Source organism: Desulfoplanes sp. (assembly GCF_054921335.1).
The window spans coordinates 1-44748 of the sequence record NZ_JBUDSQ010000025.1; the positions used below are offsets into that span (position 1 = coordinate 1).

Annotated in this window: 27 protein-coding genes, 4 pseudogenes and 1 riboswitch; of the genes and pseudogenes, 18 read left to right on the forward strand and 13 right to left on the reverse strand. The window is 51.8% G+C overall.

What is annotated here, in order from left to right:
- Positions 1-155: 155 nt before the first annotated feature.
- Positions 156-1118: a YitT family protein gene (locus ACY692_RS07385; RefSeq protein ID WP_462324713.1), complete on the reverse strand. Its 963-nt coding sequence runs from the start codon at positions 1116-1118 to the stop codon at positions 156-158.
- 331 nt (positions 1119-1449) lie between these two features.
- On the opposite strand from ACY692_RS07385, the gene ACY692_RS07390 reads away from it, so the two are divergent.
- The gene (locus ACY692_RS07390) at positions 1450-2754 is read left to right on the forward strand and encodes an ATP-grasp domain-containing protein (RefSeq protein WP_462324714.1); all 1305 of its coding nucleotides are present in this window, start codon (positions 1450-1452) and stop codon (positions 2752-2754) included.
- Complete coding sequence (locus ACY692_RS07395; RefSeq protein WP_462324715.1) at positions 2738-4762, forward strand: CocE/NonD family hydrolase; 2025 nt, start codon at positions 2738-2740, stop codon at positions 4760-4762. The genes ACY692_RS07390 and ACY692_RS07395 overlap by 17 nt, the downstream gene beginning before the upstream one ends.
- 228 nt (positions 4763-4990) lie before the next feature.
- On the opposite strand, the gene ACY692_RS07400 is transcribed toward ACY692_RS07395, so the two are convergent.
- The 7 genes from ACY692_RS07400 to queF form a co-directional block, all read right to left on the reverse strand.
- A complete protein-coding gene (locus ACY692_RS07400) occupies positions 4991-6742 on the reverse strand; it encodes a bifunctional aspartate transaminase/aspartate 4-decarboxylase (RefSeq protein ID WP_462324716.1) in 1752 nt (583 codons plus the stop codon).
- A gap of 433 nt (positions 6743-7175) precedes the next feature.
- Positions 7176-8042: a DMT family transporter gene (locus ACY692_RS07405; RefSeq protein ID WP_462324717.1), complete on the reverse strand. Its 867-nt coding sequence runs from the start codon at positions 8040-8042 to the stop codon at positions 7176-7178.
- A 135-nt stretch (positions 8043-8177) separates the two neighbouring features.
- Positions 8178-8792 (reverse strand): hypothetical protein, encoded by a 615-nt coding sequence (locus ACY692_RS07410; RefSeq protein ID WP_462324718.1) that lies wholly within the window; start codon positions 8790-8792, stop codon positions 8178-8180.
- Complete coding sequence (locus tag ACY692_RS07415) at positions 8789-10036, reverse strand: Nramp family divalent metal transporter (protein WP_462324719.1); 1248 nt, start codon at positions 10034-10036, stop codon at positions 8789-8791. The genes ACY692_RS07410 and ACY692_RS07415 overlap by 4 nt, the downstream gene beginning before the upstream one ends.
- A 118-nt stretch (positions 10037-10154) precedes the next feature.
- Positions 10155-10254: riboswitch (TPP riboswitch) on the reverse strand.
- Positions 10255-10583: 329 nt separating this feature from the next.
- Entirely contained in the window at positions 10584-14048 is a 3465-nt protein-coding gene (locus ACY692_RS07420; RefSeq protein ID WP_462324720.1) for a response regulator, read from the reverse strand.
- Between the two features lie 401 nt (positions 14049-14449).
- On the reverse strand, positions 14450-15379 hold the full coding sequence (locus ACY692_RS07425) for a diguanylate cyclase domain-containing protein (RefSeq protein ID WP_462324721.1): 930 nt from the start codon (positions 15377-15379) through the stop codon (positions 14450-14452).
- Positions 15380-15563: 184 nt separating this feature from the next.
- On the reverse strand, positions 15564-16067 hold the full coding sequence (queF, locus tag ACY692_RS07430) for a preQ(1) synthase (protein ID WP_462324722.1): 504 nt from the start codon (positions 16065-16067) through the stop codon (positions 15564-15566).
- A 142-nt stretch (positions 16068-16209) separates the two neighbouring features.
- On the opposite strand from queF, the gene ACY692_RS07435 reads away from it, so the two are divergent.
- The gene (locus tag ACY692_RS07435) at positions 16210-16851 is read left to right on the forward strand and encodes a queuosine precursor transporter (RefSeq protein ID WP_462324723.1); all 642 of its coding nucleotides are present in this window, start codon (positions 16210-16212) and stop codon (positions 16849-16851) included.
- Positions 16852-17016: 165 nt separating this feature from the next.
- Positions 17017-18615 carry a sensor domain-containing diguanylate cyclase gene (locus tag ACY692_RS07440; protein ID WP_462324724.1) on the forward strand — a complete coding sequence of 533 codons (1599 nt, stop codon included), beginning with the start codon at positions 17017-17019 and terminating at the stop codon, positions 18613-18615.
- Positions 18616-19079: 464 nt separating this feature from the next.
- Here the strand turns inward: ACY692_RS07440 and prxU are convergent, their stop codons facing one another.
- Both prxU and ACY692_RS07450 read right to left on the reverse strand, forming a co-directional pair.
- The gene (gene prxU / locus ACY692_RS07445) at positions 19080-19805 is read right to left on the reverse strand and encodes a thioredoxin-dependent peroxiredoxin (RefSeq protein ID WP_462324725.1); all 726 of its coding nucleotides are present in this window, start codon (positions 19803-19805) and stop codon (positions 19080-19082) included.
- Positions 19806-20038: 233 nt separating this feature from the next.
- Positions 20039-20143 (reverse strand): annotated as a pseudogene (locus ACY692_RS07450) (desulfoferrodoxin FeS4 iron-binding domain-containing protein); the annotation flags it as partial.
- A gap of 355 nt (positions 20144-20498) precedes the next feature.
- On the opposite strand from ACY692_RS07450, the gene ACY692_RS07455 reads away from it, so the two are divergent.
- The 8 genes and pseudogenes from ACY692_RS07455 to ACY692_RS07490 all read left to right on the forward strand — a co-directional run bounded on the left by ACY692_RS07455 (position 20499) and on the right by ACY692_RS07490 (position 32972).
- A complete protein-coding gene (locus ACY692_RS07455) occupies positions 20499-22916 on the forward strand; it encodes a PAS domain-containing hybrid sensor histidine kinase/response regulator (RefSeq protein WP_462324726.1) in 2418 nt (805 codons plus the stop codon).
- A 14-nt stretch (positions 22917-22930) separates the two neighbouring features.
- Positions 22931-24310 (forward strand): sigma-54-dependent transcriptional regulator, encoded by a 1380-nt coding sequence (locus tag ACY692_RS07460; protein ID WP_462324727.1) that lies wholly within the window; start codon positions 22931-22933, stop codon positions 24308-24310.
- 234 nt (positions 24311-24544) lie between these two features.
- The gene (locus ACY692_RS07465) at positions 24545-26551 is read left to right on the forward strand and encodes a methyl-accepting chemotaxis protein (protein WP_462324728.1); all 2007 of its coding nucleotides are present in this window, start codon (positions 24545-24547) and stop codon (positions 26549-26551) included.
- A gap of 193 nt (positions 26552-26744) precedes the next feature.
- A complete protein-coding gene (locus ACY692_RS07470; protein WP_462324729.1) occupies positions 26745-27245 on the forward strand; it encodes a chemotaxis protein CheW in 501 nt (166 codons plus the stop codon).
- A gap of 66 nt (positions 27246-27311) precedes the next feature.
- Positions 27312-28346 (forward strand): annotated as a pseudogene (locus tag ACY692_RS07475) (Cache 3/Cache 2 fusion domain-containing protein); the annotation flags it as partial.
- 150 nt (positions 28347-28496) lie between these two features.
- A pseudogene (locus ACY692_RS07480) lies at positions 28497-29531 on the forward strand (methyl-accepting chemotaxis protein); the annotation flags it as partial.
- A gap of 179 nt (positions 29532-29710) precedes the next feature.
- Positions 29711-31753: a methyl-accepting chemotaxis protein gene (locus ACY692_RS07485; RefSeq protein ID WP_462324730.1), complete on the forward strand. Its 2043-nt coding sequence runs from the start codon at positions 29711-29713 to the stop codon at positions 31751-31753.
- A gap of 79 nt (positions 31754-31832) precedes the next feature.
- Positions 31833-32972: an HD-GYP domain-containing protein gene (locus tag ACY692_RS07490; RefSeq protein ID WP_462324731.1), complete on the forward strand. Its 1140-nt coding sequence runs from the start codon at positions 31833-31835 to the stop codon at positions 32970-32972.
- Between the two features lie 274 nt (positions 32973-33246).
- On the opposite strand, the pseudogene ACY692_RS07495 reads toward ACY692_RS07490, so the two are convergent.
- A pseudogene (locus tag ACY692_RS07495) lies at positions 33247-33639 on the reverse strand (nickel-dependent hydrogenase large subunit); the annotation flags it as partial.
- 19 nt (positions 33640-33658) lie between these two features.
- Positions 33659-33889 (reverse strand): hypothetical protein, encoded by a 231-nt coding sequence (locus tag ACY692_RS07500; protein ID WP_462324732.1) that lies wholly within the window; start codon positions 33887-33889, stop codon positions 33659-33661.
- Between the two features lie 572 nt (positions 33890-34461).
- On the opposite strand from ACY692_RS07500, the gene ACY692_RS07505 reads away from it, so the two are divergent.
- The 3 genes from ACY692_RS07505 to ACY692_RS07515 all read left to right on the forward strand — a co-directional run bounded on the left by ACY692_RS07505 (position 34462) and on the right by ACY692_RS07515 (position 39285).
- Entirely contained in the window at positions 34462-35853 is a 1392-nt protein-coding gene (locus ACY692_RS07505; protein ID WP_462324733.1) for a TolC family protein, read from the forward strand.
- Entirely contained in the window at positions 35834-36751 is a 918-nt protein-coding gene (locus ACY692_RS07510; protein ID WP_462324734.1) for a phosphate/phosphite/phosphonate ABC transporter substrate-binding protein, read from the forward strand. The genes ACY692_RS07505 and ACY692_RS07510 overlap by 20 nt, the downstream gene beginning before the upstream one ends.
- A 62-nt stretch (positions 36752-36813) precedes the next feature.
- Complete coding sequence (locus ACY692_RS07515; protein WP_462324735.1) at positions 36814-39285, forward strand: EAL domain-containing protein; 2472 nt, start codon at positions 36814-36816, stop codon at positions 39283-39285.
- 245 nt (positions 39286-39530) lie between these two features.
- On the opposite strand, the gene ACY692_RS07520 is transcribed toward ACY692_RS07515, so the two are convergent.
- Positions 39531-40208 carry a spermidine synthase gene (locus ACY692_RS07520; RefSeq protein WP_462324736.1) on the reverse strand — a complete coding sequence of 226 codons (678 nt, stop codon included), beginning with the start codon at positions 40206-40208 and terminating at the stop codon, positions 39531-39533.
- 742 nt (positions 40209-40950) lie between these two features.
- On the opposite strand from ACY692_RS07520, the gene ACY692_RS07525 reads away from it, so the two are divergent.
- From ACY692_RS07525 to ACY692_RS07535, 3 genes are all read left to right on the forward strand, one after another.
- Complete coding sequence (locus ACY692_RS07525; RefSeq protein WP_462324737.1) at positions 40951-41583, forward strand: cobalamin B12-binding domain-containing protein; 633 nt, start codon at positions 40951-40953, stop codon at positions 41581-41583.
- Positions 41580-42629, forward strand: a complete 1050-nt coding sequence (locus ACY692_RS07530; protein WP_462324738.1) for a uroporphyrinogen decarboxylase family protein — start codon at positions 41580-41582, stop codon at positions 42627-42629. The genes ACY692_RS07525 and ACY692_RS07530 overlap by 4 nt, the downstream gene beginning before the upstream one ends.
- A gap of 557 nt (positions 42630-43186) precedes the next feature.
- Positions 43187-44476, forward strand: a complete 1290-nt coding sequence (locus tag ACY692_RS07535; RefSeq protein WP_462324739.1) for a sensor domain-containing diguanylate cyclase — start codon at positions 43187-43189, stop codon at positions 44474-44476.
- Positions 44477-44748: the final 272 nt, after the last annotated feature.

A 44748-nucleotide genomic window follows, 5' to 3' on the forward strand; every position in this document is an offset into this window, starting at 1 on the left:
ATTGTCCATAAAAAATATTGGTTCACTGTTGTCGTACATAAAAAAAGAGCGAACAGAATGTTCGCTCTTTTTTTATGTACGACATATATTTTTTTTCAGTCAAACGTACTGATAAAATGTCATGTCTATTGATTTGTTGGTAAAATCTGTATGTCTCATTCCTGACGCAGGGATCTGCATCCGAATCCTCCCCAGGCCTGTTGGACAACGCCGATGACCATGAAGGCATCCGGATCGAGACGGGCCATGGCGTGTTTGAGGTCGCCGACCTGGGATCTGCGGACCATACAATAGACCATGGTCCGTTTTTGGCCGGTGTAGCCCCCGGTGGAATCCCACATGGTCACCCCCTGCCCCAGTTCTTTCATGAGCCCCCAACGGATGATCTCGGGCTGGTTGGTGATGATCATGGCTGTACGGAACTGGCTCGCCCCCTCGATGACAAAATCCGAAACCATGCCTGAAAGCAGGAGGGTCAAAAAGGCGAGCAGGGCCAGCTCCCATTCAAAGACGATCCCGGCCAGGGCGATAACGGCCACGTCCGTGTACATGACCACCTGACTCATGGGGAATCCGGTCTTGCGGTGCCAAATCCTTGCAGGGATGCTCGTCCCGCCGATGGACGAACCCGCCCGGTAGATGAGCCCCATGCCCAGCCCGTAAGCGATGCCCGAATAAATGGCGGCCAAGAGTTTGTCATGGGTGATCGGGTAGGGATGGATTGCCAGAGGAAGAAAGTGGTTGAAAGCGTCGGCCCCAAAAGAAAACGTCAAGACGGCCACAAGGGACGAACAGACAAAGGGCCATTTACCAAGCTGGAAGTATCCCCAGACAAGCAAGGGAAGGTTCGCGACCAGGAAAAAGACCCCGACCGGGAATCCCGTGTAATGGTTGACGATAATCCCAAGCCCGCTGACGCCTCCGGCCGCCAATTTGAACGGAACCTGGAAGAGAACATAGCTCCCCGCGGCCAAGGCGGCACCGGCCAGGACCATCAACTGGGTCACGGCCAGACGCTGTACCTTGGTCCAGGTCGGCAGTTCCAATCGGCGTTTGGCCCGTTCCTTGTGATTGATCTTTCGTTCCTTACGTCTCTTGATTTCTTGCGTAATATTCATGTGTGTTACCTATCAGAGGAAAAGAGGTGTTTCAAACCTGTCCTGTCCGTACATGTTGGCGGGAATCGCGCTGGGATCCCCTGAATGACTGACGCGGCACGCCCCCCTACATCTCGAGTACGAACCTTGCAAGTATATTTTTTGCTCGACCGTAATAACTATTCGATCTGCCGTATTTTCGGTAACGTACTGTCATTTTATGTTTTTTTTATACCCCCTCATGTCCCGATACTTCTACCATCCGTGAAGGGTGGATATATTCCGGAATTCCAGGAAACACCGGCCCCTTGTGGATGTCCCAGAAAAAATGTCCACCGGAATGGAGCGCGTAATGGGTAGAAATATTTTTATTGTCGGCACGGACCCATTCAATATGACTGAAATGAATGGTCTGAAAAAAAGTTCCTCGTACCACTACTATTCGCTGATCGGCACCAGGGATATCAAATGCGTTGACCGGTTTGACGTGCTCAGCTTTCTCAAACGCTACCACCATCGATTGGCAGGATTCCAAGAGTCCGTGGACGCCATTGTCGGATACTGGGATTTTCCGGTCAGCACTATCCTTCCGGTCCTGAGAAAATCCCTCGGCCTCCCGGGTCCGACACTGGAGGCGGTTCTGGGATGTGAACACAAATATCTCGGCCGGGTCCTCCAAAAAGAGGTCGTTGGGGAAATGGTCCCGGATTTTTGCGCCGTCGATCCCTTCAGCCCACATCCCGACTGCAAACTGGACTTTCCCTTCTGGATCAAGCCGGTCAAATCCGTATGTTCCCATCTGGGATTCCGCATTGGATCCCGTGAAGACTTTGAAACCAGTCTGGGGATCATCCGCAAGAACATCTATCGGTTTGCCCAGCCCTTCAATATCTTCATGGACATGGCCGGTCTTCCCCCATCGATCCACAAGGTGGACGGGAACCACTGTATTGCCGAGTCGTTGATTTCCCAAGGACGCCAATGCACGCTGGAGGGATACGTGCTCGATGGTATTGTCCGTGTCTACGGCACGGTCGATTCCATCCGTGACGATGATCATCCCTCGTGTTTCACCCGGTACCAATACCCCTCGGCCCTCCCCCGGGAAGTGCTCGAAAGGATGGAGGCGGCCACCGCAAGGGTCATGACCCATGTCGGGTATATGGACTCCCCGTTCAATATCGAGTTTTATTGGAACGAGACCGATGATGCCATCCGCCTTCTGGAAATCAATACCCGGATCTCCAAGTCCCACTGTCCCTTGTTCCGCCTGGTGGATGGGGAATCCAACCATGCGGTGATGATCGATGTCGCCCTGGGAGAGGAACCCGGATTTCCCCATAGGCAGGGAGCGTTTTCCCTGGCGGCCAAATTCATGCTCCGCTCCTTTGAAAATGGCGTGGTCCGTCGGGTTCCCGGCCCCGAAGATGTTCAAAAACTCAAAAGACGTTTTCCGGAGGCACAGCTCCTCATCCAGGTTCGTCCCGGGCAGATCCTTTCCTCACTCCGGGAACAGGACAGTTACAGCTATGAATTTGCCGTGCTCTACCTCGGGGCGGACTCACAAGAGGAACTTGTCCATAAGTATCGGGAGGCCCGGTCGGTTCTTCCCTTTGTCATCGAGACCAGAGGAGGTGGGCATGCGTATTGTCCGTGATTTCCCCCATAAAGTGGTCGTGCACGAAAATATGTGGATAGGCTTGGACGATGGGACCCGGCTGGCCGCGCGTGTCTGGTTGCCGGAGGATGTCGGCAGGGAAGGGGTTCCGGCCATTCTGGAATATATTCCATACCGTAAGCGCGATTCCATGCGCAGCCGGGACACCCAGATCTACACCTATTTCGCGGGCCATGGATACGCCGGCGTACGGGTGGATATACGGGGGAGCGGTGATTCGGGGGGGGTGCTCGAGGACGAGTATCTTGCCCGGGAACTCGAAGATGGGCTGGCCATTCTCAGATGGCTGGAAAAACAGCCGTGGTGCAATGGGCGGGTCGGGATCATGGGGATCTCCTGGGGGGGATTCAATGGACTGCAACTGGCATCCATGCGTCCACGCCAGTTGGGGGCCATCATCACCGCCTGCTCCACGGACGACCGGTTCGCCGACGATGTCCACCGCATGGGCGGGTGTCTTCTCGGGGACAATCTTTCCTGGGCCTCGACCATGTTCGCCTACAATTCGTGTCCCCCGGACCCGGCGATTGTCGGGGATTGCTGGCGCGATATGTGGCTGGAACGGCTGGAGGGAAGTGGACTGTGGTTGGAAAAATGGCTGGGTCACCAGCGGAGGGATGAATATTGGAAACACGGGTCCGTGTGCGAGGATTTTTCCGCCATCACCTGCCCGGTCATGGCCGTGAGCGGATGGGCCGATGGATATTCCAACGCGGTGTTCCGTCTTCTTGCCGGACTCGATGTGCCCCGCAGGGGATTGATCGGACCGTGGGGGCACAAATATCCCCACCTGGGAACGCCGGGACCGGCCGTTGGATTTTTGCAGGAGGCCGTACGCTGGTGGGATACCTGGCTCAAGGGAGTGCGTACCGGCATCATGGACGAGCCCATGCTCAGGGTGTGGATGCAGGAGAGCGTGCCCCCGACAACACAGTATTGCTACCGGCCGGGACGTTGGGTGGGGGTCGACGGATGGCCGTCTTCAGCCGTGGTTACGGAAAAGTATTGTCTGACTCCGGGAAGAATGCTCGTCCGTGCCGACCAGGCCGATAAAGAAGCCCATCCGGTCCAATCCCCTCTGGGATTGGGGCTGTTCGCAGGAAAGTGGTGTTCCTATGCCGATGCCCCGGATCTGCCCCATGATCAACGTCAGGAAGATGGTGGGGCCTTGGTCTATGACAGTCCCCCCTTGGACGTCCCCCTGGAGATCCTGGGCGAGCCGGTCATGGTCCTGGATATCGGATCCAACCGTCCCGTGGCCATGCTCGCTGTCAGGCTCTCGGATATTCGGTCGGACCAGCAAACAACCAGGATAACCTACGGGCTGCTCAATCTTACCCACCGTGACGGTTCGGAACGACCGGTTCCCCTGGTTCCGGGCGAGCGGTACCGGGTCCGCATCCATTTAAACCACATCGCCCACCGGTTCCCGGCGGGGCATCGGATGCGCATAGCCATCTCCACGTCGTATTGGCCCCTGGCCTGGCCCGCTCCCGGTCCGGCGCAGGTCGTCGTCCATACGGGGAGCAGCGGTATTCTTCTTCCGGTTTTCCAGAACACCGGAAACGGGGACCGGCGGCTACGCGACCTGGGCTCGCCCGAGGCGGCCCCGCCCCTGCGTATGGAGACATTGCGGCCTGAAGAACACAATTGGAGCGTTCTCAGGGATTTGGCAGCTGACGTGTCCACGTTGAAGGTCATCAACGACAACGGGGTCAAACAGATCAGGGAGATCGACCTGGAACTGGGACGGAGTGCCCGGGAATGGTATGTCTATACCGGAAATGACTTCAATTCGGTCATGGGAAAAACCGTTTGCGAACGTCGCTTCAGACGCAAGGATTGGAATGTGCGCACAAGGACCCAAACCGTACTCACTTCGACCCGGACGGATTTCCACATTCGGGCGGAACTCGATGCCTATGAAGAGGACGCCCGAGTGTTCTCAGAGAACTGGATCGTCACCATACCCAGGGATTTGGTGTGAACGGAACGGAGGCGGGAGGAACGGAGACGGGAGGAACGGAGGCATCGGCTGTAGAGAGACACGGCACGCCTTGTCTTGGTTGTTGCAGGAACATAAGAGGCGTGGTCCAATCGCATGTTTGTACCCCCAAGGATCCCCTTTCCGTTTGGAAGGGGGATCCTTGAGGGGGTATACCCTACGGTGAGGGAGTATCATCCGCATTGTCCCCAAGGGAACTCCATGGGTGTCTTACGAATATCCATCCAGGACCTTGAGAATATCCTGCCCCACCCGGACGCAGTCTTTGGCGTCGATATTGGCAAGGGCGACCCGAAGCGACCATTCCGGCCCGGCAAAACCCCGGCCTGGGAGACAGATCGTTGCCTGGTTGTCGGCAAGTCGGAAGAGAAAATCCAGGGGATGGCCTTTGGTCATTGTGGCGGCAAAGGCTTTGCCCTTTTTCATTTCGGCCAATTTTTTGAGGTCTATCAGGGCGTAATACCGGGTCAGGTTGTTCCCGGTGGGTTCCTCGATCCCGAGCGCCCCGTACAGGGCAGACCATCTTTCCTTGAGAATGGCCATGATGTTTTTTTTGTATTCGAGCTGTGGGTCAAGGAGTTCAAACAGGGCGAACAGGGTCATGGCAACCTGCTGGGGGCAGGACAAGCCCCCGGTGTGGGCCAGGGCAACCTCTCTGGAGTCCATTTCCAGCCGTTCGAAAAATTTGATCTCCTCCGGGTTGGTAGAGGTGAGGCGATACCGCAGGTCGAGCAGGGCCTGGTCTCTTTTGGGCAATTTTTTGATGATCCTGTCCACCACGCTGTTCTCGTGGATCATGACAGCCCCCAGCCGCCAGCCGGTTACGCCGAAATACTTGGAAAAGGAATAGACCCCGATGATATTCTCGGGGAGATAGCGTCCAAAGGTGTCGAATGTATCCACAAAGCTGGCGTAGACCGTGTCCGATATGATGATCATATCGGGGTTGTGTTTTTTGATGGTCGCGGACATCCGTTCGATGGTGTCCGTGTTCAATGCAACCGAGGTCGGATTGGTGGGATTGACCATATACAGGGCCTTGACTGCCGGATCTTTCAGCTTGGACACTTCGGAATCATCGATCTGCCAGCCTTTTTCTTCGTCGCCGGAGACATACACGGTTTTCAGGTCATAATCGGCGAGCACCGGGAGTTCCAGGTACGGAGAAAAAACAGGAGTGACAATGGCCACCTTGTCGCCGGGATTCAATACCTTGTTGGCCTTAAGGGAATTGAACACATAGATCATGGCTGCGGTGGCTCCTTCCGTGGCAAAAAGATGGAAGGACCCTTTGGGGGGATGTCCGGAAAAGACGATCTTGGACAGATAGCGGTTCACTATATCTTCAACCACGGGTAGGATTCTGGGCGGATCAGGATAAAAATCCCCCTGGATCGCATCCACAAGCTCAAAGGCGATTTCATCGGGGGGCATATCGACCTTGCTCAGGACGAAATCCACGGCCTCTTTGAGGAATGCACCGCCTGGTTCATCGCGATGGGCATTAACGAATACTTTCAATCGATTGGCCAGTCCCTCTTTGTTCACCCGGTAGCCGATGTCGGGCTTATGCGAGCCGTTGGTTGATTCTGCGTCGGTGGCGGCAAAAAGCATGAGCAGTGCCGTGGCCTTGCGCACCGTGGTGTTCAGAAAGTCGGGATTGCCCCGTCCGGCGTTGAGAACCTCCATGCCCGGTTTTTTGTCGACGGCATCATGGGCACGCTTGATGAGCATGTTTTTTATCTCAAAAGGACTTTCCTCCCGAAGTGCGGCCCAGTTTTGATTGGTCTTGGCCACCTTGGCAACGACCGTGTCCGGATCAAGGCCGATGAGCATGGCCGCACTCGGCAGAGAAACTCCCAGAAGGGAAGCGTATTTGAGAAAATCCCGCCTGGATACATTGCCCTTCTGCGTTTCATGCGCCAGCTCGTTTAAAAAGGGATGCTTCGAGGAATCGGACATGGTTCACTCCTTGATGGTGGTTGGCACGGATATGGCGATACCCCAGCAAACGGGCTGGGGCCACCATGGTTCGACCCGTTTGTCATACATCCCTAATCCACCAATCCTTTCCATGCAACTGTCGAGTGGGGCAAGCAGGTTGCCATGTTTGGGGGCGGATTTTCGAAGAGCCCCGACAGCCACGGCAACGGCCTGAATCCTGGGCAATACGAAGGCGCTACCTGACGCCCCTTCGCAAGTCTAATACCATTTTTACTAAATTCTGGTCGAAGAAAAGCGGCTGGAAGGCGTTTCTACCTTGCGGAGCTGACTTTCCCAAAAAGAATCAGAACAAAGTACAAATGGTATAATTACTTGAGATCTTTGATTGAGTCAGTGAATGACCACATATTCCCTTCTGCGCACTATCCTCGATCCTGGGCGTAGCCGGCCCTTATCTGTTGGTCAGCCAGACCCCGGAGAGGGTCAGCGTACCTCCGACGAGCAGGGAGATATACACGGGTTCGCCAAGGATGACGGATCCGAGAATCACGGCAAAGACCGGGACCAGATTGATGAAGATCCCGGCCCGGGCCGGGCCGATGGTCTTGATGCCCTGGTAGTACCAGGTGAAGGCCATGCCCGTGGCGATGACCCCGAGGAAGAGAATATGGCCCCAGTCCCGGGGTATTGAACGGGCGATGTCGTTGAGGAGCCCATGGTGCAGGGCAAAGGGGAGGAGAATGGTGTCGCCGATGATGCATGACCAGGTCACCGCCTCCAGGGGATTGACGCGGCGCATGACCCGATTGCCGGCCAGGGAATAGACCGTCCAGCTGGCCACGCAGCCGAGGATGAACAAATCACCGGTGGACAGAGGGGACTGCAGGAGCGTCAGGGGATTGCCCTTGGCCAGAACAATGGACACCCCGGTCAGGGAAAGCAGGGTGCCGATGATTTTTTTTCTGGTGAGGGGTTCCTTGAAGATCAGGGCCGAAGCCAGACAGATAATCACCGGGATGCAGGCGATTATCAGGGCGGCCCGTCCAGCGGCGACAGTTTGCAGGCCGGAAAAGAAGAAGAAATTGTAGCTGAACACCCCGCTGATCCCCAAAAGAAGCAGCCCGGGAAAATCTTCTCGTCTGAAGGACGGAAGCCGTCGGTTCATCCGGCAGGACCAGAGAAACAGAAATATGGATGCGGCCAGAAACCGCAGGAACGCCGCTGAAAACGGCCCCATATCCTGGGCCAGAATCCGGCCGGAGATCCAGGTCGCTCCCCAGATGGATACCGAACCGAGCAGAAGAAAGTAAATACGCATGGATGAATACCGTTGTAAGGGGTAAAGATTGCCGGGATAAGGGGAGCCATAAAAAACAAGAAAATTCTATAAACGCTTGAACTTAAAACCTAAAACTTGAAACTATGGCTTGGCCGAATTCTGTCCTCTCCCATATCAAAAATACGGCCCATTCGGTTTGTCTGCCATGGGAACAACGGCATCGAAATACCGCTCGATTTTGTCCATGCGCCTTTTTTCCGTCCGGCTCAGGGAATCCGTGCCCAGGGTTTGGCCCTTGTAGCCGTTGGCAACAACGGTGTGGGCGTGATCGAGTACGGTGGCCATGGTTTCGGCCTTGCCGGCCTGGAGGTAGATGCTCATGTCGTTGATGATCAAAAGATCGACCCTGTCGCCGTTCACCAAACGGTTAAACCATGTTTCAATGTGGCCTCTATTTTCCCGGGCCAGGGTAATAATGTGTTTGGGCGAGGTTCCCATGAGTCTGGGAGGGTGGATGCCGCCCTTGAAGAGGAGGTCCGGGGTGGAGTGGTTGAAGATGACATGACCGCCTATGGGACCGCCCTGGGTGCGTCCCGAGAGTTCCATGGGGACGGTAGGTGCCATGTCAAGGACCGCGACGATGGGAGTGGACATCTTGTCCTGCATGCAGTCCCGGATTTCATCGCCCCAGTAGCCGGTCAACGTAGTCTTGCCCGTGTTCACCCCACCGGTGATGATCGTTCTACGCCCGATGAGTTGTTCAGTCGGGAGGACACCCTGTGCCGTCATGGCATTACTCCCAATTTGAGCATGATCCATCTTCCGGCCAGAAATGTGGTCAGCAGCAGACTGATAAGGCCGAGCACGTTGACCAGGATACCGTTGGCGTGTTCACCAGCCCAGGATTTCGAGTTCAGAAGAATCAGGTTCATACCGATGATCAGCGGGGTCCCGCACAATCCCAGGGCCAGCATGATCACGAGCATGATCAGCCAGCCGCCCGGGAGCAGGGGACCTGCCAGGCTGACCAGACATCCCGCCAGAATGGCCATTCTGGATTGTGGATTTGTGCGATCCTTGTTCCAACCAAACGCGTCGGCCAGAAAGAACCCACCCGCCATGAACGTCGGGGTGATGGTAGAGAGCACGGCCGCGGACAGCCCGACCAGAAATATGGGTCCGGCATAGGGACCTAGAACCGGTGTCAGTGCATGGGCCAGATCAAAGGCGGTTCTGATCTCGATGTCCCGGGGATGCAGCCAGGCCGCGCCGGTGATGAAAATGGCCGTGCTGTACAGGCCGAATGCCACAAACATGCTCAAAAAGGTGTCCATGGCGGCCAGGGGAAGATTCTTGGGGGACCATCCCCGCTGGTTCACGGTATAACTGTGCATGGCGATGATGGTGATGTGTACGGCCCCGCCCATGATGGCCGCCATCATCAGCGCGCCCTGTCCCTGGTTGGGAAAGGTCGGTACCAGTCCTGACAGCATGGCCCCGAGATCCGGTCTGACCTTGATGGCCGTGACCATGAAGCAGAGAACCACCAGGGATACAAGCCCCTTGCTCACCCTTTCCAGAAGACCGTACCCGCCCCGGATCAGAAGAAATCCCAGCAGTCCTGCCCAGAACACACCCCACAGCGGCGTGGCCAATCCGGTCACCAGTCCGGTCACCCCGACCAGGGCCTTCATCAATGCCGCAGCCGCCAGCCAGGTAGCCAGCAGGGCGTCGACCATGAGAATCAGGGCCCAGGTCCTTCCCCAGCGTTCCTCGACAATGCGGATGATCCCCTTTCCGGCAATGATCCCGGTCTTGGCGGCCATGTATTGGTTGATACAGGCCAACAGTCCACTGAGCACAACGACCCACAAAAAGGAATACCCAAAGGTCCCCCCGGCAATGGCCACGGAGGCCATGGTCGCAGGCCCGGCCGCCACCGCGCTGACGACCCAGGCCGGGCCGAATCGGCTGATGATACCGGCTGGAGGGGCACTTGCGGTATTCACTTTGGGTGCAGACATCGTGGTCATTCTTCATGCTCCTTGGTTATGCTCCATGGCAATCAAAAAAGCCGCCGTTCCATCAGGAAAGGGCGGCTGCAAAGGATCATGGATTGAGTCCATACAATCGCGGTTGACTGCACGTACCCCGAATGAACAGCCGCTTCCCTCCGCCGGTATTGCCCGGATCAGGTTCAAAGGGTCGTCCGGAATCGGACTCTCAGTATGAAACTCCCCTAGCGAACGGTCCGGATAGATGGGATGGGGATGGGATGTCAATGGGGGGGGGAGGGCGGTTTTAGGTTTTACGTTGTAGGTTTTAAGGGGAGGACGGGGGATAGCATAGTAATCTCATATGCATCGTGACCCGGTAGGGGCGGATTCCATATCCGCCCCTACCGGATTCCATATCCGCCCCTACCGGATTCCATATCCGCCCCTACCGGATTCCATATCCGCCCCTGGATCCAATTTCTGGTCCAGGATACCACCATACGTGGAGGAGATAACTTGGACCGCAGGTGGACTGTGAGCCCGGCGTACTGCGCACTACGCACCATGCCCCGCGTACGAGGCATCACACCTGCTCCAATTCTCTTCCTATCTCCTGCAGCGATTCCTCAGCCTCCTCGATGGCAAAGTCATCCATATACTCGGCCAGGGTGTCGCATTTTTCCCGGCCCACAAGGGCGGCCAGCGCGGGCAGGATCGTTTCCAGCGTCTTTCTGGCTCTGTCTAGATCCTCATCGAGCAGGGAGGCTATGGTCGCTACGTGGGCGCGGCATTCCCGGGGATCGGCGTCTACCGTCCCCTTGTCTTTACCGGTTTGGGAAGCTCCCTGCATGAGTTCGGACGCTCCGAGACCCGCAATCATCTGTTGCAGGGTATCTGCAAATTCCTCCCACAAGGGCTCGGGAATCTTCGCATCATTGGCAATGCATGTTTCCACCTCAGCAGCCAGGCCGGACAATCCAAGAGCTCCGATATTGGCTCCCACCCCCTTTATGGAGTGGGCGTTGCGCCGGGCGTCCTCCTTTTCCCCTTTGGCCAGCAGTTCCTGGATGGTGGCTTCAGCCCCGGCAAAGTCGCGGACAAAGGTGGTCAGGAGTTTGCGGTAGAGCTTGAGATTGTTGTTGGCCCGGGCACGTCCCTGTTCCGTGTCCAGGCCGGGGACATCGATCGTCAATGCCTGCGGTTCCTGTTCCCGGGGTGCAGCGGGATTTTCCGGCTGCCGGGTTTCCACTGTCCGTCCCGTCCATGCGGCCAGAGTGGCAAAGAGTTTGTCCGGGTCGATGGGTTTGGTCAGATAATCGTTCATGCCCGCGTCCATGCATCGCTCTTTATCTCCCTTGAGGGCATGGGCGGTCATGGCGATGACCGGGAGGGTGTCGAATCTTGCGTCCTTTCTGATATACCCGGTGGCCTCGAACCCGTCCATCTCAGGCATTTGCACGTCCATGAGGACCACATCCGGAATTTCCTGCTCCAAGGCCTTAAGCGCCTTCTTGCCGTCGGATGCCACGGACGTGGTCACCCCCGCGCTGTGCAGCCATTCCAGGGCCACTTCCTGATTGATGAGGTTGTCCTCGACCAGAAGGACCCGAACGCCGGTCAGATCCGCTACGGAAATATCTTCTTGCCGCCCTCCATTGTCCCCGGAGACCGCGTAGTCATGCCTGCCGAAGAGATCCATGATGGTGTCGAAGAGCAGGGACTGGTTCACGGGTTTGTGCAGAAACGCATCCAGAAATGTTTTGTCGGATTGCTGGATGAGGTCTTCGCGGCCATAGGCGGAAACCATGCACATGACCGGCATCTTTTCCAGTTTGAGTTTCTGCCGGATTTCCCGGGCCGTTTCCAACCCGTTGAGGCCGGGCATCTTCCAGTCCAGGATGACCAGATCAAAAGGCTTTGCTGTGTTCTCCAGAATCTTGAGGGCCTCTGTTCCCGATGAAGCCGTGACCGCCTCCATGCTGAACGCGGCAATGGACCCCTGCATGATGTCCAGGGCGGTCCTGTTGTCGTCCACAATGAGGACGCGCAGCCCGCGAAGATCCTTGGGGGGAGACAGGGCGATCTGCTGGTCGGCGGGCTGGCGGGTGAACACGGCACTGAACGAGAAACAGCTCCCCGCATCTTTATCGCTGGTGACCCCGATATCCCCGTCCATGAGTCGGCTCAATTGGCGGCAGATGGTCAGCCCCAGCCCGGTGCCTCCGTACTTGCGGGTCGTGGACCCGTCGGCCTGGGTGAAGGAGTCGAAGATGGTCTGCAACCGGTCGTCGGGGATACCGATGCCCGTGTCCTGCACGGCAAAACGCAATCTGATCTCGTCTCCGGTCAGACCTTCTTGGTCCGCATCCGGGGCCACCGAAATGGTGACCTCCCCTTCATGGGTGAATTTGAGGGCGTTGCCGGTCAAATTGATCAGGATCTGGCCGAGCCTAACAGGATCGCCGAGCAGGGCGCAGGGGGTCTCCTTGTCAATGGAGACCAGCAGCTCCAATTCCTTTTCATGGGCCGTATAGGCGAACATTTCCGAGATATTGGACATGACCTCGTACAGGGAGAACGTTACGGTCTCCAGTTCGAGCCGGCCCGCCTCGATCTTGGAAAAATCAAGGATGTCGTTGATCACAGCCAGGAGCGACTTGGAAGATATTTTGATCTTTTTTAGGTATTCCTCTTGGTTTGAAAGAAGATTGGTGCGCATGACCAGGTCGGTCAGCCCCATGATGGCGTTGAGCGGGGTACGGATTTCATGGCTCATGTTGGCCAGAAATTCGCTCTTGGCCTTGGAGGCCTCTTCGGCGGCCCGGCGTCTGGTTTCGGCGTGCTCCTTTTCCCGCCGTATGGTCACATCCTGGAGGGTTCCTTCGATGATCCGGTTGCCGGATTCATATTCCTGCACATGGGCGTTGATCTCGCCCCAGAAGACGTGCCCGTCCTTGTGCTTCATGCGCACCTGCATTGCCTGGACCTTCCCGGTTTCCTGCAGGGCCGCGATGACTGCCTGACGTTCTTCCGGATTTTCGTACATATCCTCGCCGATGTGGTGGATTCCGGCGGTCATCTCCTCGAAGGAGTCGTATCCCAGCGTAACGATCATGGCCTGGTTGGCGGTGAGTAGGGTCCCGTCCATGCTGGTCTGGTACATGCCTTCGGAGGCGTTTTCAAAAATATTGCGGTACTTCCGGAGCATACCGTCGAGTTCTTCGTGACTGGCCTTGAGATGGGCGGCCATGTCGTTCATGCTCACGGCAAGACCGGCAACCTCCCGGCCGACAGGGATGTCCAGACGCATATCCAGGTCGCCCGAAGCGATGCGTTCGGCCCCCTTTTGCATGGTTTTGAGCGGTTCCCCGATGCGTCGACCCAGCCATAACCCGGCCACCCAGATGAGGGGCAGACTCAGGCCGAAAATTCCCATGGCCAGAAACAGGATCTGCCGTTTGTAGGCCGCCAGGGTGGCCACGGAGATATCCAACCCCAGAATTGCCTTGCGCTGCCCATCGGAGCCGTACAGGGGGGTATATCCTGAAAGCCAGGTTCCCCATTGGTCGGTATAAAAATTGTTTTCTACAAATGTGTCGGACAAATGGGGAAACCGGCGTTGGAGAACAGGGCTGACATCCGTGTAGGGCTGGTCCACGGTCAACTCGAGTTCGGGATCGTCCTCGGCATCGACGATGAAATGGATGGAGCCGTCTTCATGGGCCCGCAGGGTGTAGACAAAGGCGATATCACTGGAAGCGTCCCGGATGGCCTGCAATGTTTCCTGGACCCTGTCATAGGTGGATGAACCGCTCTGTTCGGCATCGGTCAGGGTGGTCAGCAGGTCCACGTCGACCAATTGGGCAGACAGGGAAACGATGTCGCGGAGGCGGGTTCTGACATCGGATGTGACCTGTCTGGACGCGGCCCGGTACAGGGCAAAGGTAGTCAATGCAGTGATGGATACGGACAGGAGAAGAAAGACGATGGTCAGATAGTGTCCGATACTCAGACTGCGGAGGCGGGTGAAGGATGATTGTTTGTGCATAAGGGGGAGGGGTATTGGGGGTTCGGGGAGACTGCACGGACGGGACAGAAGATAGCCTCCGGTCACATTGATAGATTGTCGGTCCTGCCACCTAAAACATAAGGCTCTTGTTGGATTCCGGGGGCCTGTCTCTTCCTGGCCAAGTATCATTGAATCAGTACGACAACTGGCCTTCCAAACGAGTTTTTTCCTGGGAACGCCGAGCGTCTGCTCGGCGTTTCGAGCAACAGCTGAAGGGTACAGCTTTATACTGTCTGGCCGGCATCATCTGCCCTTGTTCCTGCCATGTAGTCAACGCAGTGCCGAGCAGACGCTCGGCGTTCCCAGGGGGGAGCGACCTTGCATTGTGAGTAGGCCCCCGAAACGCAATAAGAGCCAAACATAAAATCTCAAACCGTTTTTCATACCAGATCGATGCCGCGCAGGGTGTTTCTCCCCGTGTCCTTGGCCCCGTAGAGCATCTTGTCGGCCGCTTCCAGAAGGGTCGTTCCGGCCGTACCCTGTCGGGGGATGGACGTGGCCACTCCAAGACTCAGGCTGACGTATTCCGCAACGTCCGAGGCATCATGTCTGATGGCCAATTTGCCCACGTTTGTCTGGATCCGCTCCGCAAGAACCATGGCCTCGGCATGGGTTACATAGGGAAGAACAACGGCGAACTCTTCGCCGCCGTACCTGGCCACAAAATCCCCGGCCCGGCGCATGGACCGCTTGATCGCCCCGGCCACCTCTCGCAGGCAATCGTCCCCCCGTCCGTGGCCGTAGGTGTCGTTGTATTCCTTGAAGTGATCGATATCCATAAAAATGAGCGAAAGGGGGGTCCCGGTCCGGGTCGCCCTGTTCCATTCACTGGCCATGACCTCGTCGAAACGTCGCCGGTTGGGGATTTCCGTCAGGGCATCGATGAACGCAAATTGCTCCAGGAGTTCCTGCTTGCGTTTCAGGTTCAGATGCAAGCGGACCCGTGCCTTGACCATGGGGGGATGGAAGGGCTTGGTGATGTAATCCACGGCACCGAGGGCGAATCCCCTGTTTTCGTCCATGACTTCGGAAACAGCGGTCACAAAAATGATTGGAATATCCTTGGTGGCTGGATTTTCCTTGAGAAGTCCGCACAATTGGTACCCGTCGACATCGGGCATGAGAATGTCCGTGAGAATGAGATCGGGCGGAGAGTCGGATAGGGCGATTTTCATGGCCCTTGCGGCATTGACCGCGGCGGCGATACGGTACTCGCCCCGGAAGAGTTCCATGAGGAGTTCGATATTTTGTTTGTTGTCATCGACGATGAGGATTTTGGGCCTGGTATCATTCTGATCGGAAGAATTCATGTGGGTCCTGCACTTGTCGTGTTGGTGCTGTTGGAATGCCGAGGGAATGGAAAGCGACCATTCCGGATACATGCCGGGATGGTCACTCGAGAGAATATGATAGCAGAAGGTTGTCGTACGCCGATGGTAAGTATGATAATTACCACGGATCTTATGGCGGGCGCAACCGTAAATTGCCAGACAACTAGGCCAGGTGGCGTCCTGCTTCCACCTTCCACTCCCTGACCGTTTCCCGGACACCGGTTTCAAGGGGATGACCAGCCTTGAAATGTTCGGCAAACACATGCAGTCCCGTTGCCCCGCGGGGCGCAAAAAGTCCTTTGACACGGACCCACAGGGGATCGAGGGCCGTTATCATGTCCTCGAGGATCTGGTTGGTGATGGTTTCCATGAAGGATTGGTGGTTGCGGTACGCGAACATGTACAGCTTGAAGCTCTTGGACTCCACGATACGTTCGCCCGGAATGTATTCCACGACGATGGTCGCAAAATCGGGCTGCCCGGTCACGGGACACAGGGAGGTGTATTCCGGGAATTCGATGCTCACGATATAGGGGCGTTCGGGAAAGTTGTTCGGAAAGGTTTCCATGATCCCGGCGTCGGGGCCTTTTTGGACGTAGGTGGTCTCCCCTCCCCGGCCCAGGGTTTTGAGGTGATCGGTTGTATCGCAGCTTTTGCTGATTGACATGGACTGCTCCTTTGTTTTGACTTTTTCCAGACGTTCCGGCAATCCACTGACAGAATGTCTTTTGGTTTGAGGCCCCGCCTGGGACTGTTTTCCCTGAGCGGATCTTTGTTTTTTTGGACTGTTTATCCAAACGAGGTAGCGTATGTATGACGACGAACACGGGGTGTATACCCTGCTGGTCGGTCTCTTTGTTGGCGGGCTGGTCATTGCCGCGGTCGTATCCGGCAAGATAGTGGATTTTTTCGGTCTGTACGTGCCGGCCGGAGTCCTGGCGTATTCGGTCACCTTTGCCGTGTCGGACATCATCAGCGAGATTTGGGGCAAACACCGGGCCACACAGATGGTTCGTTGCGGATTCGTTGCCCTCGCGGCGGCCATGGTTCTTTCATCCCTCGCCCTGCACTGGCCTTCGGCGCCCTTCTGGAACGAACAGACGGCCTTTGACACGGTTTTCGGCATCACTCCGCGGATCGTGCTCGCCTCTCTGGTCGCCTATGGAGTCAGCCAGACCCACGACGTGTGGCTGTTCCATCTTCTTCGAACGACAACCGGCGGCAAGCACCTCTGGTTGCGCAACAATCTGTCCACGGCCCTTTCCCAACTCCTCGACTCGACCATTTTCATCAGTCTGGCCTTTTACGGAACAATGCCTCTCCTTCCCATCATCATCGGCCAATGGACCGCCAAAATGGCCATTGCCGTGTTGGATACCCCCTTCGTCTATCTGGGGGTGTCCATACTGCGGGGGCGCATGACAGGCAAGCCTGAACCGGTTTGCAGGTAAACGCGCCGGTTGAGCTGGAGGATGGCGGATCCGAAGTTTTTCACTATCGATAAACGCCTGACTCCTGATCAATGTTGGGACCGTGCTGGACAGAGCCCCGTTCCGACACGTACGAGATAGGTTGCACACGCATTATCGCGAGGAACCATCAACCATTCCGAGATCATGAAAAACAACAAATACCTCATCCTCCTCTCCGTGCTCCTCTTCGTGACACACGGCGTTTTTGTCGTGTTCACGTACTTTTCTGACAGAAACGATCTGCGTGACGCTATTTGTCTGTGGTCGGAAGGAACGCGCGACACCTTCAATCTTGCCCTTGAAGAAAAATCCATCGCCATGCAGCAGATCGCCACCTATGTGGGGCACGATCCGCTCATTCAGCATCTTTTTCTTCAGGCTTCGCGAATATTGGAGAAAAATGATATGGATTACGATGCCCCGGAGGTCAAACAGATCCGCAAGGCTCTCTTCGAGAGTGTCAGGAATAGTTGGGACGTCATGCATGACAACTATGATGTCAGGCAGCTCCATTTCCATTTTGGACCGGGGTCCACGTCGTTTTTGCGGGTTCACAAGCCCGGGAAGTACGGCGACAACATGGACCATGTTCGGTACACCATCGTCGACGCCAATGCCTTGCTCACGCCCACGCGAGGTTTTGAGACGGGCCGCATCTATTCGGGAATCCGCGGGGTCATACCTGTATTCATTACCGATACAAACGTAGGCGAAAAGCTCCATATAGGAGCTCTGGAGGCCGGTACATCATTTTCGTTTCTTCTGGATGTCCTGAGTCAATCCCTGTCCACGGATTTTGCCGTTTTGCTCACTAAGAAGCATATCGAAAAAAACATGTGGGATGAATTCGTGGCCAAGAAGTTTGGTCCATTGAGCAGTGTAGGTTCTTTTTTTATCGAGGATTCCACCCGTTCGTTGAAGATGACGAAAATTCTTCTTGAAAAGGCTCTATCCCAAAAAATTACTGTAGGATCGAATGACTGTAATCTGGTTGAGTTGAATGGGCAGCGGTACCAGGTAGCCATGTTCTCCCTTCGTGACTACCGTGGAAATCTCAATCATGAATTGCCCGATGTGGGTAAGGTGTTGGCGTGGAGAGACATCACTGCTAAATGGACGGCTTACAGGTCCCGTTTTTACAACACCATCCTTATCGCTGTCGCCAGCCTGGTTGTGTTGCAGATTTTTCTGATCGTGGGGTGGTATTTCGGGAGCAGGCAGCTCAGAAAGATCATCGAAGACCAGACAGCGGAATTGGAAGCTCTGGCCACCCGAGACCAACTGACCGGCATCCTGAATCGATGGAAGCTGGAGGAATACTTCACCCGTGAGATCAGCAGACACCATCGTTATGATACGGTTTTTTCCGTGATCATGTTCGATCTGGATCACTTCAAGAATGTCAACGACACATGGGGACACGATGTCGGCGATATGGTGCTCAAAGAAGTGGTCGCCCAAACGGGTAAAAATATCCGGGAGACAGATGTTTTTGCCCGCTGGGGCGGGGAAGAATTTTTGCTGCTCCTGCCTGAAACCAAATTGGACGTGGCCGGCAAGGTGGCCGAACGGATACGTGCGACCATGGAAGAGACCGTGATCAACGAGGACCTGACCGTTACCCTGAGCCTCGGGGTCGTCCAGCACCAGCAGGGTGAAACCATGGACGAGACCCTTAAGAGGGCGGATAACAATCTGTACGAAGCCAAGGAAGGCGGGAGGAACCGGGTGGTTACCCGGTAGGGAGTGGTTGCAGGACACGGACTGTAACACGGATGGCAGACACAGACGGCAAATTCGGGCGGGCCAATCTCCCATCCTGGATTTGATCCGGGATCTTGAAGGATGTGGCTGACCGGTTGGCTTTGAGGACAGTCTCCCGGTCGTTCAAGATCCAGGCCTTTGCCGGGATAACGACGGGGGGACCTGTGGTATTCGGCTCGGAAACGGTGCCTTTCGAACGCGTAGTTTTTTTACGGCTGGCAAATACTAAACCAGAACCAGTTTGGAATGTTGGGTTTTCATCGAACCTCTGCCCCAAGCGACGATCCGCAAGGGGTGCCCCTACGGTTTGGTTGCCTTGAACGTACATCCAAAATCCATTTTGAAAACATCATGTTTCAAAGTGGTTCTGGTTTAAAAAGGGATTGAACCCAGGTTCAATCCCTTTTGTTGTGGTATAATCGGTGTATTACACGATGCCTGGTTTAATCAAAGGCCTTGTCCACGGACCATGCATCCCAGACCCTGCCCACCAATTCGGGGCCGGGTTTGAGGGTGTCCTTGCCCGGCTTCCAGCCGGACGGGGTGGCCTGGGTGCCCTTGCTCTCGCGGACGAGCTGATAGGCCTGGATCTGGCGAAGGCTTTCCAGGACATTGCGGCCCACGGGCGGGGTGAGCACTTCCATGGCCTGGATGACACCGTCCGGATCGATGATGAACCGGCCCCGAACATCCACGCCGCCGTCCTGGTCATAGACACCATAAGCCTCGCCCACCTTGCCCCCGGCATCGGAGAGCATGGGGAAGGGCACCTTGCCCGATGTGACCATTTTGGAGATTTCATGATCGATCCACATCTTATGGACGAACATGCTGTCCACGCTCATGGAGAGAACCTGGACCCCAAGCTTTTCGAATTCGGCATGCTTCTCGGCGACCGCCGAGATTTCCGTGGCTCAGACAAAGGTGAAATCGCCGGGATAGAAGCAGAGAACCACCCATTTGCCCAGATAATCGGACAGATTGACCGAGGTGAATCCGCCTTCGAAAAACGCGGGTGCGCTGAAATCGGGGGCCTTTTTGCCGACTGTGACCATGGTGGCTTCTCCTTGTTCGGTTGCTGGGTGTACGGGTACGTCCTGCTCTTTGGGGGCCTCGCCAACCACGCCGCCTGTGGGACGAGCGCAACTGAGGGGCTTTTCTTCTGCCATATGCAGCCTCCTTATGGGTTTGGTGACTAGCTAAAAAACAATCACTGCGATGTGGATAATTGAGCGACTCTGCTCTTGGCTCGGCGCAGGTTGTGTGGGAGAGGGCATCCGTTTGTCCCAACCGAGCGGGCCGCGTTCCTCGCAGATATCCGATGCATGCCGGTACAAAGGGCACGGGGCAATCCTTTAGCCCGTGCCCTTTGTACCGGCCGGTCCGGTCAGCTCTCCTGTTTCTCCATGGGTTCGCCACAGCAGACCAGCTCCCCTCCGCCAGCCTCCTTGACCTCGACGACATTCCCGCACAATTCGCATTTGTAGATTTCTCCGACCTGGGTCATGATGATCCTCCCTGTACACAATGGTTGACGTGGAAATAGACGATAAATGAAACCAAGGATAAAAACAAGCTTTGATCGGGATTCCGGGACTGCCGGTCCTTGTGGGAATGGTACGCGTCCGCACACCGTGCGGCCATTGGTGTCCAAAGGGGGGAGGGCAACATTTACCCCGTTCCCACATGTCATTTTTAGGCCCCTTGTCTTTGGGCTGAATTTAGGAAATAATAATAAAACCTACCGCAAAAAAAAATTACGTTCCGTCATGTTTTACACTGTGGTATGATTACAGGCGTTTTATTTGGTTTTATTTTGTTGTTTGCTCGTAAATTACTATATAAAATTATCAGGATTTGTAATGGATATTGAATCTTCTGATTATGTTGATGTTATAGAAATGTGCGATAACCCAGCTTTTATATTTGATTTTGAGGGTAATATATTATTCTATAACGATAAATTTTTGGATATAGAATATACTGGAACTGATAAAAATAAATCGGATATCAAAAATAAATTTTGTGCACTCTGGAAAAAAACTTTTAAAAATTTTTCAAAAAATATAAAATATGTCCATTTAATAATTTATTCGAATTATAATTGTTTGTATTTTTCCATACAAAAAAACAAAAAGGGTATGTTGCTGGGAGTGGCAAGGAAAGTATATGCAAACAATGAAAGAAATATAAATTATAAATTTGAAAAAATGTGTTTTGAAGATTTGAATTATGGAAAAAGTAAATATTTCCGAAAATATCTTGTCGATATGGTTTTTGAAGAACGAAAAGAATATTTGATTTGTGTTGATGGTAAGATTTTCGAAAATATAACATTACCAGATAAAAAATTTTGGAAAAACATTTTAATAGATAGTAATAATAAAAAAGAACATAAACAAAAAATAAAACTATTGGACTCAGAAGACCAGCATAGAGCATTTCTTGAAGCGACAGGAGTAACAACAACTATAATTGATGAAAATTCTAAAATTTTATATGTAAATTCATGCTTCGAAAAAATGTTTGGTTATAAAAAAGACGAAGTTGAAAACAAACTATATTGGCAAAAATTATTCTATCCAGAATCAGTAAAAATGATGATGGACTATAGAAAAATACGATTAAATGAAAAATATGCTCCCAATGTGTATGAGGCAGATGTAAAACTAAAAGATAACACAAAGAAAAACGTAATAATAACCGTTAGTGTAATTCCTGGCACTAAAATGGTCGCTTCGTCAGCTCTAGATATAACAGAGCTGAAACAGGCGAAGAAAAATGTTGATATATTACTCGAAGCTCTTGAAAATGCTCAAGAGTCTATTGTTATTTCTGATAAAAATTTTATTATACGTTACGCAAACAAAAAATTTATAGAGAACAATCTTGAAAGCAATGAAGAAAATGATCTTAATATAATTTTTAAAAGATTTTTTGACCAAAATTTTATTGATGAAATTGTTGAATACATAAAGAAAAAACGTACTTGGTCTGGATACATAGAAAAATGCCATAAAGAAAAAAGAAAGACACTTTATGGGAGTATTTCTGTATTTAAGTATGTTGACGGAGAAGAGCTTTTTATAAGTATAATGCAGGATGTAACTGAAAAGCTTAGGTTAAAAGAAAAGCTTCAACGAGATGAAAAGTTAAAAGCTATTGGAATGTTGGCCGGTGGTATATCCCATGATTTCAATAATATTTTGTCGCCTATACTCTTGAATGCTGAACATTTACGGTATTTGGTAAATAAGAACAACAAAGCAATTCAAGATGTTAATGATATTATCCGTATTACAAAAAAAGGGAGGGACCTTGTAGATCAGATATTCAACTTATCAGGAAAAAATGACAGAGAAGTACAGGATGTAATTCTTGATCCAATTATTGAAGAATCAATAGATATTTTCGATAAATATTTACCTGATGGTGTTAAAATAAATTATAAACTTTCAAACAATATCGCTGTAGTAAATTCTAATAGTGTTTTGATTCACAGAATTGTTAATAATATTATTAATAATGCCAAGGATGCAGTCGGTGAGCGCGGTAATATTGATATAGATATGTACGAATTCGAAAAATTAAATAGCTGCAGCAGTGAATATTCATATCTTGAGGATGGTCAGTACTGGATAGTATCAGTAAAAGACGACGGTCCCGGCATCAGCGATCAGATTCGAGAATGTATTTTTGATACATTCTTTAGCACAAAGAAGAATAGAATCGGTTCAGGGCTTGGTCTGGCGATCGCCAAGGGTGCAGCCAGAAGCTGTGGTGGGGATGTCCTCTGTGAAAACAGAAAAGAAGGGGGAGCAAATTTTATGGTCTTCTTGCCCAAGTCGTTTGCTGTCCCACCGAAAAAAATGGATCGTGGTTCTTTACCTGCCTTTCCGAAAATAAGAGCGAAAATCATGCTCGTTGACGATGATCGATTGGTCGTTCATGCAGTAACCAAAATGCTCCGGAAAATGGGAGCGGAGGTCTGTGCCCATTGTGATGCCTATAAGGCGATAATTGAATTCCGCAGGAACCCAGACTATGATTTGGTGATCACCGACTATTTCATGCCGGAAATCAATGGGCTTGAGTTAGCGAAGATGTTGCATGATTGCAGCAACCAAACACCAATAATACTTTATACTGGTTTTTCCGGAAAAATATCACGTGAAGGTATTGAAAAATCCAGCATAAAACACATCGTTAATAAATCATCAAGTTTTGAAAAACTTATAAATGCCGTTACTGAATCACTTCATAGTAAAAAGCAAAAATAATTATTGGATGCATTATGAAAAATATAATCATAGCAGATGACGATAAAAGCCTATGTGATTCTATATGTAAAAATATTGATGAAACTAAAAACTATAATCTATATATATCTCATACAAAAAGTAAAACTTTAGAAATTTTAGATACTTATAGAATTGATTTGGTTATATTGGATATCTTTCTTTCTGACGGAAAATCACTTGATATAATTCCTATAATAAAAAAAGCTTCATCAAAGCCTGATGTTATAATTATTACAGGGCTTGGAGATAAAGATTGCGCTAGGACTGCTATACGGTGTGGAGCATGGGATTATATACAAAAGCCTTTTTCAAAAAAAGACATGTTACTGTCATTAAAAAGAGTTTTTCAATATCGAGCAGAAAAAAACAAGGTCGATGACGCTCCGATCACGGACCTTGGTGGAATCATCGGTTCGGATATACTCCTGGAGCAGGTCTATGATTCCGTGTCCAAGTCAGCGGCGACACAGAGCAATGTTTTGCTCACCGGAGAAACCGGAACCGGAAAAGAACTTTTTGCCAGGGCTATACACAAAAACAGCAGATATCGTGATAAGCCTTTTGTGACTGTAGACTGTACTTCCTTGCCGGAATCCCTGACCGAAAGTATTTTATTTGGCCATAAAAAAGGGGCTTTTACTGGGGCGAGCGTGGATCATGACGGTCTGATCGCCCAGGCGGATGGGGGCACTCTGTTTTTGGACGAGGTCAGCGAGATGCCTTTGGAGACACAAAAAAAATTCTTACGGGTTCTCCAGAACCGGATTTTTCGACCTGTGGGTGGTAATAAGGAAAGGCGGAGTAACTTTAGGTTGATCTCGGCCACGAACAAAAATATTCCTTCCCTTGTGGAATCTAATACATTCAGGAGCGATCTTTTTTATCGTCTGAATACTATACACATTTCGCTACCACCTTTACGGGATATGCCATCGATTATTAATGAATTGGTGGATTATTATTTAAAGAAGCTGTCTGTTGAAGGCGAAGGACATATGAAAAAATGTTCGCCAGAATTTATCGAAACCCTGGCATCGTACTCATGGCCTGGGAACGTACGAGAATTTGTTGGAGTTATAGAACAGTGTTTGATAAATTCAAGGTTTGAAAAAACACTATTTATAAAGCATTTACCAGAAAATTTAAGAATTTTTAAGATACAAAATAAATTAGAGAATTCAATAAATAAAAGCAATGAACCATTTTTTTCTTCTTTAAAAGAGTTTAGAGCAAGAGCTATAGAAAGCGCAGAAAAGGAATATTTGAATAAATTACTTGAGCATTACAGTTCTGATATAAACAAAGCAAGTTTGATTGCAGGCGTTGGTAGATCACGATTTTATGAATTGTTGAGAAAATACAATTTAAAATAGATTGTCCTTTTTAAGCACATTGAGTGCGTTTTTTTCGGAAAATTTCCGGAAAAAACGCACTTTTTTTATTGTGTGGGCCACTCAGGAGCTAAGACAGTACTCGTTTAGTGCGCCAGAAATTTTAGGCATCTTTATTGCTTAAGGTAAGTTTTTTTGTGGTTGTATAGCTGGCGGATTATTTTGTTTTTTTTTACAAAAATAATAAATATCATTTAGTTACATTAAGAGGGGACAATGTTAGTGTTCAAGAATATGTTGTTGTGGAAAAAGATTGGAGGCGGCTTCGCCATCGTTTTACTGCTCACCATGACCGTATCGTTCATTGGTTGGCAGAGCATGCATGTAATCGTCGAGAGGAGTGGGAACGCGGACGACATGAATGTCATTGTCGAGGATGTATTGGGGGCAAGAATCCAAGCTCTCTATTTTTTGAATAAAAAGTCATCTAGTTACGCCCAAAAGGTACATGAAAATCTGGCTCACCTCCAAATCCAGGCCGAGCAAAGCCGGGACACATTCAATGACCCGGCTGAAAAGGCGCTCATGGATAGGGTGTTCCAACGCGTCGGAGAATACGACCGGCTTTTTGGTTTGTTTGCCGATCTCGAGGACCAGAAAAAAACGCTCCTTGAAGGGATGCGGACCCGAGCGGATCGTGTCCTTGCCGGGGCAGCGGCAATGCATGCCGAACAAACACGCCAGTTCAATGAAAGTATAGATACAAGCGTTCTCGATACAGAAGAGATTGGACTCAGGTTCCAAAACACGATCAATGCTGGCAGAATACAGTACCACCTATTGGAGGCCCACAGAAATATACTCGAATTCGTACGCTCAGGGAGCACGGAAGCCCGCGACAGGGCCAACGTCGATTTTGCGGCTGCGATGGAACTCGCACAAGAGGTGGCTTTACAATCAAGTTCGCGGGCCAATATTGAAAAAGGGAAGAAGTTTATTACTGATCTTGAAGGCTATAAAACAGATTTTTTGAATTATGTAGATCTGATGGACAAGCAGAAGGTCCAGATGCAGCACATGGTCACTGCGGCAGCCGCTACCGATGATGCCTGTGACGCAGCCCGTAAAGACCAGAAACAAAAGATGGAGAGTCAGATCGCATCTGCTGGAACGTTTCTCATGGGCGGGACCAGCTTGGCCCTCATCTTGGGCATATTGATCGCCTTCGTGATCACCCGGGCCATTGTCCAGGTCATGCAAAAGGGGGTTGTCGCTGCCGAGGGAATGTCCGGGGGGGATATGACGGTGAACGTCGATATCGACCAAAAGGACGAGATCGGTCTGCTTGCGGGCGCGTTGAACGCCATGGTCCACAAACTCAAGAAGATCGTGGCCGACGTGCAGTCCGCCAGTGCCAACGTGGCCTCGGGCAGCCAGGAACTCTCCGCATCCTCCGAACAGCTTTCTCAAGGAACGACTGAGCAGGCCGCATCAATAGAAGAGGTTTCTTCGAGTATAGAGGAGATGGCGGCCAATATTCGGCAGAACACGGAAAATGCCGTCCAGACCGAAAAAATAGCCGTCAAGGTCGCTGAAGATGCCCAGGAAACGGGTACGGCCGTGGGAGAAACCGTGGATGCGATGAAGAATATTGCGGACAAGATTTCTATCATCGAGGAGATCGCCCGGAACACCAATCTGCTCGCCCTGAACGCGGCCATCGAGGCGGCCAGGGCGGGTGACCACGGCAAAGGATTCGCCGTGGTCGCGGCCGAGGTGAGAAAGCTGGCCGAGAACAGCGGGAACGCCGCTGCCGAGATCAGCGAATTGTCCGGTTCGAGCGTGGCCAAGGCGGAACATGCCGGAAAGATGCTTGACGACATCGTACCGGACATCCGCAAGACAGCGGACCTTGTCCAGGAGATCGCCGCAGCCAGCAAGGAGCAGGACGCGGGTGCCGAACAGATCAATCAGGCGGTCCAGCAGCTCGACCAGGTCGTGCAGCGAAACGCCTCGGCCTCCGAGGAAATGGCGGCCACATCCGAGGAGCTCTCCTCACAGGCAGAACAGCTCCAGTCGACCATGGCCTTTTTTACTATCGAGCAAGGAAATAACAGGGCAAATATCCCAATGGTGCCCAAGAATGTGAACGTGGTTCCGGACAGTGGACAGGGGCGGTTGCCGGAATCCGGTGCCGTTGAGAGCAAGCACAAGCCTGGGGCAACCGGTGTCGATTTACAGCTTGAAAATTGTATGACAGAAAATCAGTTCGAACGTTTCTAACCCAAAACCAGTTTGGCATGTTGGGTTTTCGTCGAACCTCTGACCCAAGCGACGATCCGTAGGGGCACCCCTTTGGTTGCCTTGAACGTACATCCACAATCCATTTTGGAAACTCCGTGTTTCAAAGTGGTTCTGGTTTACATCCGCATAATCAAATCCAATCGTTTGCATATTTATCCCCAAGGAGACTCAAATGACCCATATCAGTGACCAATTTTTGACCTTCGTACTCGAGGAAGAAGTCTTTGGGATCGACATCGGTTCGGTCAAGGAAATCCTTGAACTGCCCAAGATCACCAAACTTCCACAGACCGACGAGGACATGCTCGGGGTTATCAATCTGCGGGAACATGCCGTCCCGGTGTTCGATCTGCGGACCAAGTTCAATCTTCCCCCCAAGGAAGATTCTGTTGATACAAGTATCATCATCATGGACCTGGAAAATGGTAAGAACGCAAAAACATTCGGGGTCAAGGTGGATGGCGTTCAGGAAGTGGTAGGGATAGGTCAGGAAGACATGGAGCCTGTTCCAGCATCAGGTATGAGCGTTGACAATCGATTTATCAAGCAAATAGGCAGGCTGGAGAACGGGTTTGTCATTATTCTGGATGGAGCAAGGATTATTAGTGAAGACGAGATGCGTATAGAAACACCCATAGAGGGGACATCCTACTACGGTGAAACACTGACATAAAATATTCGGATATGTTTCCGGAATTTTTTCGTGTCGTAAATATATATAGATGAGAGATACGGTCCTATGAAAATTGGTACAAAACTCGTTACGGCAGGATCCGGTCTTGTTCTTTTGACCACTGCGTGTATTCTCGGGATATTTTTTTGGCAGAGTTCAATTTTGTCAGACAAATTGGCAGAACAATTTCTTGAAGAAGCTAAACACGAGGTCGAATTGGCCACTGCCGATGCGACGAATCTTTTGAAAACCCAGCACGCGACACTGACCAAGCAATTGAAAAACGACATGAATGTGTTGCTGGACATCGTTCGCCGTAACGACGGACTGCGTCTGCTCGATGAAAAAGAAAAATGGGAAGCCATCAATCAGGTCTCAAAGGCAAAGAGTGTTGTCCGGCTTCCCAAGATGGCCCTGGGCAATGGATGGATCGGTCACAATGACGCATCCGATGTGCGCACACCGATCGTGGATAAAATGATGTCCTTGACCGGAACGACATGCACGATTTTTCAGACTATGAATCCCCAGGGAGACCTGCTGCGTATTGCCACGAACATATTGAAAAATAACGGCAAAAGGGCTGTTGGGACCTATATACCGAGTACGAGTGTGGTCGCCCGGACTATCCGGTCCGGAAAAACCTACTACGGCACCGCATTTGTGGTCAACGCTTGGTATCTGACCCAGTACCGGCCCATCAAAGATGAACGGGGTAAGGTCATCGGGTGTTTGTACGTGGGGATCCTGCAAGAAAACGTCAAACAGCTCCGTGAGGGATTGAGAGCGGTCACTATCGGCTCTTCAGGACACATCTCGGTTCTTCTGGGATCTGGAAACGCGGCCGGAGAGATCAAACTGCACAGGCAAAACGATTTGGAAGGAACCAGTGTTTTTGCACGGACAGATAGCGACAATTCCGCCCCATACAAGAAGCTCATCAAGGACGCCAAGCAGGCCAAGGGCGAGCCGGTCGTCCAGACAGTGGACCTCGCCGGGACCGATGGCGCTGCGGGCAGCGAGGCCATTCTTGTGGCTACGTATTTCGAGCCTTGGGATTGGGTCGTTGTAGGTACCGGATATGTCGAGGAATTCATGGCGGGAAAACGGGCTACAGACGAGTCCCTCAAAAAATCCGGAATATGGTCCCTGGGAGCGGGGCTGTTCATACTCTTTATTTCCATCGCTGCGGTGTATTATTTTTCCCGAAGGATCAGCGGAACCATCGGCAACGCGGTCAAGGCCATGGTCAAGATCAGTCAGGGGGAACTCGATGTCGAAAAACTCCCTGAAAACAGTCGGGACGAACTGGGCCAATTGGCAAAAGCCCTGAACTCCATGTCTGATAGACTCAGAGAAATTGTCGCCTCGATCCAGGGGGCGACACTCAATGTGACCTCGGGCAGCGGACAGATCTCTTCAGCCTCCGAAGGGGTTTCTCAGGGTGCTGCAGAACAGGCCTCAAGCGTGGAAGAAGTCTCATCGAGTATGGAAGAGATGGCCGCCAATATCCAGCAGAACGCGGAGAACGCGCAGCAGACCGAAAAAATTGCGCACCAGTCCGCCTTGGATGCAGAAGGTGGGGGCCGTGCAGTGAATCAGACACTGCAAGCCATGCATGAAATTGCTGACAAGATAACCATTGTCGAGGAAATCGCGCGCCAGACGAACCTGCTGGCCCTTAATGCGGCCATCGAGGCGGCCAGGGCCGGTGAGGCAGGCAAGGGATTTGCCGTGGTTGCGGCAGAGGTACGCAAACTGGCTGAGAGATCGGGCAATGCGGCCAACGAGATAAGCGATCTGTCCTCTTCATGTGTGGATGTGGCGGAAAAGGCCGGGAAGATGCTGAACAAGATGGTTCCGGATATCAAGCATACCTCGGAGCTGGTCCAGGAAATCGCGGCGGCGAGCGGTGAGCAGAATGCCGGTGCTTCCCAAATCAATCAGGCCGTCCAGGACCTGGACAAGGTCGTCCAGCAGAATGCCGCCGCAGCCGAAGAAATGGCTGCAACCTCCGAAGAGTTGTCCGCACAGGCCAACCAGATGCAGGAGACCATTTCGTTCTTTTCGCTCAACGGTCGGACCGGTTCAGGAGCTCCCGGACCCTATGGCGACGGATCCGCACCGTCCCAGACCCAGCGCATGATTGGATCACAGAGCGCAACCTATGAGAACCGGGGGCTGGACTCCACGCAGAACAAAATATCCGATGGGAAAAAAGCAAAGAATGCAGCGCCAGTGGATAACGGTGATTACGATGATTCTGCATTTGAGCGTTTCTCATAAACCATGATCGTGATGCAGACCCGAGCTTTACGACCCGGATACGCCGGGTGTCACGGTATGCGATATACAGACCGAAGCTAAGGAGGTTGATTGGTTGCGTCATCCGGGGAGGCTAATCTGTCTGTTTTTTTCAAGTATGTTATATTCTCAAAAGGGTGGGGGGAAGAATGTTCAGGAACATGAAGTTGCGTTACAAGATCATGCTACCTATTTGCTTGACTTTTTTGCTCATTTTCGCGGGATCGATGGGATTTATGGTCAACGAGATGATGGAGGAGAGTCGGGCCCAGGCCGACAAGCTCGCGCTGGAATTGACCCATCGTTATGGGAACCAGGTCCGCGTACAGATCGAACGTGATCTGAACATCGCACGGTCTGTTGCCCAATCCTTCGAAGGGATCAAACAAGGTGGTTTTGTAGTCCAAAGAGACATGTTCGTGGATATGCTCCGTCGTATTCTAGATGAGAATAAGGGCCTACTTGGAATATGGACATGCTGGGAACCCGATGCTCTGGATACTATGGATCAGAATTTCGTCGGGACTGCAGGACATGATGCCACAGGCCGGTTTATTCCCTATGTATACCGCTCCGGCGGCAGTATCGCCGTTGAGCCGCTGGTCGATTATAATAAGCCGGGAGCTGGTGATTACTACCTGATGGCAAGGGATTCGGGCCGCCCCCAGATTCTGGACCCATTCACGTATGACGTAGGCGGCAAAACGGTCCTTATGACCTCGATTGCCGTACCGGTGCGGGGTGATGGAAAGGTGGTCGGGGTCGTTGGTGTGGATATAGCTCTGGATGATTTTCAGGAAAAGATTTCAGCCATTACCCCCTATGGAACGGGATATGCCTTTTTACTTTCAGCCAAAGGTAATGCCGTAGCCCACAAAAACAGGGAATTGCTAGGACAAAATGTTTCAACTAAACTGCCCAATGGTCAGGAAATTGTCGACACAATAGCCAAAGGGCGTACCTTCTCATTCACCTTGGACGGGACCAACGGGAAGGGTGACGCATACTATGTTTTCAGTCCACTCTCCCTTGGTGAGACCAACACCAATTGGTGTATGGGGGTTTCCATACCAGTGGATACGATTATGGGGGCTGCCGATCATATGATGTATGTTGCAGTGGGAATTACTTTGGTGGGTATTGCATTGCTTGTGGCCCTTGTGTTTATGATCAGCGGAACCATTGTTCGACCGATCAAGAAGTGTGTCGAATTTGCCGGGGCAATGGCCAGTGGGGATTTTACCGGTGAATTGGCTTTCGAACAAAAGGATGAGGTCGGGATCCTGGCCGGTGCACTTGACGGAATGGTCGTTAAACTCCGGGAGGTTGTTAGCGAAATCCGTGGTGGTAGCGAGAATGTCGCCTCTGGAAGTCAGCAGATGAGCGCTACCTCGGAAACCCTGTCACAGGGGGCGACAGAACAGGCTGCTTCTGTCGAACAAGTCTCTTCCTCCATGGAACAGATGGCTGCCAATATTAAACAAAACGCGGATAATGCCCTGCAGACGGAAAAGATTTCTATCAAAGCGGCCAGTGAAGCACGGGAGACTGGTGACGCAGTCACGGAAACGGTCACGGCGATGAAGAATATCGCTGAAAAGATTTCCGTTATCGAGGAAATCGCCCGGAACACCAATCTGCTCGCCCTGAATGCGGCTATCGAGGCGGCCAGGGCCGGCGAAGCCGGGAAAGGATTTGCCGTTGTCGCTGCAGAGGTCCGCAAATTGGCAGAAAACAGTGGGAACGCTGCTACTGAGATCAGTGAGCTGTCCGGTGCGAGCGTGACCAAGGCCGAAAACGCTGGAAAAATGCTCATGAAGATCGTTCCGGATATCCAAAAGACAGCTGATTTGGTCCAGGAAATCGCTGCCGCGAGCAAGGAACAGAATGCCGGGTCCGATCAGATCAACCAAGCCATCCAGCAACTCGATCAGGTCGTGCAGCAGAATGCCTCAGGATCCGAGGAAATGGCCGCAACATCCGAGGAACTTTCCTCACAGGCTGAACAGCTGCAGGCATCCATAACCTTTTTCAGGGTAGGGAATGACCAAAAGGGGGATATCGTTGATACAGCAAGTAGTATCAAAAATAGCAGGTTGAAAATCCAAAAACGTACCGATGGGCAATCTAGTCCTACATCGATCAAAGGGGTCAGCCTGGAAATGGATACTATAAAGGATAAAGAGGGTTTTGAGCACTTCTAGTCATTTCCCCCGCTTGTTATGTACCAAACGGGGGAAATTATGAATGGTCATTTTTGTTTTTGGATGGAGACAACAACGAATGGATACCGAATATACCAGTAACCAAAATATTATAAAAGTGCCGTACGATATAATGCGTAATAAAAATGTATCTACCTTATTTAAAAAAGAGGATACTGAATATTCCTATATCGAAAGGATCGGAAAAGTCGTTCCGGATCCAGTGTACATTTTGGACCATGAGGGAAAATATTTGCGGTGTTGGGGACCGCAGAAAGATATGATCGCCAGCCGGGATACGCTCCTGGGAAATAGGATATCGGATTTTTTGCCGGAAGATATCTCTTCAAGGTTGTTGATCAAGATCAGAAGTGTCTTGGATACGGGGGAGGAGCAGCGGTATGAATATTCACTTACAATCGAAGGTAAAAGGCGTTTTTTTGTCTCAATAATGGCAAAAATCAATGACGGTGAAGTGTTATGCATCGTGCGCAATGTAACCGATCTTCATCGGGAAAAAAAACTTTTTGTCCAGTGCAGAAGGAAGCTGGAAAATCTTGTCGAGGTCCGGACAAAAGCGCTATCCATTGCCACAGAAAATTTGCAAACCCTCCAACAGGCAGCTGAAGACGCCCATTTAGAGGTTATCCATCGCCTCGCTTCCGCGGCCGAGTTCAAGGATACAGAAACGGGTAATCACATTATCCGTATGGCCGAATATGCGGCCTTGTTGGGTAGGATCTATGGACTTTCCGGGGCCAAAGTGGAGTTGATCCGTCAGTCCAGTCCCATGCATGATGTTGGAAAAATCGGTATCCCCGACTGTATCCTCAACAAGCCGGGAAAGCTTACCCCCAACGAATGGGAGCAAATGAAACAACACACGGTCTATGGTGCGGAACTCCTCAGCGATTCATCGTCGGATTATACCGATGCAGGGCATATCATTGCCCTCACCCATCATGAAAAATGGGATGGATCCGGATACCCTATCGGTCTTTCCGGAGAGATGATCCCTATCCCGGGACGGATATGTGCCGTGAGTGATGTTTTTGACGCCCTGACCTCCAAACGTCCATACAAAGAAGCCTTTTCCAATGAAAAGGCTCTCTGCATCATGAAACAGGAGCGTGCAAAACATTTTGACCCGGTTCTGTTGGATCTTTTTGTAGAACATTTTGATGATTTTAGGGCTATCCAGTCTGCCCATATTGGGTAACCTGTCAAATATGTGGATGCACAGGCAAGCGGTGGATCAATAGGAGTGTTGTACGTATTATAACGGAGTCAGATCTCGGTATCTATCCGGGATACATTTGTAAATTATTCAAAAAGGGCCTGTTTATGCGCTTGTACCGTCCGTTTATCCCGTAAAAGGAGTGGTATAAGCTGACCATACTCATTTCAGATGCGTCAGCCGGGCTCACGACTCTCCAGCAAATATTTTTTTACCCCGTCCCTATATTCTATAATAGGCAGCCTTGCATCCCTGTGTGCAGGTGATAGAAGTGGACGATATGATCATGAAGATACTGGGCACCGAGGACCAGATTTCTGATCAGCGTGGCGTTTTCAGGAATATGCACGTCCAGGGCGTTTTCAACGCAACGCGTGGATGCAAGGGCGTGAGTGTAGGTACACACGCCGCAGGTCCGCTGGGTAAAATGCTGGGCATCCTGAGGATCACGCCCTTTGAGGATGATTTCCAGTCCTCGGAAAAGCTGGGCACTGGACCATGCCTTGGAGATTCTGCCGTCATCCACTTCGACTTCGATGTGCAGATGGCCCTCGATTCAGGTGATGGGATCGACCACAATGGGGCCGCTGAAATTGCCTTTTGGTGGAACAACGGCCGCTGGCGTGGCTTTGGGATGACAACCGGACATAGATTAATCCTCCTTTTACTCACGAACTCATTTCCTGTTCAGCACCGTTGCAGGCAGGACGGATGTATTTGGGAATGGGTTGCCCTCCCTTCTCGCCATTGATGATTGTTCTCCGGCTGAGGCCAAGTACTTGCTGCGCGGCCTTTTCCTGAGAGAGGTGGAAGCTCTTTCGCCAGAGGAAAAAATCGGCCTGGCGCATGACTTCCCCGGTTTGTTCCTGATACAGTCCCCAGATCGTTTCCCCGCTCATGTCAATCTCTTCTGTCCATTTTACATACCACCCCCAGCTTGCAACCCGGACCTTTTCCCATACTTTTTTGTCACCGCGGAGAGGTTCGTCAATCTGATACGTGTGTTGATCACCTCGGATACATCCACATCGGCTTCAACGCCGTTTTTCCAGGTGAGCCGGAGCATATAGGGAGAAAGGGCCGCTACAGAGCGAATAACCGGGGGATTTTTTCTTTTTGGCATGGTGCACTTCCTTTACTTGGCTGTGAGTCGTTTCCATTCGCTCTTCAGAAGATCAATATTGTCGTACTCTCTCAACCCGTACCAAGCCTTTTCATGGAATAGACGCCGTTGGCCCCTGCCAGGGAGGTGAACTTCCGTTCATCCTTTGAGCTGAGCAGGTGCTTGACCTGATCGAAGGAGACACTTGGGGGACAGGTTCGCCCTCATCGATCACACCAATGTTCCTTCTGATAGAGTATTCCTCTGTTTCACCTCCATTCGACAAACCATGAAAATTGAGTTATAAAATTCTATTTTTTTTGCCCATCTCATCATTCCATCAACATCTCTCCAACCGAGTCTGATCCATTGAAACACGTTCCTTCCATAATCCCCCTGCTTCTGGCGATATGTCTCCTCTGTCCGCTATCGGCCCAAGCCGGACACAATGCCACTGCGTACTCCTTGTCCGATTGCATCGCTTCGGCCCTCTCCAACAATCAGCGCGGACTCATTGCCAGGGAAGGGCAGGCAATTGCCAGAGCGCAGCACCAGCAGGCCCTTGCCGCCTATTGGCCGTCCCTTGCCTTTTCGGCCTCCGGCACCATGGATGACCATGACCCACAATTCGTGTCCGAAGGCATGACCGTTGCCCTGCCCGGCATGGGCTCCATTTCCGTGCCCGATCAGGTAACCAAACTCCGGGACAACAAAAATCTGGATATGGATCTCACGGCCACCTGGCTTCTCTGGGGAGGGGGCAAACGTTCGGCCATGGCCAGACAGGCGGAAATCGGCGTGGACATGGCCGGAGTGGACATTGTACGTGAAGAACTGAAACTGACCCTTGAGGCCAAACAGACCTATTACGGCCTCGTACTGGCACGCCGGCTCAAGGCTCTTGGACACGATACCCTCGAACGGATGGAAGCGACCCTCTTTGTGACCAAGAGATTCTACGAACAGGGGCTCGGCGGCGTGCTCAAGACGGATTTTCTGCGCAACAAATATTTTGTGGAAACCATCAAAACCACGGTTGTCGGGTTGGACGCCAATGTCGAACTGGCCTCGGCTTCGTTGGTCAATATCATGGGTCTCGACTGGAACGAGGACATCGATATCAAGGATACAGCCGTTCCTTTCCAGCCCATCGGTCTGGATACGCACTCCCTGGTCACCGATGCCTATGCTTTCAATGTGGACATGCGTTCCATCGAACTGGCCCTGAAGGCAACCCGGGAAAAAATCAGGGAATCCAAAGCCGGGTATTTTCCTGTTGTCACCCTGTTTGGCAATTTCAGAAAAACCATCAACGAGTACGACCTGGGCATTGTCACCGAAAAAGACAAGAAACGTCTGACCGGCGGATTGAACGTCACCCTGCCCCTTTTCAGCGGATTCGGCACCAGGGCGTCGGTGGACAAGAGCCAGGCCATACTGCGTCAATTGAAAAAAAAGAAAATCGTGTTTGAACACGGCCTGGCGCTGCACATGAAGAACCTCTGCCTTGCGGCTGTACGCAGTGCGCGTCAGGTGCAGACAACACGAGATGCCATGGTTGCTGCCCGTGAGAATCGCCTCCTCAATGAAAAGGCGTACACCATGCACATGGTGGAAACCCGGGACATCATAGAGGCTCAGGTGGCGGAATCCCTGACTGCGGCAGGCCATTACAGGGCCCGATATGCTCACTACGAAACCCTCGCTAAAATCGAGATGCTCTTGGGGAAACAGATCGCCGATGTACTCGCAACCAACTAGATATGCTTGGGCAGTTGCATGGCTCACGGTCTTTGCCGCCCTTTCTGTGCAGGGGCCACGCATCGCATATGCAGAACCGAGAACTCTGGATTTCGGCATCCCTACGGCATTCATTTCAGGCGCTGTCAATCCGCAGGATGCAAAAGCCGGTATGAAGCTGTGGCTGGAAGAAATGACGGCAGCCACGCCATTGTTCGACAAAGTGACACCGCACTATGTCGAAGACTACGAGGATCTCAAAGAGGTTCTGGATTCAAAAGCCATTGACTTGATATTCCTGCCGACTCCCTACTATATTCGCCTCAAAAACACCTATTGCCTCGAGCCCGGAGCCGTTGCCATCGGTTCCAACGGCATGGATCAGCAATACATGCTCATTGTGAACAAGGACTCGGGCATAACCTCCATCGACGAACTGGCCGGCAAACCAATCTCCATCATGAGCGAGCAGGAACACGACATTGTGGGGCGGGAATGGATACGTATTCTCCTCAAAAACAGGGGGCTCCCCTGCCAGGAGAACTTCTTTTCCAAAATCACCATTGAACCCCGTCCCTCCCGGGTCATCATCCAGCTATTCTTCAATAAAATCGAAGTCGGCCTGGTCACCAAGTACGCCTTTGACGTCATGGCCGAACTCAATCCGCAAATCCCTCAGCATATCAAAATGCTGGCCGTATCTCCCAGCATCTTGAGTCATGTCCTGTGCTTTACTTCCAAAATTGATAAGGACATGAAAAAGACCGTTCTGGACACGGCTCTGCGTATCCAGGAATTACCCCGCGGCCAGCAGATATACACGCTTTTTCAACTTTCCAATCTTCTGGTATACAAGAAGCCGTATATTGATTCCGCCGAAACCTTATTCACCCCTACAGCTCAGGAATGCCCGTACTGACCATGATAAACGGCATACGTGCAAAGACGACTCTTGTAAGTCTCCTCCTCTCACTGGCAATCGTGATAGTTTTTGTTGCGGCTATCATCCCCATCGAACAAAAAGCACTGGTCACCAATCTCGACTCCCAGTCCAAAAATCTCTCGGCAGCCATCAAGGAAACGATTCTATCGGCTCTCATCTCCGATGATGTCGCATCGGTCGTTGAGCAGTGCTTTTCCATTGTCTCCCGCAGGGACTCCATCGCCTATATCGTCATATCAAAAAAAGACCAGGATTCCATTGTCTTTCTTCACGACAGATGGTTCATGGAAGCGAATGATCCGTGTGCATCTCTGCAACGTACTCCCGAGGATACCGGTCGGTTCATCCACAGTTCCATAGTGGACGCCGAAGTGTACCACTATACCTCGACTCTCTCCCAGCTGGGCCTTGACCTTGGCAAACTGTCCATCGGTCTGAAGCCGGACGCCTATTACTCGGCCCAGAATCAGATGTACATGGCAACCTGGTTGACCGCTCTCGGGGTCCTTTTCTTCGGCTTCCTGCTCTCAGCGCTGGTCAGCCGAAAAATCGTCAATCCCATTCTGGCACTCGAACGGTTTGTCCGGGTTTCCATTGCAGGGGGGTTCAACGGTAAACGCGTGACCATCAGTAGCAATGATGAGATCCAAGGCCTGGCCGAAACCTTCAATGCCATGGTCGAATCCATCGAGGACAGCCAGCGCAAATTGCGTGAGGCCCACGACACCCTGGAAGAGCGGGTCGAAATCAGAACGCAACAGCTTTCTTCGGCCAACCGACAGCTGAACCTCATGCACGAAATGTTCAACTGCTGTCGCGAAGGCATATGTATCACCAATGCGGACGGGTGTATCGAATTGCTCAACCCGGCCTTTCCCCGGCTCATGGGATTGTCCAGGGAGGAACTGGAAGGCAAGGACCCGCTTCACCTCCTTGCCGGGGGCGGCAGTGCCCTGGATGCCGATGCCGTCTGGAAAACGATCCGCTCTCAAGGTGTATGGGAAGGCAATGCCTCCAATGTCTCGGGCGATGCGCCTCTCCGAGCCTTTCACATGAGTGTCTCCACGATCCGGGATGCACGGGGACGCATTTCGCACCATGTATTCATTCTGCGGGATGTCTCGGAACTCAAGGCCAAGGAAGAGCTGATCCAGCATCAGGCGTATCATGATTCGCTGACAGGACTTCCCAACCGCAAGTTCATCAGCGAGCATATTCGGTCACTCGTGGATGCTGGGAAGGACTCGAGCAGAAAACTGGCCGTGTTTTTCATCGATCTCGACAACTTCAAACACGTCAATGACAATTACGGTCATAAAAGTGGCGATCTTGTCCTGCAGGAAGTTTCCAAACGCCTCAAACGGTCCCTTCGCGGCAACGACCTGGTCGGCCGTCTGGGCGGCGATGAATTCATCGTGGTGCTGGGCAACGTTGCCAAACGAAAAATCGTGAGTCTGATGATCGACAAGCTGATGGCCGTGTTCGATACCGACTTTGCCCTCTCGGACACCGTCACCGTCAACCTGTCCATGAGTTGCGGCATTGCTGTTTTTCCTGATGACGGAACCTCGCTTGATCAGTTGCTGGCGAATTCCGATATGGCCATGTACAAGGCCAAGAGTCAGGGAAAGAAGCAGGTGGCCTTTTACGATTATGAAATGCATGAGCGAGTGCGCAACGAATATACCCTGGAACAACAGTTGAAGACCGCCATTGCAAACGACGACTTGCTTCTCCATTTCCAACCCATCTTCACCATGGCGGGAAAAATCGCCCGCATCGAGGCATTGGTACGCTGGCGGACTGCAGGCGGTGACCTGATCCCACCCGGCGAATTCATCCCCGTGGCGGAAAAATCGGATCTCATCAACGATATCACCCGTATCGTGGTCCGCAAGGGATTCGACCAACTGGCCCTCTGGCAGGCCGAGGGATGGTCGGGCGTGCTTTCTGTCAATCTGTCCACACGATCTCTGTATAGTCAGGACATTGTGGATTTCATCATCACCAGTGCCCGGGAACGGCACATTGATATCAAACATGTGGAGCTCGAAGTGACGGAAACGAGCATGATGTACGATATCGAAACGGCCAGATCCATCATCGAAAAATTCTGTGGGGCCGGATTCTCCATCGCCCTGGACGATTTCGGCACAGGGTACTCATCTCTGCGCTATCTGGAGGAATTGCCCTACCACACCCTGAAGATCGACAAGTTTTTTGTGGATGGGCTGCTCGACCCGGAGAATCGTTCCCCCATCGTTGCCAGCATCATATCCCTGGCCCGGGGACTCAACCGCGAGGTCATTGCCGAGGGCGTGGAAACCAAGACCCAGGCGGTGATGCTGAGCGATATGGACTGCCACTATCTCCAGGGATTCTATCTCAGCAAACCCCTGCCCGAAAAAGACATGACAACCATGCTCACCCTTTCCAAGGGACTGACACTCGAGCAGATCCATGCTATGCCCATAGATTCGGTTCACGGAAGTCCCCACGCCCAGGCATGATAGGGCATGAAAGTCGTATTGCGGTAATTGTCTTAGATGGACGGTTTGGGGGGCAAAAAAGTGGTTTTAAGGCAGAAAACAGCCCTCTTTGAGCTGTTATGGTAAACTATTTTAGGATGTTACATTGGTCCGACCCCAATAAGGCCAATAAGGATAACTTTCAACTTCCCTGACACAGGGGGCTGCCTGCAAAAATCTCTTTTTTGCAGGCACATCTTACTCGGTACTTGATAAGAACGGCGGGGCTACCTCTCCCGCCGAGCCAGCCATATGGAGTGTTTGCTGCCACCATGCGCGCCCCTTGCATAGGCTTGGGTCTGTTCAACCAGGAAGCCCGTTTTAGTGAGACGTTTGGTGAAGGCGAGGCTGGGTCCTGCCGACCAGACCGACAGGATTCCCCCCGGACGCAAGGCGGTCCGGGCCCTTTTTAGCCCCTGCATGGTGTAGAGTTTTGAATTTTCACGATGGGTCATTGCCTCGGGGCCGTTGTCCACATCGAGCAGGATGGCGTCGTATTTTCCGGGATTATTCCTCATTATTTCAGCAACGTCTGCAGTTTTCACCTGAACCCGTTTGTCGAAAAGAGGGCGGCCGGCAAAAGCTGCCAGAACCGTTCTGTTCCACTCCACGACTTCGGGGATGAGTTCGGCAACCGTGACTATGGCTTTTGCATCCAGATGCGCCAGGGCTGCGGCAACGGTGAATCCCATGCCTAGACCACCGATCAGAATTGCGGGCGCGGCAATGCTCCTGATCTTTGCGCAGGTCAGCTCCGCCAGGGCCGTTTCCGATCCATGGACCCGGCTGTTCATGAGTTCTTCCGCACCAACGCGGATGGAGTATTCCTGCCCGCGTCGGTACAGATGAAGAGGGGTGTCGGAGCCGGGGACAGATGCCGTATGTAAAAGTTTCCAGGGGATCATGAGAATACTCGGGTATTGATGATAAATGATATCGGTATAAAAATAGCGGATCGGAAGGGGTCGGTGTGCTGTCGGATTTGAGAGATAGGGGCTGTAATTACTGGCAAAATGATGCGCAGGGACTGTATTTGTTTCCTCTGACCGATGTAATCCTGTCCGGGCTGGTCACGAAGAACGATCTTTCGGTTACCCGCTTCCATGCATTGCACAGTTTTTTTTACGTTTTTTACAGTCATTGATTTTTTTGCACCGGACCGTTGCGGATTTCAGTGCCCTGAACATTGGTTTCATCTCGAAAGTACAAATAGAATCAACACGAATATCTGTCAACGGATATGCTGGACACCTCTCTAATCGCCAGATCCTGATAAATATACATGATTTTTTCTAACGCGACAATCAAGGTGTCCATAATTGACAACTTGCGAGGATATACGTACCGGTTATAATTATAAATATACTAAATCTACCAAAAATACAGAATGTTACCAATGCAAAAATAGATATATATGCCGGCAGCTTCGGTTTTTACGTTTTTTCAGCAATTCCAGATAAAAATAGTCTAAACGCAATCATTCCTGATAGATTCGTGGGGGCGATCACCGATCACGAACCCCCTGTTTTTTCGAGCCCCGGGAGGCGAGAAAAAACAATGGGTTGGGCATGGGTCTTACTGGACCGGAATATCCTGACGTTTTGTTAGGATGGATCAAATATTTTTTCTACTGAGTGCGGGATTTCTATGCAAAAGTATATTGAAGCATTCAAAGAATCACTCCTGACCCTGGATCGCATCGGAGCTCGTCGCATTTTTGAGGACGCCTCACAAGAAGGAGAGCCCCTGGAATTTGTGGAAACAGTGATGGCTGCTGTCCTGGAAGATATCGGCCTGAGCTGGGAAGTAGGAACCATTGCTCTCTCACAGGTTTACATGAGTGGCAGGATCTGTGAAGAGCTCCTGGATTCTCTTTTACCGCTATCCGTATTCAGGGAGGAAAATCCATGCAGGGTGGCCATTGCCGTTCTGGAAGACTATCATATGTTGGGAAAACGGATTGTCGCATCCGTTCTACGGTCAAGCGGCTATCCCCTTGTGGATTATGGCCGGGTGAGCGTGGATGAACTGGTCCGTTTTCTTGCAACGGATCAGATTGAAATCCTTCTTGTTTCCACATTGATGCTTCCTGCCGCACTGCGTGTGAAAAATTTGCAGGCTGCCTTGAAGGAACGCGCAATCCGGGTCAAAGTGATTGTGGGAGGTGCTCCGTTCCGTTTTGATCCTCTTTTATGGCAGGAAGTGGGAGCAGACGGTGTTGGCAGGAACGCGGGAGATGCTGTTGCTCTTGTCCGACAATTTACGGAGAAAACATCATGAACGCTCTTGCCATGACCTCCATGCAACGAACCCTCACCACGCTGGGCCACAAGGAACCTGACAGGGTTCCTCTTTTCCTTTCGCTCACCATGCACGGGGCAAAGGAACTCGGAATGTCTCTTGCGAACTATTTTTCCCGGGCAGAGCATGTTGTTCAGGGACAGCTCCGTCTTAGGGAAAAATACGACAACGACTGCCTGATTGCTTTTTCTCACGCCGCCCAGGAAGTGGAGGCCTTCGGGGGGGAGGTCCTGCTGTCCGAGAACGGACCCGCCAACGCCGGACCGCCGATTATTCACTCCCCTGAAGATGTTGCCCACCTTGAACCGCCCCGGATCGAGGATTGTCCAGGTCTTGAAAAAACACTTACGACTATCACCGGTCTGAAAGAAGCGGTGGGTGACGAGGTGCCTATTGTCGGAGTCGTCATCTCACCTTTTTCTCTCCCGGTGATGCAGATGGGATTTGAGAGCTATCTGCTCCTCATGTACGAGAACCCCGGGGCCTTTGCCGCGCTCATGGCCGTCAATGAAACGTTCTGCATCCGGTGGGCCAATGCCCAACTAGCCGCTGGAGCTACGGCCATCTGTTATTTTGATCCGGTTTCCTCGCCAACCATCATTCCCCGAGAAAAATATCTGCGTACGGGATTTCTTACGGCCAAGCGAACCCTGAGCGGCATACAGGGGGCCACGGTTACCCATATGGCATCCGGCATGACGCTCCCCATTATCGACGATCTGGCTAAGACGGGTACGGGTGGTGTCGGCGTCAGCGTACTGGAAGATCTTGGAAGTCTGAAAACGGCCTGTAGGAACCGATTGACCATTCTGGGTAATCTCAACGGCGTTGCCATGCGTCGATGGACCCCTGAACAGGCCGAAGATGCGGTTCGGACAGCCATTGCCCAAGCCGGAGAAGGCGGGGGTTTTATTCTCACGGATAATCACGGAGAAATTCCATTCCAGGTTCCGGATGAGATTTTGCTGGCCATCTCCCGTGCCGCGAGAAAATGGGGCCGCTATCCCTTGTCTGTTGAGAAATGACGGTCTTTTAGTGGAGCACGTGTAGGCCGGTATCTCCAGATCCCGGCATTACACGGTCGTTTTTATTGACCTTTCTGTATATTGCATTCTGCACCGTCCCGTGCTTTTCGTACCTTATCCGCAAGAGTCTGCCATACCAAACAAGAAAATTTTATAACTACTTGAACTTAAAACCTAAAACGTAAAACTGCGGCTTGGCCGATTTAGGAAAAAAAACTGTTTCTCTGAAGTTATTGGAAATCCTTATAATGAGCAAACCGATCCGGATTTTTTCCTGCTCCACGTATGCCCGTGAGTTACATGCTGTTCTTCCTGCCCTTATACCTCAGTTTGGCCCTATTCTGCACACCATATTCCCACAGCTTTGTGGAGGAAATGTACAGAAGACGGATGCTGATATTCTAAATTCCCTGTCTTTCAATAAAAACGAACAGGCCCATATTATCGGAGGATTTTGTCTGACGGAACCCGGAGCTCAATATGCCGGGCGACCCGATATCTTTGTGCACAGGCAGGACCAATGTTTTTACTGGTTTCTCAATCCGGAAATCGTTGATATGCATCTTGCGGACAATGCCTATCTCTTTTCACCCTTCTGGCTGACCATCTGGAAAGCGCGTTTTCGTGCGTGGGGATTTGATCAAACCCTGGCCAGGGAGTTTTTTCATGACATCAGCCGTAAACTGGTATTTGTTGACACCAAGGTTTTGGCGGACGCCCGGCCTCTGGCTCGTGAGGTGGCCACGTATCTGGATCTTCCTCTGGAAATTATTCCCGCGGGTACGCACTATTTTCATCTCAAACTTGTGGAAGTCTTTTTGGAGGGACGTACTGCCCGAAGCCATGAGGAAGCATCCTACCGGAACGATCTGGATGATCTTCGGCGTCAGACAGCAGATTACGCCGCAGCTCTCGACCTGCTGGGCCGGCTCAATAGAAGTGAAGGGATAGTTGAGACCGCAACGAACATCCTGGATATTTTCAGTATGCTTTTTGCGCCGGGACACCTGCTGTATCTGCGTATACTCGATGGAAATCCCGAACGGTTGTTCTCGGGTTCTCACGGAGAGATTCTGGACGATCCGACAACAATCTGTCGTCTTGCAGCCTTTGATGAAGAGTACGGTTGGACCGAATCCGGAAACGGGTTCATCCTGCGGTTTACCTATAAGGATGAGGTGTTGGGAGTTCTGGAAGTCGATCATCTGAATTTTCCCGAGTATAAAGAATATTATTTGAACATGGCCTTGAGCATGGTCAATATCTGCAGTCTGGCCATCGAAAACGTGCGAAAATTCGAGCAGATCAGGGCGTATACCTCCCGGATTGAACGGCAGGCCTTTTTGGATTCCTTGACGGGTGCCTATAACAGGGCCTTTTTTTTCAATGCCCTGGAAGGGGAAATCAAACGCAGTGAACGGTATTCACACCCCCTGTCCGTCCTTTTCTTGGATATCGATCTTTTCAAGAATGTTAACGATACCTACGGTCATGCCGCCGGGGATATGGTGCTTTGTGCTTTTACCGAGGCCTGTCGTGAGGAACTGCGGGACAATGATGTGCTGGGACGTATCGGAGGAGAAGAATTTGCTGTCCTGCTTCCGGAAATCGATGCCGACAACGCAATGACTGTTGCGGAACGTTTGCGCGAGACAATGGAAGCTTTGTGTCTGGAAGAAGACGGCCGGATCATCCGGTGCACGGTGAGTGTGGGGCTTACCCAATGGACGCGTGAAGACAACGCGGACAGTCTTGTAAAACGTGCCGACAACGCGATGTACACAGCAAAGACCGAGGGACGAAACAGGTCGGTCTCCCTGCTTGCGGGCAGTTGCAACCAGAAATAAGGAACACAGAGGCTCGATCACAATGTACCGTTACTGTGATAATACGTAACGTCCCCATGTTCCTTATTGTTCGGGATGGCCGGATTCGAACCGGCGGGCTCTGCGTCCCGAAGGCCGAGGGTGGGATGCTGCTTTTTTATAAAAAAACAAATCCACGCATAAAATCACGCATGAAAAAAAGAAGGGTTACGTTGCTATAACGTAACCCTTTGGTTTTATGGCGGAGAGGGTGGGATTCGAACCCACGTACCCTTGCGGATAACTCGATTTCG

Excerpts from the sequence above, each read along its gene's own strand:
- ACY692_RS07385 (WP_462324713.1), bottom strand. The coding sequence starts at position 1,118 with ATGAATATTACGCAAGAAATCAAGAGACGTAAGGAACGAAAGATCAAT.
- ACY692_RS07390 (WP_462324714.1), top strand. The coding sequence starts at position 1,450 with ATGGGTAGAAATATTTTTATTGTCGGCACGGACCCATTCAATATGACT.
- ACY692_RS07395 (WP_462324715.1), top strand. The coding sequence starts at position 2,738 with ATGCGTATTGTCCGTGATTTCCCCCATAAAGTGGTCGTGCACGAAAAT.
- ACY692_RS07400 (WP_462324716.1), bottom strand. The coding sequence starts at position 6,742 with ATGTCCGATTCCTCGAAGCATCCCTTTTTAAACGAGCTGGCGCATGAA.
- ACY692_RS07405 (WP_462324717.1), bottom strand. The coding sequence starts at position 8,042 with ATGCGTATTTACTTTCTTCTGCTCGGTTCGGTATCCATCTGGGGAGCG.
- ACY692_RS07410 (WP_462324718.1), bottom strand. The coding sequence starts at position 8,792 with ATGACGGCACAGGGTGTCCTCCCGACTGAACAACTCATCGGGCGTAGA.
- ACY692_RS07415 (WP_462324719.1), bottom strand. The coding sequence starts at position 10,036 with ATGACCACGATGTCTGCACCCAAAGTGAATACCGCAAGTGCCCCTCCA.
- ACY692_RS07420 (WP_462324720.1), bottom strand. The coding sequence starts at position 14,048 with ATGCACAAACAATCATCCTTCACCCGCCTCCGCAGTCTGAGTATCGGA.
- ACY692_RS07425 (WP_462324721.1), bottom strand. The coding sequence starts at position 15,379 with ATGAATTCTTCCGATCAGAATGATACCAGGCCCAAAATCCTCATCGTC.
- queF (WP_462324722.1), bottom strand. The coding sequence starts at position 16,067 with ATGTCAATCAGCAAAAGCTGCGATACAACCGATCACCTCAAAACCCTG.
- ACY692_RS07435 (WP_462324723.1), top strand. The coding sequence starts at position 16,210 with ATGTATGACGACGAACACGGGGTGTATACCCTGCTGGTCGGTCTCTTT.
- ACY692_RS07440 (WP_462324724.1), top strand. The coding sequence starts at position 17,017 with ATGAAAAACAACAAATACCTCATCCTCCTCTCCGTGCTCCTCTTCGTG.
- ACY692_RS07455 (WP_462324726.1), top strand. The coding sequence starts at position 20,499 with ATGGATATTGAATCTTCTGATTATGTTGATGTTATAGAAATGTGCGAT.
- ACY692_RS07460 (WP_462324727.1), top strand. The coding sequence starts at position 22,931 with ATGAAAAATATAATCATAGCAGATGACGATAAAAGCCTATGTGATTCT.
- ACY692_RS07465 (WP_462324728.1), top strand. The coding sequence starts at position 24,545 with ATGTTAGTGTTCAAGAATATGTTGTTGTGGAAAAAGATTGGAGGCGGC.
- ACY692_RS07470 (WP_462324729.1), top strand. The coding sequence starts at position 26,745 with ATGACCCATATCAGTGACCAATTTTTGACCTTCGTACTCGAGGAAGAA.
- ACY692_RS07485 (WP_462324730.1), top strand. The coding sequence starts at position 29,711 with ATGAAGTTGCGTTACAAGATCATGCTACCTATTTGCTTGACTTTTTTG.
- ACY692_RS07490 (WP_462324731.1), top strand. The coding sequence starts at position 31,833 with ATGGATACCGAATATACCAGTAACCAAAATATTATAAAAGTGCCGTAC.
- ACY692_RS07500 (WP_462324732.1), bottom strand. The coding sequence starts at position 33,889 with ATGAGCGGGGAAACGATCTGGGGACTGTATCAGGAACAAACCGGGGAA.
- ACY692_RS07510 (WP_462324734.1), top strand. The coding sequence starts at position 35,834 with ATGTACTCGCAACCAACTAGATATGCTTGGGCAGTTGCATGGCTCACG.
- ACY692_RS07520 (WP_462324736.1), bottom strand. The coding sequence starts at position 40,208 with ATGATCCCCTGGAAACTTTTACATACGGCATCTGTCCCCGGCTCCGAC.
- ACY692_RS07525 (WP_462324737.1), top strand. The coding sequence starts at position 40,951 with ATGCAAAAGTATATTGAAGCATTCAAAGAATCACTCCTGACCCTGGAT.
- ACY692_RS07530 (WP_462324738.1), top strand. The coding sequence starts at position 41,580 with ATGAACGCTCTTGCCATGACCTCCATGCAACGAACCCTCACCACGCTG.
- ACY692_RS07535 (WP_462324739.1), top strand. The coding sequence starts at position 43,187 with ATGCATCTTGCGGACAATGCCTATCTCTTTTCACCCTTCTGGCTGACC.